This window comes from Streptomyces sp. NPDC037242, assembly GCF_055604165.1.
Genome location: NZ_JBVJUY010000012.1, coordinates 156191 through 211491 on the forward strand (window position 1 = coordinate 156191; position 55301 = coordinate 211491).

Below are 55301 nucleotides of genomic sequence, written 5' to 3' on the forward strand. Positions count from 1 at the left end.
CCTTCTCGGCGTCCTTCAGCTTGCCGAGCATGGAGGCGATCTTCTCCGGCAGCTCCTCCGGACGGCCCTTGACCAGCTCCTGGAGCTGGGCGACGACCGTGTGCTCCTTGGCGAGGAAGTTGTACGCGTCCACGCCGACCAGGGCCTCGACGCGGCGCACGCCGGAGCCGATGGAGGACTCGCCCAGCAGCTTCACCAGACCCAGCTGGGCGGTGTTGCCGACGTGCGTGCCGCCGCACAGCTCCTTGGAGAAGTCGCCGATGGTGACGACGCGGACCCGCTCGCCGTACTTCTCGCCGAACTCGGCGATGGCGCCCTGCTTCTTCGCCTCGTCGATGCTCATGATCTCGGCCGTGACGTCGAGCTCACGGGAGAGCACGTCGTTGATCTTCTGCTCGACGTCGGTGAGGACCGAGCCGGGGACGGCGTTCGGCGAACCGAAGTCGAAGCGGAAGCGGCCGGGGCTGTTCTCGGAACCGGCCTGGGCGGCCGTCGGGCCGAGGGCGTCGCGCAGCGCCTGGTGGGTCAGGTGCGTGGCCGAGTGGGCGCGGGCGATGGCCCGGCGGCGGTTGATGTCGATGGCGGCGTACGCGGAGGCGCCCACCGTCACCTCGCCGACCTGGACCGAACCCTTGTGCACGGAGACGCCCGGGACCGGCTGCTGCACGTCGCGGACGACGATGACGGCGCCCGAGTCGAGCTTGATGCGGCCCTGGTCGGCGAGCTGGCCGCCGCCCTCGGCGTAGAAGGGGGTGCGGTCGAGGACGACCTCGACGTCGTCGCCCTCGGAGGCGGCGGGCGCGGAGACGCCGTTGACCAGGAGGCCGACGATGGTGGACTCGCCCTGGGTGGTGGCGTAGCCGGTGAACTCGGTGGCGCCGGAGCCGTCGGCGATCTCCCGGTAGGCGGACATGTCCGCGTGGCCGGTCTTCTTGGCCTTGGCGTCGGCCTTGGCGCGGTCGCGCTGCTCCTGCATCAGGCGGCGGAAGCCGGGCTCGTCCACAGAGAGGCCCTGCTCGGCGGCCATCTCCAGGGTGAGGTCGATCGGGAAGCCCCAGGTGTCGTGGAGCAGGAACGCCTTGTCGCCGGAGAGGACCGTGCCGCCGGCGGCCTTGGTCTCGGTCACGGCGGTGTCGAGGATGTTGGTGCCGCCCTTGACGGCCTTGAGGAAGGCGGCCTCTTCGGCGAGCGCGACGGTCTCGATGCGCTTGCGGTCGGTGACGAGCTCCGGGTACTGCTGCCCCATCGTGTTGATCACGACGTCGACGAGGTCCTGGACGACCGGGCCGGTGGCGCCCATGAGGCGCATGTTGCGGATGGCGCGGCGCATGATGCGGCGCAGCACGTAGCCGCGGCCCTCGTTGCCGGGGGTGACGCCGTCGCCGATGAGCATGACGGAGGTGCGGATGTGGTCGGCGACCACGCGCATCGACACGTCGGTGCCCTGGGCGGCGCCGTACTGCACGCCGGTCAGCTCGGTGGCCTTGTCCATGACCACGCGCAGGGTGTCGGTCTCGTACATGTTCTGCACGCCCTGCAGGATCATCGCGAGGCGTTCGAGGCCGAGACCGGTGTCGATGTTCTTCGACGGCAGGTCGCCGAGGATCGGGAAGTCTTCCTTCCCGTCGCCGGCGCCGCGCTCGTACTGCATGAAGACCAGGTTCCAGATCTCCACGTAGCGCTCGTCGTTGACGGCCGGGCCGCCCTCGACGCCGAACTCCGGGCCGCGGTCGTAGTTGATCTCGGAGCACGGACCGCAGGGGCCCGGGACGCCCATGGACCAGAAGTTGTCCTTCTTGCCCAGGCGCTGGATGCGCTCGGCCGGGACGCCGATCTTCTCGCGCCAGATCTGCTCGGCCTCGTCGTCGTCGAGGTAGACGGTGATCCAGAGCTTCTCGGGCTCAAGGCCGTAGCCGCCGTCCGCCACGGAGCTGGTGAGCAGCTCCCAGGCGTACTTGATGGCGCCTTCCTTGAAGTAGTCGCCGAAGGAGAAGTTGCCGCACATCTGGAAGAACGTGCCGTGGCGGGTGGTCTTGCCGACCTCTTCGATGTCCGGCGTACGGACGCACTTCTGCACGCTGGTGGCGCGGGGGGCCGGGGGCTTGGTCTCGCCGAGGAAGTACGGCTTGAACGGGACCATGCCCGCGTTGACCAGCAGCAGAGTCGGGTCGTCCGCGATGAGCGACGCCGAAGGGACAACGGTGTGACCGCGCTCCTCGAAGAAGCTCAGCCAGCGGCGGCGGATTTCAGCCGACTCCATCAGTGGTCCTCATTCCGGTTGTACGTAACCGCCGAGTGGTTCGGTCGGTGGGTGGTCTTGTCGTGCTTGTCGTGCTCGATGGCCCGCAGCCGCCGCGGTCCCGGCAGGGCCGTGACGTTGTCGGGCCGGTCGGGATCGTGGTGCAGTCCCAGTGCGTCGTTCAGCTCGTCCTCGCGCTGCGTCATTCCCGCCTTGACGTCGAGGGCGAAGTCCTTGAGGCGGTGGCCCGCCTCCACGGCCTTGTCGGCGGCCTGGGCGGCGAGGCTCTCCGGCGTCAGCTTCTTCAGCTGCCGGTTGACCTTGGTGGTGGCCCACACGCCGGCGGCTGCGCCTGCGGTGAACCAGAAGGCTCGGCGGAACATCGGAGGTCTCAGCCCTTCTGCTTCCGGCGCCTGGCGGCCGGCACCGTACGGCCGACGATCACGTTACGTCGGGATGTCTTGGGTGGCACCTCGTCCGTACGGCCCAGCGCCTTGCGGACGCCGTAGCCGAAGGCCGCGACCTTGACGAGCGGGCCGCCGAAGGTGGAGGCCACGGTGGAGGACAGGGCCGAGGCGTTGGAGGTGACCTCCTGGACGTCGCTCGCGATGGCGTCGACCCGGTCGAGCTGGGTGCGCGCGGAGCGGACGGTGGTGGAGGCGTCCGCGAGCAGCGGGACGGCCTGTTCGGTCACGTCGGCCACCAGCTTGGTGGTCGCCTTGAGCACCTGGGCCAGCCTCACCAGCACCACGGCGAGGAAGGAGACCAGGATGGCCCAGAAGACGGCCACGAGGATCCCGGCCACCTCTCCACCGGACACGTTGCACCGCTCCCTGCACCTGGAAAATCCACGGAAAAAGTCGTCCTCCGACCCTATCGCGCCGGAGATCCCCGGCCGTACCGGAATTCCGGGTCCGCCCGGCTCGCCTTGTACGCAGCGCATCCGGACCAGTACCCTCCGTGTCCCATGCGACAGAGGACGTACGGCAATCTTCCCTCGGAGCTGGGCGGCTTCGTCGGCCGGGGTGGCGAACTCGCGGAGTTGGGGCGACTGCTGGGGTCCTCGCGGTTGGTCACGGTCACCGGCGCGGGCGGGGTGGGCAAGTCCCGGCTGGCACTCGCCGCGGCCCGTGACGCGCAGGAACGCTACTGCGACGGCGTCTGGCTGGCCGAGCTGTCCGGCGTACGGGATCCGGCGCTGCTGGAGCTCACCCTCGCCGAGGCCCTCGGGCTGACCGACCACACCACCCGGCCGCCTCGGACCGTACTGGCCGAGCACCTGGCCGGGCGGCGGCTGCTGCTGGTCCTCGACGGGTTCGAGCAGCTGGTCGAGGAGACCGCCGAGCTGGTCCGGGAGCTGCTGCTGCGCTCCCCCGGCCTGCGGGTGCTGGCTGCGGGCCGCCGGGCCCTGGCCCTGGACGGGGAGTTCGCCTTCCCGCTGGCCCCGCTGGAGCCGGCCGAGGCCCTGGAGCTGCTGGCCGCGCGCGCCTCGGCGGCCGACCCCGGCTTCGCGGTGACCGACGCGAACCGCGCCGCGCTGGGCGAGCTGTGCGCCCGGCTGGACGGGCTGCCGCTGGCGCTGGAGCTGGCGGCGGGCCGGCTGCGGGCGTTGTCCGCCGCGCAGGTGCTGACCCGGCTGGAGGACCGCTTCGCGCTGCTGACGGGCGGGGCGCGCGGGGTGCTCCCCCGGCACCGGGCGCTGCGTACCGCGATCGGCTGGAGCCACGAGCTGTGCACGGCCGAGGAGCGGCTGCTGTGGGCTCGGCTCTCGGTGTTCGGCGGGCAGTTCGACCTCGACGCCGCCGAGTACGTGTGCGCGGGCCCGGACCTGCCGGTGGAGTCCGTACTGGACCTGGTCGGCGAACTCCTCGCGCAGTCCCTGCTGGTCGGGGAGGAGACCGCGACGGGCATGCGCTACCGGATGCTGGAGACCGTACGGATCTACGGCGCGGGCTGGCTGGAGGCGCTGGGCGACGCGGGGCGGCTGCGGCGCCGGCACCGGGACTGGTACATGGGCCTGGCGACCTGGTGCGAGCTGGACTGGTTCAGCCCCCGGCAGCAGGAGGTGGCCGCGCTGGTGGAGGCGGAACTGCCGAACCTGCGGCTCGCGCTGGAGTGCTGCCTGGACGAGCCGGAGGAGGTCCACCTGGGCCGGTACCTGGCGGGCACCCTGTGGTTCTACTGGGCGGGCTGCGGCCGGCTCACCGAGGGCCGGCACTGGCTGGAGCGCACCCTGGAGGGCGGCCGGGGCCTGGCGGAGCCGGAGTACGAGGGCTCGCGGCTGAAGGCGCTGTGGGTGCTCGGCTACGTGGCGGCCCTGCAGGGGGACGCGGTGGCCTCGATGAGCGCCCTGTACGAGTGCCGGGACGGGGCGGAGCGGAGCGGCAACGCGGTGGCGGCGGCCTACTCCGTGCACCGGCTCGGGTGCCTGGCGCTGATCTCCGACGACATGGCGCGCGCCGCCGAGCTGCTGCGCTCGGCGCTGGACCGGTACCGGGCGGCCGGGGAGCTGAACAGCAACGTGCTGATGTGCCAGGTGGAGCTGGCGATGGCAATGGCCTTCCAGGGGGACCTGCCGGGCGCGCTCGCCCTGAGCGAGGAGGTCCGGGACATCTGCGAGGAGCGCGGGGAGCGCTGGACGAAGGCGTACGCCCTGTACGTCCTCGCCTACGCGGCGCTCGACTCGGGCGCCGTGGCCGAGGCCCGCCGGCTGCTGGCGGAGTGCGTGACCGTGAACCACACGTTCCGGGACCTGGTGGGCCTGGTGCTGGCGGTGGAGCTGCTGGCGCTGGTCAACGTCACGGAGGGCCGTCCGGCGGAGGCCGCGGTGCTCCAGGGCGCGGCGGAGCCGATGTGGGACGGGGTGGGGATGCAGCTGTTCGGCTCGGGCTACTTCAACGCGCCGCGGCTGATGTGCCAGGAGCGGGCGGGCGAGCTGCTGGGCGCCGAGCGGTACGCGTCCTGCGCCCGGCACGGGCGTTCCCTGTCGGTGGACGAGCTGGTGGAACGGGCGGTGCGGGAGCCGGAACCGGTGCCCGCGCCGGCCCCGCTGCCGAGGCCCCGTACGACGCCGGGGCCGACCCCGACAACGACGCCGGGACCCGGGTCCGGGCCTGCCGCGGGGCGCCCGGGAAACAGGAAACCCGCCGGCTCCCCCAAGGGGGAACCGACGGGCTGACCAGCCTGTGAGGCTACGTCCGCGGAAAAATCAGCGGGCGTAGTACTCGACGACGAGCTGCTCGTCGCAGATGACCGGGATTTCCTTGCGGTTCGGGTCGCGGTCCAGGCGGAAGGCCAGGGCCTTCAGGTTGACCTGCAGGTAACGGGGGGTCTCGCCCTCGCCTGCGTAGCCACCCTCACGGGCAACCTGGAACGGAACCTTCTCGCGGCTGCGCTCGCGCACGGTGATGACGTCGTCCGGACGGACACGGAACGACGGCTTGTCGACCTTGTCGCCGTTGACCTCGATGTGGCCGTGAACGACCATCTGGCGGGCCTGGTAGATGGTGCGGGCGATGCCCGAACGCAGAACCAGGGCGTCGAGGCGACGCTCGAGCTCGACGACCAGCGCCTCGCCCGTCTTGCCTTCGGCCTTCTTGGCGCGGTCGTACGCGCGGGCCATCTGACGCTCAGAGATGTCGTACTGAGCGCGCAGACGCTGCTTCTCCAGCAGACGAACCTTGTAGTCCGAGTTCTGCTTGCGGCCACGGCCGTGCTCGCCCGGCGGGTAGGGGCGGGCCTCGAAGTACTTGACGGCCTTCGGGGTCAGCGCAATGCCGAGGGCACGCGACTTCTTGACCTTGGGTCGCTTCTGGTTCACGGGGAACCTACCTCCATGTAAGTTAGGTGAGGCTTACCTTAGCGAGGAGGACGTAATGTCTCGACCACATGGGATCCCCCTGCCCAGTGCGCATCGAAGTTCAGATCCAAACGAAACAGGATCTGCTTTCGACGACGATAGGCAAGGTCAGCCGCGTCCCAGGGAAGGCGTTCGGCAGCTCACCGGAGCCGAACGCGTACGAACCCTCGTAGAGTCCAACGCCTCAGTATCCCTCACGCTGCCGGGTGCTCGTGACCAGGTGCAGTCTCTTGACCAGGGAGAGTTCGGGACAGGGATGCCGGTCGCGCGGACCGTCACCCCGGACGGGGACGTGATTCTCCTGGTGTCAGGGGAATCCGCGGCTGCCAGGGCAGCCGCTCACGCCCAGGACGACGACCTCACCGCCGTGATCGAGATCACGGATGTGGCGCCGGTGTCCGTGCCCCATCGTATCCGAGGCCGCGCATGGCTGGCCGGGTGGCTGACGCCGGTACGCGGCGATGACCGCGCGGCCTGCGCCGCCCTGCTCGCGGAGCGGCACCCGATGGGCGAACTGCTGGGCATGGCCGAGCCCCTCGACGTCCCGTACGGCGATCCGTACGAGGGCCGCCCGGCCTGGACGCTGCTGCGCCTGGAGGTCGGCGAGATCTCGGTGGACGACCTGTGGGGCGCCGAGCACGTGGACCCGGTGGACCTGGCCGCCGCGGATCCGGACCCGATGGTGGCGCACGAGAGCGAGCTGCTCCAGCACCTGCACACGGCCCACGGCGACCGGCTCGACGAGCTGTGCGTCCTGCTCGGCTCTCGGGAGGCCGCCGGCATGACCGCCGTTCCGCTCGCCCTGGACCGCCTCGGGCTGCGCGTGCGCTTCACCGGCGGCCCGGCGGGCTCCTTCGACGCCCGCTTCGACTTCCCGGAGCCGGTGGCGGACATCTGCGGACTGCGCCGCGCGATGCACACCCTCTTCTCCGCGGCCTCGTACTAGGGCCGTACGCCTAGACGGGGCAGGTAGCCAGCATCTGCTGGAGCGCTTCCTTCTCGGGCGGGGTCACCGACAGCCCGTACTTGGCCTTGATCCCGGTGTAGCGCCGCGCGTACTCGCACCAGAACGACTTGAGCGGCGGCTTCCACTTGTCCGCGGTCTTGCTGCTCTTGTCGTAGTTGGTCTGCTTGTCCACGGCGAGCAGGACGTCGAGGTCGTTGGCGTACTCCAGCCGCCGCTGCGGCGTCCAGGCGTACGCGCCACCGCGCCAGGCGGCGCCGAGGGCGACGACGTGGTCGGTCTGGATCTGCGAGGCCCGCCGGTAGTAATAGGGCAGTTCCTTGCCCGTGTACGGATCGTGCAGCACTCCGGAGACCACCACGCAGGGGTTGCGGTCGCCCTCGCGCAGTTCCCTGAGGTCCCGGCGCAGTACGTCGTCCCGGGTGTCGCACCCGTTGCGCCCGCCGACGGCGTCGGTCTCGTCGGACCAGTACCGGCCGAAGCTCTCGCGCTTGTACGTCTCCCAGTTCTTGCCCCACTCGACCTTCAACCCCGCCAGCCGGGCCCCGGCCGTGCGCGCGTCCGGCGGGAACCCGGGCCCGGCGAGCGGCACCTGCGCCACCAGGGCCGCGGCGCTGGCCCGGGCCGTCCCGGCGTCACCGTGATGGCACCCGCCGAGCAGCAGCACGGCCGCGACGGCTCCGGCGCAGGCAGCACGCATTCCCATGCCCGGAGCCTAGGGGGGTCGACACGGCTCCGCGGTCAGGCGCCGCCGCGGAGGCGTTCCCGGACCTTCTCCACCACGTCCGCATAGCGGGCCTCGGCGCCGTACCGCGTCGGCTCGTAGTACCGCTTGCCGTGGATCTCGTCCGGCGCGTACTGCTGCGCGGCGATGGCGCCCGGCACGTCGTGCGGGTACACGTACCCGACCGCGTGCCCCAGCTTCGCCGCGCCCTTGTAGTGCCCGTCCCGCAGGTGCGCCGGCACGGAACCCGCCAGCCCCGCCCGGACGTCGGCCAGCGCCGCGCCGATCGCGGTCGTGGCGGTGTTCGACTTCGGGGCCAGCGCCAGCGCGATGGTGGCGTGCGAAAGGGTCAGGGCGGCCTCCGGGAAGCCGATCATCGCCACCGCCTGCGCCGCCGCCACGGCGATCGGCAGGGCGGTGGGGTCCGCCAGGCCGATGTCCTCGCTCGCCGAGATCATCAGGCGGCGCGCGATGAACCGCGGGTCCTCGCCCGCCTCGATCATCCGCGCGAGGTAGTGCAGCGCGGCGTCCACGTCCGAGCCGCGGATCGACTTGATGAGCGCGCTCGCCACGTCGTAGTGCTGGTCGCCGTCCCGGTCGTACTTGACCGCCGCCCGGTCGACCGCCTCCTCCACCGTCTGGAGGGTGATCTCGTCCTCGCCCTTGGCGATCGCGGATCCGGCGCCCGCCTCCAGCGCCGTCAGCGCCCGCCGCGCGTCGCCGCCGGCGATCCGCAGCAGGTGCGCCTCGGCATCGGCGGGCAGGGTCACGGCCCCGCCCAGCCCCCGCTCCTCCGTCAGCGCCCGGCGCATGAGCGCGCTCAGGTCCCCGTCCGTCAGCGGTTCCAGCGTCAGCAGCAGCGAGCGCGACAGCAGCGGGGAGATGATCGAGAAGTACGGGTTCTCCGTGGTCGCCGCGATCAGCGTCACCCAGCGGTTCTCGACCGCCGGGAGCAGCGAGTCCTGCTGCGCCTTGCTGAAGCGGTGGATCTCGTCGAGGAAGAGGACGGTCTCCTTGCCGTACCCGCCGGCCGCGCGCCGGGCGCCCTCGATGACGGCCCGTACCTCCTTGACGCCGGCGGTGATCGCGGACAGTTCCACGAACCGCTTCTGCGTCGCCTGGCTCACCACATACGCGAGGGTGGTCTTGCCGATGCCCGGCGGACCCCACAGGATCACCGACGAGGCGCCGGCCGGACCCCCGGAGCCCTCGCCCACCAGCCGCCGCAGCGGCGAGCCAGGCTTCAGCAGGTGCTGCTGGCCGACGACCTCGTCGAGGGTGCGCGGGCGCATCCGGACGGCGAGCGGGGAAGTCGAGGGGTCCTTCTCCTGGCGGTCTTCGGCGGCGGCGGTGAAGAGGTCTGGTTCCACACAGGAAGCCTATGCGAGCCCGCCGACAGTCCCGCCCGGGCCGCTCAGGAGGTCCAGAAGTCCCACCAGCGGGTCAGGATCAGCATCCCGATGATCCCGATGTGCAGGACGGGCAGCACCCACGCGAACTCGTCGAAGAAGGCCCGCAGCCAGCCCGGCGCGGGCAGCAGCCCGCCCCGCACGTTGTGCGAGGTCACGTACCAGAACATGACGATGGTGGCGACCCAGGCCAGGCAGCACCACAGGCACAGCGAGTTGATGTTGTACAGCGACTGGTACATCAGCCAGGCGCAGAAGACGACGCCGAAGAGGGTGCCCGCGTTCAGGGTCAGCCAGTACCAGCGGCGGAACCGGGCCCCGGACAGCAGGCTCATGCCGACGCAGATCACGATCCCGTAGGCGACCAGCCCCAGCATCGGGTTCGGGAAACCGAAGGCGGACGCCTGGTCGCTCTTCATGATGTTGCCGCAGGAGACGATCGGGTTCAGGCTGCAGCCCGGCGTGAAGTTCGGGTCCTCCAGCAGCTTGAACTTGTCGATCGTGATCACCCAGGCGGCGAGCAGGCCCGCGGCTCCCGTGATCACGAGCAGCAGGGCCAGGGCCCGGCTGCCGCCGACGGTCCGCGGTGCGGCGGTGTCTGCGTCAGTGCCTCGTGTCGTCATACCGCCCGCTCCACATCTGCAAGGTCAACAAGCAGGGGCCATTGTGCCGTACGGGGCCGACCGCCCACCGTTCGGTGGGGATAAAGGAGGGGGACGAAGGAGGCGGGGCCCGGGGCTCGCGCCCCGGACCCCGCCCCTCGGATCGGCTGCCGTCAGGCCAGGCGGGCCCGGACCGTGGCGACCAGTTCGGCGACGGCCACGGAGGTCTGCTCGCCGGACTCCATGTCCTTGAGCTGGACCACGCCCTCGGCCAGATCGCGGTCGCCCGCGACCACGGCGAACCGGGCCCCGCTGCGGTTCGCGTCCTTCATCGCACCCTTGAGTCCCTTGCCCCCGTACGAGATGTCCGCCGCGACACCGGCTCGCCGCAGCTCCGTCACCAGCCCGAACAGGGTCGGCTTCGCGTCGCCCAGGGCCACCGCGAACACGGACGTGGCCGCCGGGATGTCCAGCGCGACGCCCTCCGCCTCCAGTGCGAGCACCGTGCGGTCCACGCCCAGCGCCCAGCCCACGGAGGGCAGCGCCGGCCCGCCGATCATCTCGGACAGGCCGTCGTAGCGGCCGCCGCCGCCGACCGCCGACTGCGAGCCCAGACCGTCGTGGACGAACTCGAAGGTGGTCCGGGTGTAGTAGTCGAGGCCGCGCACGAGCTTCTCGTCGTCCTCGAAGGCGACGCCGGCCGCCGTCACCAGCGCCCGCACCTCCTCGTGGTATGCCTTGCACGCGTCGCACAGGTAGTCGCGCAGCATGGGTGCGCCGACCAGCTGCTTCTGGACGGACTCCCGCTTGTCGTCGAGCACGCGCAGCGGGTTGATCTCGGCGCGGCGGACGGTGTCCTCGTCCAGGTCCAGCCCGCGCAGGAAGGCCTGGAGGGCCTCCCGGTACACCGGCCGGCACTCCTTGTCGCCCAGCGAGTTCAGCAGGATGCGGAAGTTGCGCAGGCCGAGCGTGCGGTACGCCTGGTCGGCCAGGATGATCAGCTCGGCGTCCAGCGCCGGGTCCTCGGCACCGATGGCCTCGGCCCCGACCTGCGAGAAGTGGCGGTAGCGGCCCGCCTGCGCCCGCTCGTAGCGGTAGTACGAGCCGGAGTACCAGAGCTTGACGGGCAGGCCGCCGAGCTTGTGCAGGTTGCCCTGGAGCGCCGCGCGGAGCACGGAGGCGGTGCCCTCGGGGCGCAGCGCCAGCTGGTCGCCGCCCTTCGTGGTGAGGGTGTACATCTCCTTGCTGACGATGTCGGTGGACTCGCCGACACCGCGGGAGAACAGCTCGACGTTCTCGAAGCCGGGGGTCTCGACGTACCCGTAGCCGGAGTTCTTCAAGGGTGCCGAGATCGCCTCGCGCACCGCCAGGAAGGTGGCGGAGCGGGGCGGCAGCAGGTCGTACGTGCCCTTGGGGGCCTGAAAAGTACTCACGAAACTCTCGTCACATTCCTCGTCGTGGAGCGGGCGCGGCACCACTGGGGTTCGCTCCCAGGCCCGCGGCGACTTCCCGAAGGTACGGGTTGGTCACGCGTTCGCGGCCGATGGTGGTCTGGGGACCGTGGCCGGACAGCACCACGGTCGAGTCGTCGAGCGGCAGGCACACGCGGGCCAGCGACTGGAGGATCTCGGCGTGGGAGCCGCCGGGCAGGTCGGTGCGTCCGATGGAGCCGGCGAAGAGCAGGTCGCCCGAGAAGAAGACCGGCGGGATGTCGGCCAGCTCGGGCATCCGGAAGGTCACCGACCCCTTCGTATGCCCGGGCGCGTGCGCCACCGAGAAGTCCATGCCCGCCAGTTTCAGGGCGGCGCCGTCGGTGAGCTCGCGGACGTCGTCCGGCTCGCCCACGGTCAGCTCTCCCATGAGCGGCATCCCGATGGAGCGCCCGAGGGCCTTCTCCGGGTCGCTCATCATGTAGCGGTCCTCGGGGTGGATCCAGGCCGGTACGTCGTGTGCTCCGCACACCGGGACCACGGAGGCCACATGATCGATGTGGCCGTGGGTGAGGACGACCGCGACGGGCTTGAGCCGATGCTTCTTCAGCGTCTCCTCGACACCCTGGGCGGCCTGGTGGCCCGGGTCGATGATGACGCACTCCTCACCGGCGGCGGGGGCGACCACATAGCAGTTGGTCCCCCAGGCCCCGGCGGGGAACCCGGCAATCAGCACGTTCGTCCTCAATCGTCGTCCGGCGGGAGCATCGGCAGCGGCCCTGGATCGGAATGCTGCTGCTCAGAGCCTACCGGCGCCGCTCATCACACAGCGAACCCATATACGGTACGCCCTAGCCCAGCCCGGACAGCGGTACCAGAGACGCACAAGGAGACGACCCGGTGGTCACGAGCGATCAGCGGCGACGACAGCTCGCCAGGGAAAAGTACGAGCGCCAGCAGAAGCGCCGGGCCGAGGCCCGTCAGAAGACGCGCCGGCGCATGGCCGTGATCGGCGCCGCGGTGGCCGTCGTGGTCGCGACGCTGGTCGGCCTCGTGGTCGGCGGAGTGTTCGACAAGGACAAGAAGGACAAGGCGGCCGACCCGGCCGCGAACCCGTCGGCGCAGCCGACGCCCAAGCAGTCGCCCTCGCCCGCGATGGCGATCGACGACAAGGCGAAGTACACCTTCGCGCTGAAGACCAGCGCGGGCGACGTCAAGTTCGAGATGGACGCGGCGAAGACCCCGCAGACGGTCAACTCGTTCAAGTCGCTCGCCGACAAGAAGTTCTTCGACAACACCAAGTGCCACCGCCTGACCAGCTCCGGCATCTTCGTGCTCCAGTGCGGCGACCCCGAGGGCACCGGCATGGGCGGCCCCGGCTACACCATCGCCGACGAGAACCTCGACTCCCTGGGCAAGCCGAACGACCAGGGACAGGTGGTCTACCCGGCGGGCACCGTGGCGATGGCGAACACCGGCCAGCCCGGCTCGGGCGGCAGCCAGTTCTTCCTCGTCTACAAGGACAGCCCGCTGGCCCCGTCGTACACGCCGTTCGGCAAGATCGACGCGGCCGGCCTGAAGGTCCTCGAAGAGGTCGCCAAGGCCGGCACGGCCGACGGCGGCCAGGACGGGGCCCCCAAGACCCCGGTCACCATCGAGCAGGGCACCGTCACCAAGAACTGACGGACGCCGCGGCCCGCACCGGCCGGCGTCCCGCCCGTACGGCGATATTCCGTCGTGCGGGATGCGGACAGCCGGCCCGGCGGTCGCCTATGTTTGCGTTGTGCAGGGCGGGCGCTGCCCGCCCCAGGAAACTGTGGACGATGCCCAGGGGGGCGAACCCCCTCGGAGGCATCAGGTGGAGGAGGCGCTGTGAGCAGCGACCCGTGGGGCCGAGTCGACGAGACCGGCACCGTGTACGTGCGTACTGCCGATGGCGAGAAGGTCGTCGGTTCGTGGCAGGCCGGCACGCCGGAGGAGGCCCTGGCCTACTTCGAGCGCAAGTACGAGGGCATTGTGGTCGAGATCGGCCTCCTCGAACGACGGGTGCGGACGACCGACCTTTCGGCCAAGGACGCTCAGACGGCGATCGACCACCTGCGCACGCAGGTGGACGAGCACCACGCCGTCGGCGACCTCGACGCCCTGCGCGTCCGGCTGGACAAGCTCGTGACGACCGTCGACTCGCGGCGCGAGGAGCGCAAGGTCCAGAAGGCCAAGCAGACGGACGAGGCCCGTGCGGCCAAGGACGCGCTGGTCGTCGAGGCCGAGCAGCTGGCGCAGAGCGACCAGTGGCGCAGCGCCGGCGAGCGGCTGCGTGCGCTGGTCGACATCTGGAAGGGTCTGCCGCGCCTCGACCGCAAGTCGGACGACGAGCTGTGGCACCGCTTCTCGCACGCCCGCTCCGCCTTCTCCAAGCGCCGCAAGGCGCACTTCGCCTCGCTCGACGCGCAGCGCGAGGACGCGCGCAAGGTGAAGGAGAAGCTGGTCGCGGAGGCCGAGTCGCTGTCGAAGTCGACGGACTGGGGTCCGACGGCGGCCCGCTACCGCGAGCTGATGACGGACTGGAAGGCGGCGGGCCGCGCGCAGCGCGAGTCCGAGGACGACCTGTGGAACCGTTTCCGCGGTGCGCAGGACGTGTTCTTCGCGGCCCGCAGCGAGGTCTTCGCCGAGCGCGACGCGGAGCAGGACGAGAACCTGAAGCTGAAGGAGCAGCTGGCCGACGAGGCCGAGAAGCTCGTCCCGATCACCGACCTGAAGGCGGCCCGCGCCGCCTTCCGCTCCCTCAACGAGCGCTGGGAGGCCATCGGTCACGTACCGCGGGACGCGCGTCCCAAGGTCGAGGGCCGGATGCACTCCGTGGAGCGGGCGATCCAGGAGGCCGAGGAGGGCGAGTGGCGCCGCACCAACCCGGAGGCGCGGGCCCGTGCGGCCGGTCTGACGGGTCAGCTTCAGGCCGCGGTCGACAAGCTGCGCGAGCAGATCGACGCCGCGCGCGCCACGGGCAACAACGCGAAGGCCGACAAGCTGGCCCGCGAGCTTGAGGGCCGCCAGGCGCTGCTGGACCAGGCACTTAAGGGCCTGGAGGAGTTCGGCGGCTGACGCCCCGTGCGCTGAACCGAGTGGGCATCACCGGAGGATCGGGTGATGCCCACTCGATTTGTTACCCGCTTTCAACACAGGCTGCGCACTGGGAGCACCCTGCACCTGTGTACCGTTGTACGGTGCCGCAGGTGGCGGCTGATCGTTCAGGGCGACTACCAGGATTGAATGTGACGCATACCCAAATACGCGCGGGTGTCCCAGACACGCTTTCCGTACCCCCTCCCGTCGTCACCAAACGCGACTCCGGTCTGCGCGGCATGGGACGGAGCCTGCTCGCCAACCTGGAGCGGGCCAAGAAGGCACTGCTGCTCCACATCGCGCTGCGCGCCACCGGACTGCTCACCATGGCGGTCTGGTCGGAGCGCAAGGATGTGCGGCCCCTGGAGATCCTCGGCGGACGCTGGGACGCGGTCTACTACCTGCACATCGCCGAGAGCGGCCTGACCACCCCGATGTCGACGCCGTCGCCCTGCGCGTCCGCCGGGCCAGGCTGCCAGATGGCGTTCTTCCCCGTCTACCCCATGTTGATCCGGTATACGTCGTATGTCACCGGACTGCCCATGAACTGGGTGGCGATGGGGCTCGCGCTCCTCGCCTCGGTCATCGCGGCGTGGGGCATCTTCGCGGTCACGGACAAGATCTACGGCAAGCGCGTCGCGCTCTTCACCTGCGCGCTGTTCGCGATCGTGCCCGCCGCGCTCGTGCAGTCGATGGCGTACACGGAGCCGCTCTTCCTCGCGCTGAGCGCGTGGGCGATGTACGCGGTCCTGTCGCGTGCCTGGCTGACGGCCGGGGTGCTGGCGTTCCTGGCGGGTGCCACGCGGCCGTCGGGCTCGGCGATCGTCGCGGCGGTGGTGCTGACGGCGCTGTTCGAGTACATCCAGTGGCGCCGCAAGAAGCGCAAGAAGCGGCCGCCGGTGGGCCGGATGCTGACGGCCGTCGCGATCGCCCCGCTGGGCTGGTTCGGTTACGTCGGCTACGTCGGCTACCACTTCGGCCGCTGGGACGGGTACTTCGAGCTCCAGCGCCGGTGGGGTTCGGTCTTCGACGGCGGGTGGGACACCGCCCGCAACCTGAAGAAGACCTTCACCGAGGTGCACACCACCCTCAACCACGTGACGGTCTCGCTCACGGTCTGCACGGCCGTGGTCCTGTTCGTCCTGATGACGCGCAGACGCCGGCCCCCGATGGTGGTCTGGATCTACACCGCGATGTGCGTCCTGATCGCCCTGGGCGGCGCTGGCTTCTACTTCTCGAAGATGCGCTTCCTGATGCTGGCCTTCCCGCTGCTCTTCCCCTTCGCGCTGGCCCTCGCCCGGGCCCGCAAGAGCACGGTGATCTGGATCATCGGATCCGCGACGCTCGTGTCCGCCCTGTTCGGCGGCAACCTCAACTTCGTCTGGTGGGGCTGCCCCTGATCCCGCCGGTCGCCACCTGACCTTACGACTGTGGGCGCCACCCCCGAGGGGGTGGCGCCCACAGTCGTATGCGGCTCCGGGGCTACGGCCGGCGGGCCGAGGTCACCCGGTACACGTCGTAGACGCCCTCGACGCCCCGTACGGCCTTCAGGACGTGCCCCAGGTGCTTCGGGTCACCCATCTCGAAGGTGAACCGGGAGGTGGCCACCCGGTCGCGGGAGGTCTGCACGGCGGCCGACAGGATGTTCACGTGCTGGTCCGACAGGACGCGGGTGACGTCCGACAGCAGCCGGGACCGGTCCAGCGCCTCGACCTGGATGGCGACCAGGAAGACGGACGACTGGGTCGGGGCCCACTCGACCTCCAGCATCCGCTCGGGCTGCTGGGAGAGCGAGTCGACGTTCACGCAGTCCGCGCGGTGAACCGATACGCCACTGCCCCGCGTGACGAACCCGATGATCGGGTCGCCGGGCACCGGCGTGCAGCAGCGGGCCAGCTTGACCCATACGTCGTCGACGCCCTTGACGACCACGCCCGGGTCGGCGTTGTTGCGGCGCTTGCTGCGGCCGCGGACCGGCGGGATGCTCTCCTCGATGTCCTCGTTGGCCGCTTCCTCGCCGCCGAGTGCCTGCACCAGCTTCTGTACGACGCCCTGCGCGGCCACGTGGCCCTCGCCGATCGCCGCGTAGAGCGAGGAGATGTCCGGGTAGCGCATCTCGTGCGCCAGGGTGACGAGCGAGTCGCCGGTCAGGATGCGCTGGATCGGCAGGTTCTGCTTGCGCATGGCCCGCGCGATGGCGTCCTTGCCGTGCTCGATGGCCTCGTCGCGGCGCTCCTTGGAGAACCAGGCGCGGATCTTGTTGCGGGCCCGCGGGGACTTGACGAAGCCCAGCCAGTCGCGGGAGGGCCCGGCGCCCTCGGCCTTGGAGGTGAAGACCTCGACCAGGTCGCCGTTGTCGAGGGTCGATTCGAGCGGTACGAGCCGCCCGTTGACCCGCGCCCCTATGGTGCGGTGGCCGACCTCGGTGTGGACGGCGTACGCGAAGTCGACGGGGGTGGCCCCGGCCGGCAGCGCTATGACGTCGCCCTTGGGGGTGAAGACGAAGACCTCGTTCTGGGAGAGGTCGAAGCGCAGCGAGTCGAGGAACTCGCCCGGGTCCTCGGTCTCCTTCTGCCAGTCGAGCAACTGGCGCAGCCAGGCCATGTCGTTGACCGTGTCCTGGCCCGCGCTGCCCTTGGCGGCCTGCGGGACGTCGGTGCGGACCTTGGAGGCGCCGGCGACGGTCTGCTGCTTGTACTTCCAGTGCGCGGCGATGCCGTACTCGGCGCGGCGGTGCATGTCGAAGGTGCGGATCTGGAGTTCGACCGGCTTGCCGCTGGGTCCGATGACCGTCGTGTGGAGCGACTGGTACATGTTGAACTTGGGCATCGCGATGTAGTCCTTGAACCGGCCGGGGACCGGATTCCACCGCGCGTGCACCGTGCCGAGGGCCGCGTAGCAGTCCCGTACGGTGTCGACGAGGACTCGGATGCCCACCAGGTCGTAGATCTCCGCGAAGTCGCGGCCGCGGACGATCATCTTCTGGTAGACGCTGTAGTAGTGCTTGGGCCGGCCGGTGACGGTGGCCTTGATGCGGGCGGCTCTGAGGTCGGTCTGCACCTCGTCCGTGACGACGGCGAGGTACTCGTCCCGCTTGGGGGCGCGCTCGGCCACCAGCCGGACGATCTCGTCGTACATCTTGGGGTAGAGGATCGCGAAGGCGAGGTCCTCCAGCTCCCACTTGATGGTGTTCATGCCCAGGCGGTGCGCCAGCGGGGCGTAGATCTCAAGCGTCTCGCGGGCCTTCTTCTCCTGCTTCTCCCGCTTGAGGTAGCGCATGGTGCGCATGTTGTGCAGGCGGTCGGCGAGCTTGATGACCAGGACCCTGGGGTCCTTGGCCATGGCGACGACCATCTTGCGGACGGTCTCGGCCTGGGCGGCCTCGCCGAACTTGACCCGGTCGAGCTTGGTGACGCCGTCGACGAGCAGGGCGACCGCGTCGCCGAAGTCGCGTCGCAGGTCCTCCAGCCCGTACTCGGTGTCCTCGACGGTGTCGTGCAGCAGACCGGCCATCAGAGTGGCGGGGTCCATGCCCAGCTCGGCGAGGATCGTGGTCACCGCGAGCGGATGGGTGATGTACGGGTCGCCGCTCTTGCGCTTCTGACCGCGGTGCCAGCGCTCCGCGACCTGGTACGCCTGCTCGATCTGGCGCAGGGTCGCCGTCTCGATCTTCGGGTCGTTGCTGCGGACTATACGGAGCAGGGGTTCCAGTACCGGGTTGTACGGGTTCGAACGCTGCGCACCGAGGCGGGCGAGCCGGGCGCGCACCCGGTTGGAGGACCCGGCCGACTTCGCGGTCACGGGCTTGACCGGCGGAGCCGGCGGGGGCGTGGCGGCGGCCGCCGCGGCCTGCTCGGCCTGCGGGTCGGGCTGCGCGGCGGAGATTGGCTGGACCTCGTCTGGCAAGAGCGCTCCTCAAGAGGATCCGGTGCCCCGGTCAGGTCCGGATATCCAATGGTAGCGAGGGTTCCGTCACCCCGTTCCCCGCCGCCCACCCGCCGAGACGCCGCAGGAACGCCCGCCGTACGCGCGAGCGGCGGGCACCCGGGAGGTCCCGGGTGCCCGCCGCTTCGGCGATACGGTGCTCAGACCACGATGAGCGCGTCCAGCGGGGCGCCCGCAAGGGCGCCGTCCAGCCGTTCACGGCCCGGCAGGAACGACAGCTCCATCAGGACCGCGACCCCGGCGACCTCGGCCCCGGCCCGCCGGATCAGCTCCAGCGAGGCGCCGGCGGTACCGCCGGTGGCCAGGACGTCGTCGATGACCATGACCTTGTCACCGGCGGCCAGGTCCTCCGCGTGGACCTCGATCTCCGCGGACCCGTACTCCAGGTCGTAGGTCTGGGCGAGCGTCGCGCCGGGCAGCTTTCCTGCCTTGCGGACCGGGACGAAGCCGATGCCCGCCTGGACGGCGACCGGAGCCGCCAGGATGAATCCCCGCGCCTCCAGGCCGACGATCTTCGTCGCCCCGTACCGTCCGGCCAGCTCCACCAGCGCGTCCGTCAGCGCGGCGAACGCCTTCGGGTCGGCCAGCAGCGGGGTGATGTCCTTGAACATCACCCCCGGCTTCGGGTAGTCCGGTACGTCCTTGATCCGGCTGAGCAGCAGCTCGCGCGCCTCGGTGGACAGCGGCGCCGTCATCGGCGCCGTCCCGGCCGGCCCTGCGCGACGACCTGCGGCGCGTCGTCGGCGGGGCCGTCCTGCACGGACTCGCCCTTCGACGAGGCGGACGCCCGCTTGGCGAGCACCCGCTTCTTCAGCGCCTTCATGGCCGGCTCGCGCTCCTTGAGGTCCACGACCAGCGGGGTCGCGATGAAGATCGAGGAGTACGCACCGGCGGCGAGGCCGACGAACAGCGACAGGGAGATGTCGTTCAGCATGCCGGCGCCCAGGAAGCCGCCGCCGATGAAGAGCAGGGCCCCGACCGGGAGCAGCGCCACGACGGTGGTGTTGATCGAGCGGACCAGCGTCGCGTTGATGCTGCGGTTGGCGATCTCGCTGAACGTCCAGCGGGTCTGCTTGGTGATGTCCTTCGAGCCCTCCTTGAGACCGTCGAAGACGACGACGGTGTCGTAGAGGGAGTAACCGAGGATCGTCAGCAGACCGATGACCGTACCCGGGGTGACCTCGAAGCCGACCAGCGCGTACACGCCGACCGTGATCGTGAGGTCGTGGATCAGCGCGATGAGCGCCGCGATGGCCATCCGCCACTCGAAGGCGATCGCGAGGTAGATCACCACGAGGACCATGAACACGCCGAGGCCGGTCCAGGCCTTGTTCGCGATCTGCTCGCCCCAGCTCGGGCCGACCAGGTCCGCGTTGATCTGAGCCGCGTCGACCTTGAGGTCGGTGGCGAGCTTGGCCTTCACATCGGCCGCGGCTGCGGTGTCCAGACCCGAGATCTGGATGCGCAGACCGCCCGTGCCGAGCTCCTGGACGATCGCGTCGTGGCCGGAGGCCTCTTCCGCGTCCTCGGTCGCCTTGGCGACGGAGACGGCCGTCTTCGGGGTGGTGAAGACGGCACCGCCCTTGAACTCGATGCCCATGTTGAGGCCCTGAACGGCCAGGGCCACGATCGCCGTGATGGTGATCAGTATGGAAACGCCGTACCAGACGAAACGCTTGCCGACGAAGTCGTAACCGACCTCACCTCGGTACAGCTTGGCGCCGAGATCTCCGAGCTTCGACATCCCTCACGCCTCCTTTGCGTCGACGGGAGCTTCGATGGTCGCGGCGGTCGCGCCGGAGCCGGTACGACGCGAGCGTCGCAGCGGCGGCTGGGCGCCCAGTCGCTTCGGGTCCAGTCCGGACCACGGGTGACCGCTGGAGAAGAACTTCGTACGGGCCAGCAGCGTCATGACCGGCTTGGTGAAGAGGAACACCACGACCACGTCGAGCAGGGTGGTCAGACCCAGGGTGAAGGCGAAGCCCTGCACCTTGCCGACGGTGACGATGAAGAGCACCGCGGCCGCCAGGAACGACACGAAGTCGGAGACCAGGATGGTGCGTCGGGCACGCGGCCAGGCGCGCTCGACGGCCGGACGCAGGGTGCGGCCCTCGCGGATCTCGTCGCGGATGCGCTCGAAGTACACGATGAACGAGTCGGCGGTGATACCGATCGCCACGATCGCGCCGCAGACGGCGGGCAGGTTCAGCGCGAAGCCGATGCCCTTACCGAGCAGCGCCATGATCGTGTACGTGAGGATCGCGGACACCAGGAGGCTGACGATGGCGATGAACGCCAGGCCCCGGTAGTAGACCAGCAGGTAGATCACGACCAGCAGGAGGCCGATGGCACCGGCGATCAGGCCGGCCTTCAGCTGCTCGCCGCCGAGCGCGGCGGTGACGGTGGTGACGCTGTCCTCCTGGAAGGACAGCGGCAGCGCGCCGTACGAGAGCATGTTGCCCAGGTCCTGCGCGGACTGCTGGTTGAAGCCGCCGGAGATCTCCGCGTTGCCGCCGGTGAGCGCCTGGCTGACGGACGGGTCGGAGATGACCTCGCCGTCGAGGACGATCGCGAACTGGTTCTGCGGGGACTGCTTGGCCGCGAGCTCACCGGTGATCTTGGCGAACTTGTCGGCGCCCTTGTCGGTGAACTGCATCGTGACGATCCACATGCCGCGCTGCGGGTCGATGACGCCCTTGGCGTCCTTGACGTCCTGGCCGTTGACCGAGGCCGGGCCGAGGACCCACTTCGCCCAGGCGTCGCCGCGCTTGCCACAGGCGAGCGTCGGGTCCTCGGGCTTGACGTTCTTGCTGACGGCGCTGCGCTGGGCCTCGTTGCTGCAGTCCAGCGTGGCGAACTTCGCCTGCAGGTCGGCGGCGGCCGTCTCGGGGTTGGCCGGGGGCGCGGACGGGGTCGGAGCCTTGCTGTCGTCTGCCTTCTTCGACTCGCCCGCCGAAGGCGTGGGAGTGGGGGTGCTCGGGGCCTTGAGGGCCTCGCTGAGCGCACGGCCCTGGGAAGTGGCGCTGGACGACGGGGTGGCCGACGGGCTGGACTTGCCGTCCTCCGTCTTGGGGGTGCCGGAACCGCTCGCGGAGGGGCTCGGGGAGCCGCTCGGCGTGGTCTCGGGGGCGATCGGGGCGCCGTCCGCCACGGCGAGGACCGGGCGGAAGTACAGCTGGGCGGTGGTACCGACCTGCTCGCGCGCCTGCTGCTCGTTCATTCCCTTGGGAATGTTCACGATGATGTGATCGCGGCCCTGGGTCTGAACCTCGGCCTCCGACACGCCGAGACCGTTGACGCGGCGCTCGATGATGCCGACCGCCGTGTTCATGTTGGTCTCGTTGACGGCGCTCTCTTTGCCGGGTTCGCTCTTGGCCTTGAGCGTGATGCTCGTACCGCCCGCGAGGTCGATGCCGAGCCGGGGGGTCGTCTGACCAGTGAGGAACATCCCCGCGGTGAGCGCCACCATCGCGATCAGGATCAAAGCCAGGGCGCGCCCCGGCCTCCCCTGAGCCCCCGTGGGCCGCCGGCCCTTCTTCGGTGCTGCCACCTTGTCGTATCTCCCTGTCCAACCGTCCCGCGCCGGGTCAGCGCGCGGACGGCCACGAAATGTGTGGTGGGGACCCCTGCCCCCCGCAGAAGTGTCACATCCGGGGACCGCGGCGGCTGCCGGTCCGGCGCCTCCGCGATCCCCTACCGGGCGCTACTTCGCGCCGGGCTCGCCGTCTGCCTTGCCGTCGCCCGGCTTCTCGGCCTCGGGGCTGTCACCCTCGTCCTTCTTGCCCAGGTCGAGCTTGGGAGCCTCGTCCTCGTCCTTCGCCAGGTCCGCCTTCGGGGCCTCGGTCAGGGAGGACGCGTCGTCGGGGACGACCGGCGTGTCGATCGTCAGATCATCGGTCGCGCCGTGGACGATGCGGTTGTACTCCTCGTCCTCAAGGACGGCGCCGATGGCGTTCTTCGCGAACATCGCGTGGACGCCGGGAGCGATTTCGAGGGTGACCGTGTCCTCACCGATCTCCTTCACCGTGGCGTACATGCCGCCGATGGTGCGGACGCCGGTGCCGGGCGTCATCTGGTCGCGCATCTGCGCGGCCGCCTGCTGCTTCTTCTTCGCGGAACGGGTCATCAGGAACATCGCCCCGATGAGCACGATGAACGGGAGGAGCGTCACAATATCCACGGGACGGAGATCCTTCGCACGACCGCACTGGAGACGGCCTTTTTCTACGGGGGTGGGCACGCCGACCTGAAGGGTCGGCATCGGCGGAGTCTAGGCGAGTCCGCACCGATGGAACAACGCCCAGCATGTCACCGCAGTTCCTGACGGAGCGAACCTCCGCGCCGTCAACCCCCGAACAAGCCCTGTTGCCGCCCGGAACCGCCCCCGGAGTGCTGCGGCGGGACAAGTCCCAGGTGAGCCCATGCGGCGGGTGTCGCGACCCGCCCGCGGGGGGTACGGGCGAGCAGTCCCTCCCGTACGAGGAACGGCTCGGCCACCTCCTCCACGGTCTCGCGCTCCTCGCCGACGGCGACGGCGAGGGTCGACAGGCCGACGGGTCCGCCGCCGAAGAGCTTGAGCAGCGCCTCCAGCACGGCCCGGTCCAGCCGGTCGAGGCCGCGGGCGTCCACCTCGTAGACCTGCAGGGCGGTGCCGGCGACCTCGCGGGTGATCACCCCGTCGGCCCGCACCTGGGCGTAGTCGCGGACGCGGCGCAGCAGGCGGTTGGCGATGCGCGGGGTGCCGCGGGAGCGGCCGGCGATCTCGGCGGCGCCGGCGGTGTCGATCTCGACGTCGAGGAGGCGGGCGGAGCGGTGGATGACGCGTTCCAGCTCCTCGGGGGCGTAGAACTCCATGTGGCCGGTGAAGCCGAAGCGGTCGCGCAGCGGCGGGGGCAGGAGGCCGGCCCGGGTCGTCGCCCCGACCAGGGTGAAGGGCGGCAGCTCCAGCGGGATCGCGGTGGCGCCGGGGCCCTTGCCGACGATCACGTCGACCCGGAAGTCCTCCATGGCCATGTAGAGCATCTCCTCGGCGGGCCGGGACATGCGGTGGATCTCGTCGAGGAAGAGGACCTCGCCCTCCTGGAGCGAGGAGAGGATGGCGGCGAGGTCGCCCGCGTGCTGGATGGCGGGGCCGGAGGTGATCCGGATCGGGGCGCCCATCTCGGCTGCGATGATCATGGACAGGGTGGTCTTGCCGAGGCCGGGGGCTCCGGAGAGCAGGACGTGGTCGGCGGTGGCGCCGCGCTGGCGGGCCGCCTTGAGGACGAGGTCCAGCTGCTGGCGCACCTTCTCCTGGCCGACGAACTCGCCGAGGTCCTTGGGGCGCAGGGCCGCCTCGACGGCGGTGTCCTCGCCGTCGGCGGCGGCCGCGACGAGCCGCTCGGCCTCGACGTCGGTGGTCTCGTCGTCCCAGTTCACGGTGTCACTCTGCCTTATCGGTGTGCGCGGTGGTGTTTCCCGGGCGCTGCCCGGACCCGCGCCTCAATCGCCGGCGGGGCTGAACCTGCCCTGCGGGCAGTCCAGCCGCACCTGGCGGGCGGGATCGGGCAGGATCCAGCCCCGCCGGTGATCGAGGCGCGGGGTCTGGGGCGGAGCCCCAGCGGTCAGCGGCGGTTCAGGGACTGGAGGGCCGCTCGGAGGAGTTGGGGGACGGGCGCCGGGCCGCCGGCGGCGATGGCGGCCTCGGCCTGCGGCGTCACCGCCGAGACGGCCTCGTCCGCCTCGCGGGAGGCATAGCCGAGCCCGATCAGCGCCGCGGCCAGCTGCTCGGTCCACGGCGCAGGACCCGACGCCGCGGCCCGCTGCGCCCCCACCAGCCCGCTGGAGCCGAGCGGGGCCCCCAGCTTGTCCTTGAGCTCCAGCAGGAGCTTCTGTGCACCCTTCTTGCCGATGCCGGGGACGGCCGTGAGGGACTTCTCGTCCCCCGTCGAGACGGCGAGCCGCAGCGCGTCCGGGCTGTGCACCCCGAGCATCGCCTGGGCCAGCCTCGGCCCGACCCCGCTGGCGGTCTGGAGCAGCTCGAAGACCTGCCGCTCGTCGTCGTCCGCGAAGCCGTACAGCGTCAGCGAGTCCTCCCGTACGACGAGCGAGGTCGCGAGCTTGGCGTCCTGCCCGATCCGCAGGCCGGCGATCGTGTTCGGCGTGCAGTGCACGGCCATGCCCACTCCCCCGACCTCGATGACGGCCAGGGTGGGGGCGAGTGCGGCGACTGGGCCGCTGACGAAGGCGATCATCGGGTACGGCCTTTCGAGGCGTGCAGGGCCACCGCCTGCTGGAGGCGGTTCTGGGCGGGGGCCCGCCAGATGTGGCAGATGGCGAGCGCGAGGGCGTCGGCCGCGTCGGCGGGCTTGGGCGGGGCGTCGAGCCGCAGCAGCCGGGTGACCATCGCCCCGACCTGCGCCTTGTCGGCCCGGCCGCTGCCGGTGACGGCGGCCTTGACCTCACTGGGGGTGTGCAGGGCGACCGGTATCCCGCGCCTGGCGGCGCACAGCATGGCGACGGCACTGGCCTGGGCCGTGCCCATCACGGTGCTGACGTTGTGCTGGCTGAAGACCCGCTCCACGGCGACGACTTCGGGCCGGTGCGCATCGAGCCATTCCTCGATGCCCCGCTCGATGGCGACGAGCCGGTGACCCAACTCCGCATCGGCGGGCGTGCGTACGACACCCACCCCGAGCATGGTCAGGGGGCGGCCGGCGACACCTTCGACGACGCCGACACCGCATCGGGTCAGTCCCGGGTCAACACCGAGAACGCGCACGCTCCACCCCTGGTCCCTCGCTCGCCTGTCCGATCCGGTCCGTCCGGTGCAGGCTATCCGGCGCCACTGACAAAGCGACGGGCCGACAGGGTGTGTCCCCTGCCGGCCCGTCGAAATCAGCGCCCTGATCAGGCGTCGACCTTCTCCATGACCTCGTCCGAGACGTCGAAGTTGGCGAAGACGTTCTGCACGTCGTCGCTGTCCTCCAGCGCGTCGATCAGCTTGAAGATCTTGCGCGCGCCCTCTTCGTCCAGCTCGACCTGCATGGTCGGCAGGAAGTTGGAGTCGGCCGAGTCGTAGTCGATGCCCGCCTCCTGGAGCGCGGTGCGGACCGCGACCATGTCGGTGGCCTCGCTGATGATCTCGAAGCTCTCGCCGAGGTCGTTGACCTCTTCGGCGCCCGCCTCCAGCACGGTCTCCAGGACGTCGTCCTCGGAGAGCTCGCCCTTGGGCAGGAGCACGACGCCCTTGCGGTTGAACAGGTACGAGACCGAGCCCGGGTCGGCCATCGAACCGCCGTTGCGGGTCATGGCGACGCGCACGTCGGACGCGGCACGGTTGCGGTTGTCGGTGAGGCACTCGATGAGCACCGCGACGCCGTTCGGACCGTAGCCCTCGTACATGATCGTCTCGTAGTCGGCGCCGCCGGCCTCCAGGCCGCCGCCGCGCTTGACCGCGGAGTCGATGTTCTTGTTCGGGACCGAGCTCTTCTTGGCCTTCTGGATGGCGTCGAAGAGCGTCGGGTTGCCATCGACGTCGGCGCCGCCCATACGGGCCGCGACCTCGATGTTCTTGATCAGCTTCGCGAAGAGCTTGCCGCGCTTGGCGTCAACCACGGCCTTCTTGTGCTTCGTCGTAGCCCATTTAGAGTGGCCGGACATCTGCCTGTCTCCTTCGCGTCACCAACAATGTTCGCCTCAGATCCTACCGGGACGGCGTTACAGCCCCGCGCGCACCATGTCGACGAAGTACGCGTGGACCCGATCGTCACCCGTCAGCTCGGGGTGGAACGAGGTGGCGAGGACGTTGCCCTGGCGCACGGCGACCGTGTGGCCGTCGTACGTGGCGAGCACCTCGGCGGCGGCGCCGACCGACTCGACCCACGGGGCGCGGATGAAGACGCCCTCGACGGGGCCGCCCGCTATGCCCGCGAAGTCGATCTTCGCTTCGAAGGATTCGTTCTGGCGGCCGAAGGCGTTGCGGCGGACGATCATGTCGATCCCGCCGAGCGTCTCCTGGTCCTCACGCCCGTCCAGGAGCTTGTCGGCGAGCATGATCATGCCGGCGCAGGTGCCGTAGACCGGCATCCCGGCCCGTACGCGCTCGCGCAGCGGCTCCAGCATGCCGAACAGCACGGCGAGCTTCGACATGGTCGTGGACTCGCCGCCCGGGATCACCAGGGCGTCGATCTCGGCGAGCTCCTCGGGACGCCGGACCGGCCTGGCCACGGCGTCCGCCGCGGCCAGGGCGATCAGGTGCTCCCGGACGTCGCCCTGGAGAGCCAGGACACCGATCACGGGGGTGTTAGTCATGACCGACTACCAGCCGCGGTTGGCGTAGCGCTCGGACTCGGGGAGGGTGTCGCAGTTGATGCCGACCATGGCCTCGCCCAGGTTGCGGGAGGCGTCCGCGATGATCTTCGGGTCGTCGTAGAAGGTGGTGGCCTTCACGATGGCGGCGGCGCGCTTGGCCGGGTCGCCCGACTTGAAGATGCCGGAGCCGACGAAGACGCCCTCGGCGCCGAGCTGGCGCATCAGCGCGGCGTCGGCGGGGGTGGCGACGCCACCGGCGGAGAACAGCACGACCGGGAGCTTGCCGAGCTCGGCGACTTCCTTGACCAGCTCGTACGGGGCGCGCAGCTCCTTGGCGGCGGCGAACAGCTCGTTGTTGTCGTAGCCGCGCAGGCGGGCGATCTCGTTCTTGATCTGGCGCAGGTGGCGGACGGCCTCGACGACGTTGCCGGTGCCGGCCTCGCCCTTCGAGCGGATCATGGCCGCGCCCTCGGCGATGCGGCGCAGGGCCTCGCCCAGGTTGGTGGCGCCACAGACGAAGGGGGTGGTGAACGCCCACTTGTCGGAGTGGTTGACCTCGTCGGCCGGGGTCAGGACCTCGGACTCGTCGATGTAGTCGACACCGAGGGACTGCAGGACCTGGGCCTCGACGAAGTGGCCGATGCGGGACTTGGCCATGACCGGGATCGAGACGGCCTCGATGATCTCTTCGATCATGTTCGGGTCGGACATGCGGGCGACGCCGCCGTCCTTGCGGATGTCGGCGGGCACCCGCTCCAGGGCCATGACGGCCACGGCGCCGGCGTCCTCGGCGATCTTCGCCTGCTCGGCGTTGACCACGTCCATGATCACGCCGCCCTTGAGCTGCTCGGCCATGCCGCGCTTGACGCGGGAGGTGCCGATGGCCGACTCAGCGGACTGGGGGGAGGTGGGAAGCGTGCTCACTGGTTGACCTCACTCGAAAGGAAGACGGGTACTACTCGGCCGAGGAAACCCCACCGACCAGTCCACAGCAAGGGCCAATGGACAGCCTGTGGCTCCTTCGGGTTCGAAGAGTGGTCTGTACGGCTCAGACCGGGCGGTCCGCGAGATCCGCCGGAGGCTCATCGTCCATTTCGAAGGCCAGGGGGAACGGGGCGTGGCCGGCCAGCCGGAACCAGCGCACCTTGCGGTGCCTGCGCAGGGCCCTGGCGGCCCGTACGGCGTCGTTGTGGAACCTGCGCGCCATGGGCACCCGGCGCACGGCCGCGGCCAGCTCCTCGGTGGCCTCCGCCCCGCCGGGGGCCGCCTTGAGCACCTCCACCTGGTCGGCGTCGGCGAACACCGCGCGCAGGGCCTGGCTGAGCTCGCTCTCGGCGACCTCGCGGTGCTCCTCCTCGGCCTGCCGGGCCGCGTGGGCGGCCTCGTACAGCACGATCGAGGACGCCGGGTCCAGCACCCCGGAGGTGGCCACCTCCAGTACCACGGAGGCCCGCCGGACGAGCTGCGCGTCGAGCGCGGCGCGGGCGGCGTCCATCCGCGAGTGCAGCCGGTCCAGCCGCCCGGCGGTCCAGCTGAGGTAGACGCCGACCACGGCCAGCGCGACGCCGATCCAGACAAGGTTTTCGATCACGCTGGGCGACCCTACCGCTCCCGGGGGCCCCGGCCCCCACCGGCCCTGGCGCCGCCCGGGCCGTGCGCACGGGCGGTGGCGGGCCGGTCAGGAGGCGGGAGCGTCCTTCGAGAAGCCCAGGCGGGTGCGGAGCGGGACGCGTTCGTCGGTGGCCACCGCGGCCGCGCCGTCCGTCACGGTCTCGTACACCGCCAGGATGTCCGCGCCCACGGTCGACCAGTCGAAGCGGCGCACGTGCGCCGAACCGCGCGCGCTGAGCTCCGCGCGCCGGTCCGGGTCGCGCAGCAGGGCCACGGCGGCCGCTGCGAGGGATTCGGAGTCCTCGTTCGCGAACAGCTCCCCCGCCGCGCCCTGGTCCAGGACCTGCGCGAAGGCGTCGAGGTCGGAGGCGAGCACCGCCGCCCCCGCCGACAGGGCCTCGACCAGGATGATCCCGAAGCTCTCGCCGCCGGTGTTGGGGGCCACGTACACGTCCACGCTGCGCAGCAGCCGCGCCTTGTCCTCGTCCGAGACCATGCCGAGGAACTCGACCCGTGAGCGGAGCTCCGCGGGCAGGGAGGCCACGGCCTCCTCCTCGTCGCCGCGGCCGGCGACCAGCAGGCGTACGTCGGGGCAGGCCTCCACGATCTTCGGGAAGGCCGCCATCAGCACCGGCAGGCCCTTGCGGGGCTCGTCGATGCGGCCGATGAAGCCGAGGGTCTGCCCGCCCCACTCGGGCCGGGGCTCGGCCTCGGCGAAGAAGTCCACGTCGACGCCGTTGGGGATGACCACCGCGTCGCCGCCGAGGTGTTCCACCAGGGTGCGACGGGCGTACTCGCTCACCGCGATCCGGGCGCTGATCTTCTCCAGCGCCGGCTGGAGGATCGGGTACGCCGCGATCATCGCCCGGGAGCGCGGGTTCGAGGTGTGGAACGTCGCCACGATCGGCCCCTGCGCCGCCCAGCAGGACAGCAGCCCGAGCGAGGGCGAGGCCGGCTCGTGGATGTGGATCACGTCGAAGACCCCGTCGTGCAGCCACCGCCGCACCCGGGCCGCCGACAGGAAGCCGAAGTTCAGCCGGGCCACCGACCCGTTGTACGGCACCGGCACCGCCCGTCCCGCCGAGACCACGTACGGCGGCAGCGGGGTCTCGTCGTCCGCCGGAGCCAGCACCGACACCTCGTGGCCCAGGCGGATCAGGTGTTCCGCCAGGTCACGGATGTGGAACTGGACGCCGCCCGGGACGTCCCACGAGTACGGGCACACGATGCCGATCTTCACTACGGGCGCTCCCCCTGGTCGGTCAGATCGTCCAGCCACAGCCGCTGCAGCATGTGCCAGTCCTCCGGGTGCTCGGCGATGCCCGAGGCGAAGGCGTCGGCCACGGCCTGCGTCATGGCGGCCGTCTTCTCCACCCGGGTACCCGTCTTCGGGACCGCCACCTCGGGGTGGATCCGGCCGTGCATCTTCGGGGTGTCGCCGTAGTACAGCGTGACCGGCAGCAGTACGGCGCCGGTCTGCTGGGCCAGCAGCGCCGGACCGGCCGGCATCCGCGCGACCGATCCGAAGAAGTCCACTTCTACGCCGGAGGCCGACAGGTCGCGGTCGGCGACCAGGCAGACCAGGCCGCCCGAGCGCAGCCGCCGCGCCAGGGTGCCGAAGGCGGAGCCGCCGCTGTGCGGCAGCACCTCCATGCCCAGGCTCTCCCGGTAGGCGACGAAGCGGTCGTAGAGGGTCTCGGGCTTGAGCCGCTCGGCGACCGTGGTGAACGGGACGCCGATGTGGGTGGTGGCCCAGGCCCCGGCGAGGTCCCAGTTGGCCAGGTGCGGCAGGGCGACGACGACACCGCGCCCGGAGGCGAGGGCCTCGCGCAGGATGTGGTCGTCCTTTATTTCGACGTCGACGCCGAAACGTTCCTTGGCCATCGTCGGGAGCCGGAAGGACTCCATCCAGTACCGCATGTACGAGCGCATGCCCGCCCGGGACAGCTCGCGCAGCCGCTCCGGCCCGGCCTGGGGCACGACCCGGGCCAGGTTGGACTCCAGCCGCAGCACGCTCTTGCCGCGGCGCTTCCACGCGTAGTCGGCGATCCGCTGCCCCAGGGCCACGGCCGTGGACTCGGGCAGCTTCTTGACCCCGGCCCAGCCGAGCCCGTACAGCCCGTCGACCAGCTTGTCCTGCACCTTGCCCATCAGGCCGCGCCGCCCTCGGCCGGGGCCTCATCGGGGGCCTCCGCCGCGTCCGATGCGGTCGCCGCGTCGGCCTCCGCCGCCTCGCGGCGCACGGTCACCACCCGCTGGATCAGCGTGACGAGCGAGCCCGCCGCCACGATCCACAGGGCGATCGGCAGCAGGACCCCGATCCACGAGGGGACCCCGAAGGTCTCCAGCCCGGACAGACCGGCCGCGACCAGCGAGATGACCAGCCGCTCGGCCCGCTCGATGAGGCCGTTGACGGCCACCGGCAGGCCGATCGACTCGCCGCGCGCCTTCGTGTACGAGACCACCTGGCCGCTGGCGAGGCAGAAGATCGCCACCGCGCACAGCACGTTGTCGTTCCCGGAGCCCGCGTACCAGAGCGCGAGCCCGCCGAAGATCGCCGCGTCCGCCACCCGGTCGAGGGTGGAGTCGAGGAACGCGCCCCACCGGCTGGAGATGCCGGCCTGGCGGGCCATGTTCCCGTCCACCAGGTCGGAGAAGACGAAGAGGGTGATGGTGATCGTGCCCCAGAAGAACTCTCCCCTGGGGAAGAAGACCAGTGCTCCCGCCACCACTCCGGCCGTGCCGATCAGCGTGACCGCGTCCGGACTCACCCCCCGCCGGAGCAGAAAAGCGGCGAATGGCGTGAGAACACGCGTGAAGAATGCACGCGCGTACTTGTTCAGCATGGCCTTCCCGGAGGGTCGCTGGGCCGCACGGCCACCACGGCCACCGGCTGGCCCATCGTAGCCAGCGCCCCGGCCGGTCAGCGCCCCGCACCCACCGGTTCGCGCCACGCAAGCGGTTCTTCACGCCGGGGCCCGCCGCAAGCGGTCCGCAGGACCGCCCCGGGTACGACGTATGGACGCAGTGTGACGGCAGTGCAAAGCTCGAAGAGCCCCTTTTCTTCCCTCCTCACCGTCACGACCGGGAGGCACGAACATCATGGGAGCCACATCGCACCAAGCCGGGGCCGCCGGCAGGGCACTGACGGCCGACCGCCCCTCGTCCGTACGCAACGTCGTGCTGGTCGGCCACAGCGGATCCGGCAAAACCACCCTGGTCGAGGCCCTGGCCCTGACCTCCGGCGCCGTCAACCGCGCCGGGCGCGTCGAGGACGGCGCGACCGTCTCCGACTACGACGAGATCGAGCAGCGGCGCCAGCGCTCCGTACAGCTCTCCCTCGTCCCGGTCGAATGGGCCGGAATCAAGATCAACATCCTGGACACCCCCGGATACGCCGACTTCGTCGGAGACCTCAGAGCCGGTCTGCGCGCCGCGGACGCGGCCCTCTTCGTCATCTCCGCAGCCGAGGACGGCGACGGGCTCTCCGGCGCCACCCGCATGGTCTGGGACGAATGCGCCGCCGTCGGCATGCCCCGCGCCATCGTCGTCACCCACCTGGAAGCCGCCCGCGCCGACTACGCCCAGATGGCCGGCGTGTGCAGCCAGTCCTTCGGCGCCGACGACCCCGACGCCGTCCTGCCGCTCTACCTGCCCCTGCACGGCCCCACCGGCCCGGACGGCCACACACCGGTCGCCGGCCTCCTCGGCCTGCTCTCCCAGCGCGTCTACGACTACACCTCCGGCGAACGCGTGGAACGCGACCCGGACCCGGCCGAGCTGGCCCTGATCACCGAGGCCCGTGCCCGCCTGATCGAGGGGATCATCGCCGAGAGCGAGGACGAGACCCTCATGGACCGCTACCTCGGCGGCGAGGACATCGACCTCAAGACGCTCGTCGACGATCTGGAGCGGGCCGTCGCCCGCGGCACCTTCCACCCCGTCCTGATGGCCGCCCCCGCCGCCGACGGCGCCCGCCAGGGCCTCGGCACCGTGGAACTCCTGGAACTGATCACCGGCGGCTTCCCCACCCCCCTGGAGCGCGCCGCCGTCGCCGTCACCACCCCCGACGGCGCCGAACGCCCCGCCGTCACCTGCGACCCGGACGGCCCCCTCGTCGCCGAGGTCGTCAAGACCTCCTCCGACCCCTACGTCGGCCGCGTCTCCCTCGTCCGCGTCTTCTCCGGGACCCTGCGCCCCGACGAGACCGTCCACGTCAGCGGGCACGGCCTCGCCGACCGCGGCCACGAGGACCACGATGTCGACGAGCGCATCGGCACCCTCACCTCCCCCTTCGGCAAACAGCAGCGTGCCCTCGACCGGTGCATCGCCGGCGACCTGGCCTGCGTGGCCAAACTCACCCGCGCCGAGACCGGCGACACCCTCTCCGCCAAGGACCGGCCCCTCCTGATGGAGGCCTGGTCCATGCCCGACCCGCTGCTCCCGCTCGCCATCGAGGCGCACAGCAAGGCCGACGAGGACAAGCTCTCCCAGGGCCTGGCCCGCCTCGTCGCCGAGGACCCCACGATGCGCCTCGAACAGAACCAGCACACCCACCAGGTCGTCCTGTGGTGCCTGGGCGAAGCCCACCAGGACCTCGCCCTCGAACGGCTGCGCACCCGCTACGGGGTCCAGGTCGACGCCGTCCCGCACAAGGTGAGCCTGCGCGAGACCTTCGGCGCCAAGGCCACCGGGCGCGGCCGGCACGTCAAGCAGTCCGGCGGCCACGGCCAGTTCGCCATCTGCGAGATCGACGTCGAGCCCCTGCCGCCCGGCAGCGGCATCGAGTTCGTCGACAAGGTCGTCGGCGGAGCCGTCCCGCGCCAGTTCATCCCGTCCGTCGAGAAGGGCGTACGCACCCAGGCCGCCCGCGGGGTCGCCGCCGGCTACCCCCTGGTCGACGTGCGCATCACCCTGCGCGACGGGAAGGCGCACTCGGTGGACTCCTCCGACGCCGCCTTCCAGACCGCCGGCGCCCTCGCCCTGCGCGAAGCCGCCGCCGAGGCGGCCATCCACCTCCTCGAACCGGTCGCCGAGCTGTCCGTCCTCGTACCCGACGAGTACGTCGGCCCCGTCATGAGCGACCTGGCCGGCCGCCGCGGCCGTGTCGTGGGCTCCGACCCGGCCGGCCCCGGCCGCACCCGGGTGCGCGCCGAGATCCCCGAGATCGAGATCGGCCGGTACGCGGTCGAGCTGCGCTCCGTGTCGCACGGCACCGGACTGTTCAGCCGGGCGTACGCCCGCCACGAACCGATGCCACCGCAGATCGCGGACAAGGTGCGCGAACAGGAAGAGAAGGGAAAGCAACTGACATAGCATCATGTCGGCCGCCCACCCAACCCGCTTGCGGTGGGCGGCATTTCCCTGTCCCATGACCATGGGGGGAGATCCGCCGATAGGCTCGTCGGCGCGACAAAGAGCACGAACGCACAGCGATGGGGGCAGCGGTGGCGGACGACGGATTCGACTTCAGTCCCGGGGCGCAGATTCCTCTCCAGGGGGGCGGCGGGCAGACCGCGGCGACCAATGCCCTGGCGTCGGCCGCGTACCGCGACGGCGGAACGGACACCAAGCTGGCAGCGATCCTCGGCGCCAACAGCGAGAACCACCCCGCCTCGATCAAGGCGGGCAAGATATCCCTCTTCGAGCCCAGCCTGGGCGAGGCCTTCTGCCGCGCCGTCGAGGCCCGCACGCTGGGCTCGGGCCGCAAGCCGCTCATCCAGTCCTTCGGCGCCGACCCGCAGACCGTCGTCGAGCACTGCCTGGCCGCCTCCCGCATCCGCAAGGAGCGCGACAGCAGGCTCCGGCTGATCATGCTGGTCTGCGGGGTGCTCTTCCTGCCCGGCCTGCTGCTGTGGCTCGGCCTGTTCCAGCTCCGCAAGACGCTGTCCTCCGGCGAGGGCAAGCGCGCCTCCTGGATCGGCACCCTGGTCCTGGTCGGCGTCGCCGTCGTGGTCGCCGTCCTGATGTTCCGGCTGCCCCTGACCGGCTTCCTCGGCATCTACGTACGCGGCATGATCATCGCCCCGGCCGTCGGCTGGGCGCTGGCCCGGCGGCTCTGCGAGCGCACCGCCGAGGACCTGCGCTCACGCTGGGACGGGCTGCTCGCGGGCAACGGGGTCGCCGCCAAGATCCCCGACGCGGTGCCCGGCAACCCCGACGAGAAGGCCCGCGAGGACCTGCGCCACCAGCTCGCCAAGCTGACCGCGGAGGACCGCAGCAACCACGTCTTCTACGCCGGCCCCAAGGGCATCCTCGGCATGGGCACCCGCTGGGGCAGCTGGCAGATGGCCGAGGAACTCGTGCCCAGGACCGACGGCGCCGAGATCCACCCCTTCCGCAGCTGGGACGTCATACGCGCGATCGACACCCAGCTGCGCCTGCTGGAGCGCGGCCCGCTGCACACCGGCGGCTTCCCGACGGCCGGCATCCAGCACTGGATCGTCACCCCGGTCGGCGAGGGCGCCGCCGAGGTGGCCCGTCCCACGGGCGAGAACACCGACAACTTCCTGATCAAGCCGCACGAGATCACCCGGATCTGCAACGAGCAGCAGTTCAGCGCCGGCAACCGGCACTACCTCGGCATCCAGTACCCGCTCTGGGACGGCCAGCTCGTCATCAACATGCTTGTCACCGTCACCGTGCTCTACAAGACGCTGCGGGTGGACGTCACCGCGCACGCCCTGGGCCCCGTACACGGCCTGTTCACGACGAAGTCCAAGGCCCCGGTGGTGGAGGTGCCCAAGAGCGTCCGCTTCTGGGAGACCGTGGAGCGGCCGCTGCCGCTGGTGGACACCGGAGAGGTCGTGCGCCTCGCGGTGCGGGCCCCGCTGACCTGGTTCCCGCCGATCCTCGACTTCTTCGGCGGCAAGCTGGTCCTGCCCGAGCCCTTCGGCCTGCGGCACGTGTGGGCCGGTTCGATGTGGCGCCACCGGTTCATGGCGGACGACGCCCTGCGCACCGTGGCCCCGGTCCTGCGTGCGGTGCACGCCGCCACCTTCAAGGTGCTGGAGGACAACGGCGTCGACACCGAGCGCTTCACCAACCGCTCCTCGATCATGAGCGGCCTCATTCAGGAGCCGGGTCCGCGCAAGGCCGACGTGTACGACGCGTAGTCAGGGCGCCTGGGTAGGCTGAAGTGAGCCCTGTGAGCCCCGAGGAGGGAACATGACCGAGCGCAAACCGCCCGGCGTCGATGTCGAGTCCTGGGTGGACCGCCAGATCAGGGAGTCCGCGGACCGCGGCGAGTTCGAGAGCCTGCCGGGCTTCGGCAAGCCGCTGGCCTCCCTCGACGCCCCGTACGACGAGCTGTGGTGGATCAAGGGGAAGATGCACCGGGAGGGCTTCTCCTCGCTCCCTCCGGCGCTCGCCCTGCGCAAGGAGGCCGAGGACGCCCTGGAGGCGGCCCGCGCGGCACGTTCCGAACGCCAGGTGCGGGAGATCCTCACCGAGGTCAACGAGAAGATCCGCGCGGCCCTGCGCATGCCGCCGCCGGGACCGCCGCTGAACCTCACCGAGTTCGACGTGGAGGACGAACTGCGGACCTGGCACGAGCAACGCGCGCAGTGACAGGAAGAAGGACCGCCCCCGGCACAGTGCGCCGGGGGCGGTCCTTCTTCCGTCGCGGCTCACGACTCACGGCCTCAGCCGACGGGCCAGGCGTCGGCCAGCATCTGGCGGGTGTCCGCGAGCAGTTGCGGCAGCACCTTGGTGTGCCCGACGACCGGCATGAAGTTCGTGTCGCCGCCCCAGCGGGGGACGATGTGCTGGTGCAGGTGCGCGGCGATGCCGGCTCCAGCGGCGCTGCCCTGGTTCATGCCGATGTTGAAGCCGTGCGCCCCGGACGCCTTGCGCAGCGCGACCATGGCCCGCTTGGTGAGGTCCGCGAGCTCGGCCGTCTCCAGCCCGTCCAGCTCGGTGTAGTCGGCGACGTGCCGGTACGGGACGACCATCAGGTGGCCGCCGTTGTACGGGTAGAGGTTCAGCACGGCGAACACGTGCTTGCCCCGCGCCACGATCAGCCCGTCCTGGTCGGACATCTCCGGAATCCCGCAGAAGGGACAGCCGTCTCCGGCCTCCGGGCCGGTCGGCTTGTTCTCGCCCTGGATGTAGGCCATCCGGTGAGGGGTCCACAGCCGCTGGAACCCGTCGTGGGTGCCCACACCGTTCTGCCGCTCCGGCTCAATCGTCATGCCATGCAGCATATGACCTCGCCTGGACGAACGAGGAAGGCCCCCGGAAAGTGATCGCTTCCGGGGGCCTGCTCCCGGGGGTCCCCCCCGGACGGAGTCTTGGGGAGGGTCAGACCTGGACGCGGTCCGCAACGACCTTGGCCAGCTTCGCCAGCGCCTCGCCCTTGGGGATGCCGTTCTCCTGCGAACCGTCGCGGTAGCGGAAGGAGACGGTGCCCGCGGCCATGTCCTCGTCACCAACGATGATCATGAACGGCACCTTGAGCTTCTGGTGGTTGCGGATCTTCTTCTGCATGCGGTCGGAGGAGGCGTCCACCTCGACCCGCAGACCCTGCTTCTTCGCCTCGGCGGCGAACTCCTGGAGGTACTCGACGTGCCCGTCGCCGATCGGGATGCCGACCGCCTGGACCGGGGCCAGCCACGGCGGCATGGCACCCGCGTAGTGCTCCAGCAGTACGGCGAAGAACCGCTCGATCGAGCCGAACAGCGCGCGGTGGATCATGACCGGCCGCTGGCGCGAGCCGTCCGGCGCGGTGTACTCCAGGTTGAAGCGCTCCGGCAGGTTGAAGTCGAGCTGCACGGTCGACATCTGCCAGGTACGGCCGATGGCGTCGCGCGCCTGCACCGAGATCTTCGGGCCGTAGAAGGCCGCGCCGCCCGGGTCGGGGGTCAGCGGGAGGCCCTGCTTCTCGGCGACCTGCTGGAGGACGGCGGTGGCCTCCTCCCAGACCTCGTCCGAGCCGACGAACTTCTCGGGGTCCTTGGTGGACAGCTCCAGGTAGAAGTCGGTCAGACCGTAGTCGCGCAGCAGGTTCAGCACGAAGGTGAGCGTGCGGTCGAGCTCCTCCGCCATCTGCTCACGGGTGCAGTAGATGTGCGCGTCGTCCTGGGTGAAGCCCCGGGCGCGGGTCAGGCCGTGCACGACGCCGGACTTCTCGTACCGGTACACGGTGCCGAACTCGAAGAGGCGCAGCGGCAGTTCGCGGTAGGAGCGGCCGCGCGCGTCGAAGATCAGGTTGTGCATCGGGCAGTTCATGGGCTTGAGGTAGTAGTCGGTACCACCGTCGAGCTGCATGGGGGGGTACATGCCCTCCGCGTACCAGTCCAGGTGGCCGCTCTTCTCGAAGAGGGCGCCCTTGGTGGCGTGCGGGGAGTAGACGAACTCGTAGCCCTCCTCCTCGTGCCGGCGGCGCGAGTAGTCCTCCATGGTCCGGCGGATGATGCCGCCGCGCGGGTGGAAGACGGCGAGGCCGGAACCGATCTCGTCCGGGACGGAGAAGAGGTCGAGCTCGTTGCCGAGCTTGCGGTGGTCGCGCTTCTCGGCCTCGGCGAGGAAGTCGAGGTGGGCCTTCAGCTCCTCCTTCGACGGCCACGCGGTGCCGTAGATGCGCTGGAGCATCGGGTTCTTCTCGCTGCCGCGCCAGTAGGCGGCGGCGTTGCGCATCAGCTTGAACGCCGGGATGTTGCGGGTGGTGGGCAGGTGGGGGCCTCGGCAGAGGTCCTTCCAGCACAGGTCGCCGGTCTTGGCGTCCAGGTTGTCGTAGATGGTCAGCTCGCCGCCGCCCACCTCGACGTTCGCGCCGTCGTCGGTCGACGCGGAGCCCTTGATGCCGATGAGCTCCAGCTTGTACGGCTCGTCGGCGAGCTCCTCGCGGGCCGCCTCGTCGGAGACCACGCGGCGGGCGAACTTCTGCCCGCGCTTCTGGATCTCCTGCATCTTCTTCTCGATGACCTTGAGGTCCTCGGGGGTGAAGGGCTTCGCGACGTCGAAGTCGTAGTAGAAGCCGTCCCGGACCGGCGGGCCGATGCCCAGCTTGGCCTCGGGGAAGAGCTCCTGCACGGCCTGCGCCATGACGTGCGCGGTCGAGTGGCGCAGGATGTTCAGGCCGTCCTCGGAGGAGATCTCCACCGGCTCGACGGTCTCGCCGTCCTGCACCTCGTAGCTGAGGTCCTTCAGCTCACCCGCGATGCGCGCGGCGACGATGGTGCGCTCGCCGGCGAAGAGCTCCGCTGCCGTAGTGCCCGTGGCCACCACGCGCTCGTCCCGCTCGGAATCGCGTTGGATGATCACACGGACGTCTGACACCGGTCTCTCCTGACTCAGGGGGTGCGCGGGCGAACGCCGCGCGCCTGAATCGTACCGAGCGGAGTGGCCGCGCCGCGAAACGGTTACCGCCCGGACCGTCCGGACCGTCCGGGAGGCCCCGGGCGCGGGTAGCGTGGCCGTTTCGACCCTGCTTGCGAAAGGCCCCCCATGCCGAGCGTGCTCGTCCGACCCCTGGACCTTGCCGACGAGGCCACCGCCGCGGCCGTGCACCGGATCGGCCGGGCCGCGTACGCGGTGGAGGCGGAGCTGATCGGTTTCGGGATACCGGCCCAGCGCGAGAGCCTCGCGCAGATGCGGGAGCGGCCGCTGGCGTGGCTCGGGGCCGTGTCGGCCGGGGGCGACATCGCCGGGTTCCTCGCCTGGAAGGCCGTGGCCGACGGCTCCGTGTCCGTCGACCGGCTCTGCGTGGACCCGGCCTGGTTCCGCCGGGGCGTCGGCTCGCTGCTGATGCGCCACCTGCTGTCCGAGGCCTTCCCGGACCGCTGCGTGACGGTCACCACGGGTGCGGACAACTCCCCCGCGGTGACCCTCTACGAAGGCCTCGGCTTCACCCGCGGCGCGGACTTCTCCCCCGTCCCGGGCCTGCGGATGGCTTCCTTCGCCATCCGGGGCTGACGCGGCACCAGCGCCGCGTCGGACGGCACCAAGGGGGTGTCTGACGGATGTCCGCGGCGTCGCGACGCCCGTCAGACACCCCCTAGTCGTCGGACGGCAGTACGTCCGCCGGATCGAAGGCGTCGTCCAGCGACTTCATCAGCCGGTCCCGCTCGACCTCGTCCAGCGGCACCGGGCTCACGCCGGTGGCGTCGGTGAGGCGGCGGAAACCGCCCCGCCGCTGGAGCCGGCCGCTGACCCGGATCGGCAGCCCCACCAGGTGCGCGTGCCCCGCCACCCGGTACGCCTCCTCGTCGAGCACCGCCCGGACGTACGGGATCTCCGCGCCGGCCAGCACCCGCAGCCGGACCGTGCCCCCGCCGCCCGGCGCGGACCGCCGCATCCGGACCACCGCCCCCGCCACGCGCACCGCCACCGCCGGCTCGGCCTTCGTGTACCGGGCGGCGGCCTCCCGCAGCACCGGCAGGTCCCCAGGAGAGAACTCCACCGGCTCGGGGCGGGCCGCGCAGCCCGCCGGGACCCCGGCCGCCGGGGCCCAGGCCAGGGCGACCCGGGCCCCCTCCGAGCCCCGGACCAGCGCGATCAGCGCGTCGGCCAGCTCCCGGCTGACCCCGGCCTCCACGGCCGCGTCGAAGGCCTCCATGCCGCCCGTGGCCCGCTGGTAGTCCACCGCCTCACGGGCGGCGTGCAGCGCGTGGTGCAGCCGGGTCACGGTCCCGCGCCCCCCGTCCACCGGCACGTACGCGCTCAGCCGCCGCCCGCCCGGAGCGGGCCCCACCAGGACCCCGTCCAGCGCCCGCTCGGCCTGCCCGCGGTGGCGCGCCCCGTAGTACCCGGCCCGGGCCCGGTCCGCGAGGGCCCCCGCCAGGAGCAGCTGCCGGGCGGCCGAGCGCAGCTGCTCCTGCACCGTCCAGTCGGCCTCGCCCTGGAGGCCGTACGCCCCTTCGGGTACCTGCCGCTCCCAGCGGACCTCGTCGCTCGGCACGCTCAGCCCGTACAGCACTTCCCGCGCGGACGGCAGCGCGCTGCGCGAGAGCGCGGTCAGGGCCTCCTCCAGCAGGTCGGCGCAGTCGGGGAAGGTACGGCTCTCGGGGACGAGCAGGCTGGTGCCGCCGCCGGCCGGCTGGGTGGCGGGCGGGGTCCAGCGCCCGTACCGCCCGGCGGCCCCGCCGCGCCGCAGCCATCCGTGCCGGCGCAGCAGTGCGCCCAGCACCGCCGGGTCGACCTGCGCGGGATCGGGCGTCCCCGAGCTGAACTCCGGGGACGACAGCGGCTCCAGGTGCGGTGAGTGCCAGTTCATCAAGGTGTCCCTCCCGACCCGACCCGGGTCATGATCTCGCACAGCGCCCGGTCGTCGAAGATCCGCGCGGTGGGTATCCGTACGGTGGTCCGGCGCCGGCCGGTCACGGGGTGCCCGGCGAGATTGGTCCAGTAGCAGCAGTGCCGCAGGTCGAGCCGGTCGTGCCCGGCGCCGATCCACTGTTCGCGCTCACGCGGTACGAGCATCACGACGAGGATCTTGTGGACGGCGACCGGCGTGCGGGCCAGCTTCACCAGGTGCTCGTTGTCGAGGGTGAAGCCGAAGGTGGCCCCGGCCGGTCTGGGCGGTACCTGGTAGGTCGCCTTCAGCTGCACCTTGATGGTCACCTCGTCGTCGACGAGGTGCTCGGGCGCACCGTGGCTGACGTGCCAGTCGATGCCGTTGTCCGGAAAGGGCTGGGACAGGGAGCAGCCGGCCGCGGCCGCGACGGCGTGCAGGTATCCCACCTGGAGGGTCTCCATACAGGCGGTGGTGGCGAGTGTGCCGCGCAGCGGTCCGGTCCGCGCGGCGGTCCGCGGATCGATCTGCAGCGCCGGCACCCCGCCCGGTTCGGGCTGCGTGAGCGCCATGGCCGGCTCCCCATGCCTTCCGGGCTCTGCCGTGGGTGGTGGGCGGGGTGATGACCGGTCATGTGTGCGGCCCCCCAGGGAAGTTGTCTCCGCACCCGGGTGCCCGCAAACGGCGTACGGGGCAAACAGCCCGGGTATCACGGATTCGGGCAGGGCGGCACGTTCCGAGGCGGCGGCGCCCGGGTGCACCCATCTGCCGACCGGGGACGAGGAGTTCGCCATGACACGCTGGTACGAGGGCCCGCTGGCCGCATTCGACACCGAGACGACCGGGGTGGACGTGGAGGAGGACCGGATCGTGTCCGCCGCGCTCATCGTGCAGGAGTGCGCGGGCGGCCGGGTCCGCGCCACGCGCTGGCTGGTCAATCCCGGCATCCCGGTGCCCCCGGGGGCAACCGAGGTGCACGGTCTGACCGATGAGCACCTCCAGCGCAACGGGCGTTGGCCCGCGCCGGTGGTGGAGGAGATAGCCCGTGCGCTCGGCGAGCAGCAGGTCGCCGGCCGGCCGGTGGTGGTGATGAACGCGCCGTTCGACCTGACCCTGCTGGACCGGGAGTTGCGCCGCCACCGGGCGTCGTCGCTGGCCCGGTACCTGGAGAACCGGCCGCTGACGGTGCTGGATCCGCGGGTGCTGGACAAGCATCTGGACCGGTACCGCAAGGGCCGCCGGACGCTGACGGACCTGTGCGCGCACTACGGGATAGAGCTGGAGGCCGCGCACGACGCGGCGGCGGACGCGCTGGCCTCGCTGGAGCTCGTACGGGCGGTGGGGCGGCGGTTCGCGGCGCGGCTGGAGCGGCTGACGCCGGGCGAACTGCACACGCTGCAGGCGGTGTGGCACGCGGCCCAGGCGCGCGGGCTCCAGGCCTGGTTCGCGCGGCAGGGCACGCCGGAGCCGGTGGATCCGCACTGGCCGCTGCGGCCGGGGCTGACGGCGGCCGCGTGAAACGGCGGGAACGGCACAAGGGGTGTGAAATGCGGAAGGCCGGTCCGTCAGCAGACGGACCGGCCTGTCCCGGTGGGCGATACTGGGATCGAACCAGTGACCCCTTCGGTGTGAACGAAGTGCTCTCCCGCTGAGCTAATCGCCCGGGAACGGACTGAACAATACAGAAGGCTCGGTGCTCGTTCAAACCGCCTGCGGCCCGGCCCCCAGACGGGCTGCGAGTCCGCGCCGCCCGGCCCGCATCATCAGGGCGTGGTTGAGCCTGAACACCGGCCGCCCCGGCAGCGCGAGCCACCGCATCAGGGGCCTGCGCACCTCGACCTCCTCCTCGTAGAGCGCGCGGGTGCGGCTCCCGCCGCGCGGTCGGACCGTCCAGCGGGCCCAGCCGTCGAGATCGCCGTGCAGGGCCACTTCCAGGACACCGCGGGTGGGGTCGCGGAGCAGTTCGGTGGCCGTCACGTGCAGGGTGAAGGGGAGGGCGGAGCGGATCAGGGCCCTGCCGCTGCCGCTGTCCCCGCCTGCCGGCCCGGCGGCGCCGACCGCGCGGACCTGCGGCCACCAGCAGGGGTAGTCCTCGGGGCGTTCCAGTACGGCGTAGACCCGGGCGGCCGGGGCGTCGAGGTCCCACACGCTGCGGAAGCGGTAGCGGGTCCAGCGGTCCCAGGGGGTCCGGTCCATGGCTCCAGTCTGCCGCGCGGGGCGGCCGCGCACCCCGGACTCCCGCCTTTCCGTGCGTACTCACTACGTGAGATGAGTACGCGCACCCATGTCCCGGAAGCGTGACGGGCACCACACTGCGAACCATGGAAACACCCCCGCCGCCCCTGCCGCCGGCCGAAGAGTTGGCCCTCATCGACCGCGAGCTGGCCCAACTCGACGCCCGCCGGATCTATTTGCTCGGCCGCCGGCAGTGGCTGCTGAGCGGGCCCGCTCCGCTCTGGGCTCCCCCGGGCGCGCCCGGGCCGGCCAAGGAGGCCTCGGCGCCCAGTGCGCAGAACGTGCTGCTGGCCCTGGGCGCCGTGCTGCTGGCCGTCGCCGCGCTGGCGTTCACCCTGGTCAGCTGGGGCTCCCTCGGCATCGCCGGGCGCTCGGCCGTGCTCGCCGCGGTGACGGGGGCTGCGCTGGGCGCGCCCGTGCTCCTGCTGCGCCGCACGCTGCGTTCGACCGCCGAGTCGGTGGCGGCCGTCGGGCTGCTGCTGACCGTGCTGGACGCCTACGCGCTGTACGTGGTCGCGATGCCCGGCGCCGATGCCACGGCGTACGCGGCGGGTGCGGCGGCCGTGCTCGCCGCGGTGTGGGCCGGGTACGGGCGGGCGCTGCCCGGGCTGCGGCTGCCGGTGCCGGCGGCGCTGCTGACGGCGCAGCTCCCGATCCCGCTGGCCGTGCTGGCCTCGACGGCGGGTCCGGTGTGGGTCGGCTGGGCGCTGCTGGCGACGGCCGCGCTGGATGCGGCTCTGGCCGCCGGGGGCCGGGCGTGGGCGCGCCTGGCGTGGGCGGCCGCGGCGGTGCTCGGTGCGGGGGCGGCGCTGACCGGGCTCTCGGAGTCGGTGATCGCGACCTCCGTCGGGCACGCTCTGGCCCCTTCGGTGCTGCTGGGCGCGGTGGCCGCGCTGGGGGTGGCGGTGGCCTGGCGGGTTCCGGGTGCCTGGGCGGCCGCGACGGCGGGCGGTCTGGCGGCGGTGGCCGCGCTGGGCGGCCTGGCGCGGCCCGCGCTGGACACGGGCTGGACGGTGGTGGCGCACCTGCTGGTGGCGCTGGTGGTGCTGGGGGCCGTACGGGCGTCCGCGCTCCCGGAGGCGGTGCGGCGCGGCCTGGCCCGGGCGGGTGCGGGGGCGGCCGCGCCGGCGGTGGTGTGGGCCCTGGCCTGGGTGGCGGCGGTGCTGGTGGCCCGGCTGCGGGTGCTGGAGCAGGTGTGGGCGGCGACGACCCCGTCCGCGGCCCCGTACCGGCTCGGGGCGGCGGCTTCGGTGGCGCTGCTGCTGACGGCCGCGGTGGCCTGGTGGCTGGTCCGGGTGCTGCCGCGGCGCCCGGAGCCGGGCGCCGCGGCGGTGGCCCTGGGCTGGGCGGGGCTGTTCCCGGCCCCGCTGCTGCTCGGGGCCCCGGCGGGCGCGGCGCTCACGGCGCAGCTCGCGGTGACGGTGGCGGCGGGGGCACTGGCACTGCGGTCCGGTGCGGCGGACCGGGTCCCCGGGATCGCGGCGGGGGTGTGCGCGCTGCTGGGGGCCGTGAGCGTGTCCGTGGCGGCCCTGGACGGCCGTGTGGCCACCTTCGCGGTCCTGGGGGCCCTGGGGGCCGCCTGCGCCGCCGGAGCGGCGTACGGGCGCGGCGCGGTGTGGGCCAGGTCCGGCGCCGCGGCGCTCGCCGTCACCTGCGCGGCGGGGCTGCTGGTGGCGCTGGGCGCGGTGCTCGGCGGGCCGGTGGCGTGGTGGGCCCCGCCGCTGCTCGCGGTCCCGGCCGCGGTGGCGGCGCTGGGGCCCCGGCTGGGCGCGGTACGGGTCCCGGCGGAGGCCTCGGCGGCCGCGGCCGGGGTCCTCGCCCTGGCCCTGGCGGCCGGGGACGCCCCGGTGCTGGCGCTGGTCCTGGCGCTGGCCGGGGTGGTCTGCGCGGGCGCGGCGGTGCGGCCGGAGCGCCGCTCGGCGGGCTGGGCGGCCGGGGCCCTGTTCCTCGCGGCGACCTGGGTGCGGCTGGCCGCTTCCGGGGTCGGGGTGCCGGAGGCGTACTCGCTGCCCGTCACCGCGGCGGCGCTCGCGGTGGGCTTCGTACGGCGCCGCAAGGATTCCGGGGCCTCGTCGTGGACGGCGTACGGCCCGGGTCTGGCGGCGACGGCGCTGCCGAGCCTGCTCGCGGTGTGGGGCGACCCGTACTGGCCGCGCCCGCTGCTGCTGGGGCTGGCCGCGCTGGCGGTGACCCTGGAGGGCGCCCGGCGCCGCCTGCAGGCCCCGCTGGTGCTGGGCGGTGCGACGCTGGCGGCGGTGGCCGTGCACGAGCTGACCCCGTACGTGGTCCAGGTGGTCGACGCCCTCCCCCGCTGGCTCCCGCCGGCGCTGGCGGGTCTGCTCCTGCTGGCGGTGGGGGCGACGTACGAGAAGCGGCTGCGCGACGCCCGCCGGATGCGGGACGCGCTGGGCCGGCTCGGCTGAGGAACGACAGGGGCCCGAGGAACGACAAAGGCCCGGAGACTCGATTTCGAGTCTCCGGGCCTTTGATCCGGGTGGGCGATACTGGGTTCGAACCAGTGACCCCTTCGGTGTGAACGAAGTGCTCTCCCACTGAGCTAATCGCCCGGACGCACCGCAAACATTACCCCATGTCAGCGGTGCTCCTTGACCACCTGCCGGTCACTGGTCCTTGAGGTTCCAGGGCAGCACGAGCCCGTACTTCCACAGGTAGAAGCCGATCAGCGCGCCCGCGATGACGAGGCCGACGCTGGTCAGGATGATGTTGCGGCGGCGGACCTTCGGGTCGAGCGCCTTCTGCGCCGCCTCGGTGACCTTGCGCTTGGTCCAGCGCAGCACGAGGTGGGCCCAGGCGAACTCGGTGGCCCAGATCGCCAGACCCGCGAAGATCGCGACCCAGCCCGGACCGGGCAGGACCAGCATGGCCACGCCGGCGCCGATGACGACGAGGCCGACGATGAAGACGCCGACCTGCCAGCTCAGGTGCAGGGTGCGGCGGGCCTGGATGAAGGCGGGCGCCTTCGATACGTGCGCAGCCTCCTGCTCCGGCTGCTCGCCGGCGGTCTGCGCAGTGGATTCCTCGGTCGCGGACTCGTTGGCCTCGCGGTCACTCCCCGTGTTCATGCTCCCGAATCTACCCGAGCCGGAAGCACACGTGAATGAGCGTTTGGATCCGCCGTCCGGGGGACCCAGAGGTCCGCAAAACGGTCAGAGGGGTTTACAACGGCACCGTAGGTGGCATGTCGATTTCGCCGACGTGCGAATCCCCGAGCGCACACTGAGCGAAAGGCCCTGGCGCTTATGAACACCACGGTCAGCTGCGAGCTGCACCTGCGCCTCGTTGTGTCGAGCGAGTCCTCACTGCCTGTACCCGCGGGCCTGCGGTATGACACGGCCGACCCCTACGCCGTGCACGCCACCTTCCACACCGGCGCCGAGGAGACGGTCGAGTGGGTATTCGCCCGCGACCTCCTCGCTGAGGGCCTCCACCGGCCCACCGGTACCGGCGACGTCCGCGTCTGGCCGTCCCGCAGCCACGGTCAGGGCGTCGTCTGCATCGCCCTGAGCTCACCGGAGGGAGAAGCACTGCTCGAAGCACCTGCCCGAGCACTCGAGTCGTTCCTCAAGCGGACGGACGCCGCGGTCCCACCCGGGACCGAACACCGGCACTTCGACCTCGACAAGGAGCTCTCACACATCCTGGCCGAAAGCTGAGCCAGGCCTACAGCCGCTCGACACCGTCCGACTCGGGGCGACGGTGCGAGACGGACAACCACATACGGCAGTGCCGGCGCTGTTCCCGCGGATGCCACCCGCGGGGACGGCGCCGGTGCGCTTTGCCGCGGGCCCGCCGGGGAGGGACCCGCTAGAGTCGGCCCCCAGCGGCGGCAGCAGGCAGTCGCCGCAGGCCCGGCCCCTGAGGGAGACCCCGTGCAGATCCCCCACGACACCCGTCGCGCGCTCGACGTCGTCGTCGCGCTGGTGAACACCGCGGCCGAGACGGACCAGCCCGACCAGCTGGCGGACGTGAGCGCGCTGCGCGGCTTCGTCCAGGAGTTCGCGATCAGCGACGTCGGCGACCTCGGCGCCCGCGATCTCGCCGGCGTACGGACGGTCCGCGGGAAGTTCGCCCAGGTGTTCGCCTCGCCCAATCCGCGCGCGGCGGCCGTACTGATCAACGAGCTGGTCGCCACGGCCGGCACCACGCCGCAGCTGACCGACCACGACGGCTACGACTGGCACGTGCACTACTTCGCACCCGGCGCCTCGGTGGGTGACCACCTGGCGGCCGACGGCGGCATGGCGCTGGCCTTCATCGTGGTCTCCGGGGAGCAGGAGCGGCTGCGCCGCTGCGAGGCCCCCGACTGCCGGCGCGCCTTCGTCGACCTGTCCCGCAACCGCTCGCGGCGCTACTGCGACAGCCGCACCTGCGGGAACCGGCTGCACGTGGCCGCGTACCGGGCCCGTCGCAAGGAGGCCGAGTCAGAGCACGAAGAGGTCGTGCACGGCGGCCAGCAGCAACAGGGTTCCGATCACCCCTAGGAAGATCATCAGGGGCGGCTGGGAAAGCGCGAAGAGGCAGCCTCTCGGCTCCTGCGCGACGGGGACGGGGGCCGGCACGGGAACGGTCGGCTCACCCTGGGATGTCTCGAGCATGTCGGGGCGATGATGGCGCAGCGCACCCCGGTTCGCCCTCCAACACGCCAAGATCCGAGCGGTACTTCGTCAGTTTCCGTGAGATTCGGAGGCCGTGCTTCTCTTCGGAGGCCGCGCTTCTCTTCAGATGCCGTGCTTCTTGAGAATCGCCTCGATGTCGGAGAAGTCCTCCGCCGGCGCTGCCGGGGCGTTCTGCTTGGCGGCGGGCTGCGGGCGGGAGCCGGCGCCCAGCGAGGGGGCCGAGGCGGTCGGGGCCACGGCCTCGCGGCCGGCGCCGCCCTTGGCGGCCCGCACCGGCTTGTCGGCCCCGTCGGCCTTCTCGGACCTGCCCAGGCCCCGGCGCTCGATGGCGCGGGTGGTCATGAAGAGCAGCCAGGCCAGCGCGAGCACCCCGAAGCCGACCCAGACGGTCGGCTTGAAGACGATGCCGGACAGCCACTTCACGACCCCGGTCATCACCAGGCCGACGGGGACCAGTGCGTACGCCGTGATCCGGGTGGCGGCGAGGAAGCGCTTGCGGTAGGCGGTCAGCGCGGCGATGCCCAGGCCCGCCGCGGACACCGCGGAGCAGATGGTCTCGGCAAGCATGCGGTCCTCCGGCTGTTCGGGATCGGGCGGTCTGTCCCCTCCATCCTGCACCGGTCGGCGCCGCAGCGGCCATGCCCCGGGCGGTCCCGGCGCCGATCTCCGGGAGATCTCGGGGTCCGCCCTCATCCCCAGGTCCCGGTCGGTGCGGGGGCGCGGGGGCTGGGAGACTGTCCGTATGACCGATTCCGTGATCCTCGACGTCTGGTGCGAACTCCAGTGCCCGGACTGCCACAGCGCCCTGGACGACGTACGGGCCCTGCGCGCCCGCTACGGCGACCGGCTGGACATCCGGCTGCGCCACTTCCCGCTGGAGAAGCACAAGCACGCCTTCGCCGCGGCGCAGGCCGCCGAGGAGGCCCTGGAGCAGGGGCAGGCGTGGCCGTACGTGGAGGCCGTGCTCGCCCGTACCGCGGAGCTCGGCGAGCGCGGCGAGCCGGTCCTGCTGGACGTGGCACGCGAACTGGGCCTGGACGCGGAGGAGTTCGACACCGCGCTGATCGACGGCCGGCACATCCTGATCGTGGACGCCGACCAGGCCGAGGGCAAGGCGATCGGCGTCACCGGCACCCCGACCTACGTGATCGACGGCCAGCGGCTGGACGGCGGCAAGAGCCAGGAGGGCCTGCGCGCCCGGATCGAGGAGATCGCGGACCGGCTGCTGGCCGCCGGCTAGGACTGCGGCACTAGATCAGATCCTTGGCCTGGTTGAAGTTGGTCGGCCGGTAGCCGAGGGATTCGTAGAGCCGCAGCGCCGGGGTGTTGTCGGCGAAGACCTGGAGCCCGAGGGTCCGGTGGCCCTCGGCCAGGGCGGTGCGCTCCGCGAGGAGCATCAGGTCGCGCCCGTACCCGCGGCCGCGGTGCCCCTCGGCGACGAGGACGTCGAAGACGTACGAGCCCCCGTCGAGCGGCGCCACCCACAGGTGGCCGACGCTCTCGCCGGCCGCCTCCAGCACGGCGAGGGTGACCCCGGGAGTGGCCAGCCCCCGCGGCAACTGGGTGGCGTGGTCGGCGGCGGACTTCGCCTGCGCGGCCTCCCGCGACATGCCGCGGGCGACCCAGCCGGCGGCGTACGCCTCGCGCGCCCGGGCGATCCATGCCTCGTACTCGGCGGGGCTCATCGGGCGGCCGGTGACCCCGGCGGAGAGCGCGGGCGGCCCGGCCGGGAGCTCCTTGGCCATGTTGCGGCTGTACTCGGCGTACCCCAGGGCGGCGGCCAGGCGCAGGCCACCGGGCGAGTCGGCCGGTACCGAGATGCGGATCCGGCGGCAGCCCCAGCCGCGCAGCACCTCCTCGGCGGCGAGCGCGGCGACCGTGGCGCGCCCGCGCCCACGGTCGGGTTCCTCGACGGCCAGATCGCGGATCTCGCCGACCGTGGGCCCGAAGGGGGTGTCGGCGGCCAGCAGCAGGGCGCCGACGCGCCTGCTGTTGACGCGGATCTCGTACGGGCGCGAGCGTGCCCCGTCGGCGTTCTGCTGGAGCGGCCCGGCCGGCCGCAGGGTGGTGGTCATCAGTCGAGTTCTACCCGCCCCGCGGCCGTTTCGACAGGGTGTGTCAGGCCCGGGGGTCGTGGTCGGCGGCGGAGCGGGCCTCGAAGATCCGCATCGCCTCGGCCGTGACCGGTCCGGGGGCGGCGGCGAGCTCGCGGCCGTCGAGCCGGTGGACGGCCTGCACATCGCGCAGCGAGGAGGTCAGGAAGATCTCCTCGGCCTGTTCCAGCGCCTCGAAGGGCAGGTCGGTCTCCTTGGCCCCGGTCCACTCGGCGACGAGGGTGCGGGTGATGCCGTCGAGGCAGCCGGAGGCGACGGGCGGGGTGTGCAGCTCCCCGTCGAGGACGACGAACACGTTGGAGCCGGTGCCCTCGCAGAGCCGTCCGACGGTGTTGGCGAACAGCGCCTCGGAGGCACCCGCGCGGTGTGCGGCGGCCAGGGCGACGACGTTCTCGGCGTACGAGGTGGTCTTCAGGCCCGTCACGCCGGAGCGCTCGTTGCGGACCCAGGGGACGGTGACGACGGCGGTGGTGTCCGGGCGGCGGACGGCGCCGGCGAGGGCGACGATCAGCGTCGGGCCGGCGTCGCCGCGGTCGGAGCCGAGCGGCGAGACTCCGCCGGTGTAGGTCACCCGCAGCCGGCCGAGCGGTATCGGGTTGGCCTCCAGGACGGCCGCGCAGGCGCGGCGCACCTCGTCCAGGTCGGGGTCCGGCAGGCCGAGCCCGCGGGCCGAGCGCGTCAGCCGCGCCAGGTGGCGGGTGAGCGCGAAGGCCGTGCCGTCTTCGGCCTTGAGCGTCTCGAAGACCCCGTCCCCCACGGTCAGCCCGTGGTCGAACACGGACACCTTCGCATCGTCGGCGTCCCGCAGTGCTCCGTCGAGCCAGATCCTCACCGTACGACCCTCCCGTTTCCCTCATGGGCCTCTGCCGCGCCAGACGCTACCCGCAGCAGCCGGGCTGCCTTCAACTCGGTCTCCGCCCACTCGCGGTCCGGGTCGGAGCCCCAGGTGATCCCGGCGCCGGTGCCGAAGAGCAGCCGGGGGCCGCCGGGGGCCGTCCGGTCGATCCAGAAGGTGCGGATGCCGACGGCGAGCTCTGCGGTGCCCCGGTCGGCGTCCACCCAGCCGATGCCGCCGCAGTACGGGCCGCGCGGGACGGTCTCCAGGGCCTCGATGATCCGCAGCGCGGAGCTCTTGGGGGCACCGGTGACGGAGCCGGGCGGGAAGGTGGCGGAGAACAGCTCGGGCCAGCCGACGCCGTCGGCCAGCTCCCCGCTGACGGTGGAGACGAGGTGGACCAGGCCCGGGTGCTCCTCGACGGCGCACAGTTCGGGGACGGTGACGGAGCCGGTGGCGCAGACCCGGCCGAGGTCGTTGCGCACCAGGTCCACGATCATCACGTTCTCGGCGTGGTCCTTGGGCAGGAGGTCGGCCACGGTGCGGCCGGTGCCCTTGATGGGGCCGGACTCGACGTGGCCGCCGGAGCGGCGCAGGTACAGCTCCGGGGAGGCGGAGGCGACCTCGACGCCGTGGGCCGGAAGCCGAATCGTTCCTGCATACGGGGCCGGGTTGCCCCGCGCCAGCAGCGCGCTGAGGGCGTCGACATCGGCTCCGGCGGGATCCGGCAGCGGCGCGGACATCACGCGGCAGAGGTTGGCCTGGTAGACCTCGCCGGCCGCGATGTGCTCGCGGATGCGGCGTACGCCGGCGACGTACGCGGCCCGGTCGAGGGAGGAGGTCCACTGGTCGGCGTCGGGGCCGTGCCAGGCACCGGGGACGGGCGCGGGCACCGGGTCGGGGCGTATGTCCCCGAAGCGCGCGCAGACCATCCGGCCTTCGAAGTCGGCGGTCACCGCCCAGAAGCCGGAGGAGTCCAGCGCCGCCGGGTCGCTTGTGACGTCTCGGAGGTCGGTCGCGAGAAGGCCGCCGAAGCGGGCCAGAGGAAGCAGGTCGTGCACGGCTGCGAGTCTATGACCGGTGACGCGATGGCGCCGGGGAGGTGACGGTCGGGTGACCGGCGGTGATCGAGCGGCAGCACGCTGCGGAAACGCGTTTTTGAGCTGGCCCGGGAATCCGCTAGAGTTCAACACGTCGCCAGGGAGCGAAGGGGAAAAACCCCGGAGCGAACACGGTGACCTGCGGACGTAGCTCAGTTGGTAGAGCACCACCTTGCCAAGGTGGATGTCGCGAGTTCGAGTCTCGTCGTCCGCTCTGAGGTGGGGGATCTTCCCGAGAACCCCTGCTCTTGCTCCATGGTGGAGTGGCCGAGAGGCGAGGCAACGGCCTGCAAAGCCGTCTACACGGGTTCAAATCCCGTCTCCACCTCCAAGGACGATTAGCTCAGCGGGAGAGCGCTTCCCTGACACGGAAGAGGTCACTGGTTCAATCCCAGTATCGTCCACTGATCCGCAAGGATCCCCGCGCGATTAGCTCAGCGGGAGAGCGCTTCCCTGACACGGAAGAGGTCACTGGTTCAATCCCAGTATCGCGCACGCAGTACCTTGCATTACCTGCTTCACCTGCGGTTTCGCACCGTGGTCCCGCGCGATTAGCTCAGCGGGAGAGCGCTTCCCTGACACGGAAGAGGTCACTGGTTCAATCCCAGTATCGCGCACTGCTCGACAAGCCCCGGCCGTCTCGACGGCCGGGGCTTTCGCGTTCCTCCCGGCGTCAGGAGGAGAAGAGCATCCGCCCGAAGCCGCCCTTGTGGTGACCGTGGCCGTGGTGGCCGTGGCCGCCGTGGTGCGGGGCGCCCCAGGCCGGGGCGGGGGCCGCGTGCTGGACCGGGTACGGGGCCGGCGGCGCGGCGGGCGGCGGGACCTGGCCGTACTGGGCGGTGTACTGGGACTCGAGGCGGGTCAGCGCTTCGAGCTCGCCGTAGTCCAGGAAGATGCCGCGGCAGCCGCTGCACTGCTCGATCTGGACACCGTTGCGGTTGTAGGTGTGCATCATCGCGTGACACTTCGGACACTGCATGACCGGGTCAACTCCTCGCCGTTTGCCTCGACACCGGACCCGTGCCCGGTGGCGTGAGGCTCACCCTACGACGGAGGCTCGGGCTCCAAGTCGGGCGGGAGGGCGGCTATTCGGACACAGGAATCCACCATCAGCCGCTCCACGTCGTCGAGTCGGCGACCCTCTTGTACGGATTTGGCCAGAGCCAGGGCCGCGGTCTGTACGGTGAGTGCGCGGGCGGCGAGGTCGAGTTCCGGCCAGGGGTCCGAGCCGGGCGGACCCGCCGCGGGGCCGTCGGCGGCGCGGTAGGCGTCGAGGAAGCGCAGCCAGGTCGCGGGGGCGAGCACCCCGGCGGCGTACCAGGCCGCGGGCCGGGCGAGGTCCCAGGCGGGGCTGCCGAGGCCGAGGTCGTCGATGTCGATGAGCCGCCAGGGCCCGCCCTCGGCGGGGGCCCTGACCAGTTGCCCGAGGTGCAGGTCCCCGTGGCAGAGCGCGCCGCCGCCCGGGGCGGGAGCCGCACCCCGGGCCCAGGCGGGCAGGGTCCGGGCGGCGGCCCGTACGGCGCCGGCGGGGCCGGCCGGCGCGTGGGGTGCCGCGGCCAGGCGGTTGAGGGCTCGGGCCACCTTGGCCGGGCCGCGCATGGGCGGGACGGGACCCGGCAGGTGGTGCGGCAGGACCCGGTGCAGGGCCGCCAGGAGTTCCGCGGCCGCCTCCCAGGGAGCGTCCTCGGGGCGGTCCGGGTCGACCGGAGCACCGTAGGGCCACAGGGAGACGGGCCGCCCCCGCAGCCGCCCGGCCTCGGCCCGCAGCGGAGCCAGCAACACCCCGGCCAGCGCCGGGTGCGCGGCGATCCGCATGCGCACGGACAGCCCGTCGGGGTCGCTGTCCCCCGCGTGCGCCTTGGCCACGACCTCCCCGCACCGCACGACGGTCCCGTCGTCCCGCTCGGCGAGGACGCGGTACTGCGCCGCGCCGCGCCCGGCGCCCGCGTACGCGGCGAGCGCGGCGGGCAGCGACGTGCCCTGGATCGCCATGCTCCGTGCCCCCGTTCCTTCGGTCGGGAGCAGGCTACGCGTGGGGTCCGACGGGCCGGAGGGGAAGGTCGAAAAGGGTGCTGCCCGTCCGGCTCCCCAGCCGTACGGGCAGCACCCTTCACTGCCGTCCGTCGTCGCGCCCCCGTCCCCACGGGGTGCGACGAGATGATGTCCCGGTCCGGGCCGCTCTCCCGGACCCGGGGCGCCGCTCAGCGCCCCAGCATCACGCCTACGGACGACGCCTGCGCCGCCACCTGATCGAAGCCTCCGAAGACGAAGAGCAGGAGGGCGGCCAGGGGGAGCACCATGGCCGCGGCCACCAGTGGATGGCGTCGGCCGGACTCATGGCTGTTGAACGCGAAAGCCTTGCGTCCCTGCCGTGCGATGTCCGCCATGGTCCTCTCCCTGTCGTTTGGCAGCGGCGGGTTTGTGACCTCGGGGGACGAGTGCTCCACCCGCCGCTTGTCTTCAACACTAGGCGCGGGCAAGGGCCCGGTCCTCATGCCCTCGTACCCATTGGCGGGCCTCCAAGAGGATGAGGAGGCGGCCCGCGCGTACTCCCCTGGGTGGAGACGGCTCCCCCGTTCTGGGGGTCTTCCCGGAGGGGATGACCGGAGGGTAGTGACTTCCCTCACTTCCGTCACTCCCTGCACACGCGTGTCCGGCCGCGGAGTCTGCCCGGGAATCACCCGGTCCGCTCCGCGCGGGCGGTGCGCCCCCGCAGCGCTCCCTGCCGCCCCACCGGCCAATCCCCTTGGGTCCAGGGCCGTTTGGCCGTACGGACAACTCCCGTACGGACATGCGGTCGCGCGCCTGAGCATCCCTCAAGTGGACTGCGGCGCACTGACAATCGAATACCGCGGAGAGGGCGCGGCCTCTGAGCGGACATGACGGAACGTCCGTAAGCTGTGCCACGTCAACAGGACGACCGGTCAGCGGGGTGGACATGGCGATGATGCGGCTCCGGCGCGAGGACCCGCGTGTCGTCGGCTCGTTCAGACTGCACCGACGGCTCGGCGCCGGCGGCATGGGCGTGGTCTACCTGGGCTCGGACCGGCGCGGCCAGCGCGTCGCTCTCAAGGTCATCCGGCCGGATCTGGCCGAGGACCAGGAGTTCCGCTCGCGCTTCGCCCGCGAGGTGTCCGCCGCCCGGAGGATCCGCGGCGGCTGCACGGCCCGCCTGGTGGCCGCGGACCTGGAGGCCGAGCGGCCCTGGTTCGCCACGCAGTACGTGCCCGGCCCCTCCCTGCACGACAAGGTGGCCGAGGAGGGCTCGCTCACGGCCGCGCAGATCGCCGCGATCGGCGCCGCGCTGTCCGAGGGGCTGGTCGCCGTGCACGAGGCGGGAGTCGTCCACCGGGACCTCAAGCCTTCGAACATCCTGCTGTCGCCCAAGGGCCCGCGCATCATCGACTTCGGGATCGCCTGGGCCACCGGCGCGAGCACCCTCACCCACGTCGGTACCGCCGTCGGCTCCCCCGGCTTCCTCGCGCCCGAGCAGGTGCGCGGGGCCGCGGTCACGCCCGCCACGGACGTCTTCGCGCTCGGCGCCACGCTCGCGTACGCCGCGACCGCGGACTCCCCCTTCGGGCACGGCAGTTCCGAGGTCATGCTGTACCGCGTGGTGCACGAGGAGCCGCACCTGCAAGGGGTGCCGGACGCGCTCGCGCCGCTCGTACGGGCCTGCCTGGCCAAGGACCCCGAGGAGCGGCCCAGCACGCTCCAGCTGTCGATGCGGCTCAAGGAGATCGCGGCCCGTGAGGCGCACGGGATGTCGGACGGCCGCCCGCCGGCGCAGCGGGCCCGGACCGAGCGGCCGTCGGGGCGGCTCGCCGAGCGCGCGGACAGCCACACGGAACTGCACACGGAGCGCAGCACCGGCGGTACGCCCCTCCCCCGGCCCCAGGGTCAGGGCCAGGGCTCGCAGAGCGGACCGCACTCGCGGCCGTCGTCCTCCC

General features: G+C 71.7%; 52 protein-coding genes and 7 tRNA genes (2 of these 59 running past the window's edge). 20 read left to right on the forward strand and 39 right to left on the reverse strand.

From position 1 onward, the window contains the following. The 3 genes in view from alaS to ACZ7GJ_RS16910 are tightly spaced (at most 8 nt apart) and all read right to left on the reverse strand, a layout consistent with a single transcriptional unit that may run on beyond the window. A protein-coding gene (gene alaS / locus ACZ7GJ_RS16900) for an alanine--tRNA ligase (RefSeq protein WP_470752372.1) crosses the window boundary here: on the reverse strand, positions 1–2260 show its 5' portion. Its footprint begins 410 nt before the window's first position; only the first 2260 of its 2670 coding nucleotides appear in the window; the start codon lies at positions 2258–2260; the stop codon falls past the left edge of the window. Further along, positions 2260–2622: a DUF6167 family protein gene (locus ACZ7GJ_RS16905; protein WP_365918263.1), complete on the reverse strand. Its 363-nt coding sequence runs from the start codon at positions 2620–2622 to the stop codon at positions 2260–2262. Before ACZ7GJ_RS16905 ends, alaS begins: the two co-directional genes overlap by 1 nt. An 8-nt stretch (positions 2623–2630) precedes the next feature. Continuing rightward, positions 2631–3059 (reverse strand): DUF948 domain-containing protein, encoded by a 429-nt coding sequence (locus tag ACZ7GJ_RS16910; protein ID WP_470752375.1) that lies wholly within the window; start codon positions 3057–3059, stop codon positions 2631–2633. Positions 3060–3206: 147 nt separating this feature from the next. Between ACZ7GJ_RS16910 and ACZ7GJ_RS16915 the strand changes: the two genes are divergently transcribed. Beyond that, positions 3207–5417, forward strand: a complete 2211-nt coding sequence (locus ACZ7GJ_RS16915) for an ATP-binding protein (protein ID WP_470752377.1) — start codon at positions 3207–3209, stop codon at positions 5415–5417. Between the two features lie 30 nt (positions 5418–5447). On the opposite strand, the gene rpsD is transcribed toward ACZ7GJ_RS16915, so the two are convergent. Further along, entirely contained in the window at positions 5448–6059 is a 612-nt protein-coding gene (gene rpsD, locus ACZ7GJ_RS16920) for a 30S ribosomal protein S4 (protein WP_008740451.1), read from the reverse strand. A 295-nt stretch (positions 6060–6354) separates the two neighbouring features. Here rpsD and ACZ7GJ_RS16925 point away from each other — a divergent pair, with 295 nt between their 5' ends. Continuing rightward, positions 6355–7044: a DUF2470 domain-containing protein gene (locus tag ACZ7GJ_RS16925; RefSeq protein WP_470752379.1), complete on the forward strand. Its 690-nt coding sequence runs from the start codon at positions 6355–6357 to the stop codon at positions 7042–7044. Positions 7045–7054: 10 nt separating this feature from the next. Here the strand turns inward: ACZ7GJ_RS16925 and ACZ7GJ_RS16930 are convergent, their stop codons facing one another. The 5 genes from ACZ7GJ_RS16930 to ACZ7GJ_RS16950 all read right to left on the reverse strand — a co-directional run bounded on the left by ACZ7GJ_RS16930 (position 7055) and on the right by ACZ7GJ_RS16950 (position 11963). After that, positions 7055–7768 (reverse strand): HNH endonuclease family protein, encoded by a 714-nt coding sequence (locus ACZ7GJ_RS16930; RefSeq protein ID WP_470752381.1) that lies wholly within the window; start codon positions 7766–7768, stop codon positions 7055–7057. 35 nt (positions 7769–7803) lie between these two features. Next, on the reverse strand, positions 7804–9156 hold the full coding sequence (locus tag ACZ7GJ_RS16935) for a replication-associated recombination protein A (protein ID WP_470752384.1): 1353 nt from the start codon (positions 9154–9156) through the stop codon (positions 7804–7806). Between the two features lie 44 nt (positions 9157–9200). Continuing rightward, positions 9201–9818, reverse strand: a complete 618-nt coding sequence (locus ACZ7GJ_RS16940) for a vitamin K epoxide reductase family protein (RefSeq protein WP_470752385.1) — start codon at positions 9816–9818, stop codon at positions 9201–9203. A 152-nt stretch (positions 9819–9970) separates the two neighbouring features. Continuing rightward, positions 9971–11230 (reverse strand): histidine--tRNA ligase, encoded by a 1260-nt coding sequence (hisS, locus tag ACZ7GJ_RS16945; RefSeq protein ID WP_470752386.1) that lies wholly within the window; start codon positions 11228–11230, stop codon positions 9971–9973. 10 nt (positions 11231–11240) lie between these two features. Next, positions 11241–11963, reverse strand: a complete 723-nt coding sequence (locus tag ACZ7GJ_RS16950) for an MBL fold metallo-hydrolase (RefSeq protein WP_365918248.1) — start codon at positions 11961–11963, stop codon at positions 11241–11243. Positions 11964–12127: 164 nt separating this feature from the next. On the opposite strand from ACZ7GJ_RS16950, the gene ACZ7GJ_RS16955 reads away from it, so the two are divergent. The 3 genes from ACZ7GJ_RS16955 to ACZ7GJ_RS16965 all read left to right on the forward strand — a co-directional run bounded on the left by ACZ7GJ_RS16955 (position 12128) and on the right by ACZ7GJ_RS16965 (position 15750). Further along, the gene (locus ACZ7GJ_RS16955) at positions 12128–12910 is read left to right on the forward strand and encodes a peptidylprolyl isomerase (protein ID WP_470752387.1); all 783 of its coding nucleotides are present in this window, start codon (positions 12128–12130) and stop codon (positions 12908–12910) included. Between the two features lie 189 nt (positions 12911–13099). After that, positions 13100–14329, forward strand: a complete 1230-nt coding sequence (locus ACZ7GJ_RS16960; protein WP_470752389.1) for a DUF349 domain-containing protein — start codon at positions 13100–13102, stop codon at positions 14327–14329. Positions 14330–14589: 260 nt separating this feature from the next. Next, positions 14590–15750 carry a glycosyltransferase family 39 protein gene (locus ACZ7GJ_RS16965; protein ID WP_470752391.1) on the forward strand — a complete coding sequence of 387 codons (1161 nt, stop codon included), beginning with the start codon at positions 14590–14592 and terminating at the stop codon, positions 15748–15750. Between the two features lie 82 nt (positions 15751–15832). Here ACZ7GJ_RS16965 and ACZ7GJ_RS16970 read toward each other — a convergent pair whose 3' ends face one another. The 15 genes from ACZ7GJ_RS16970 to pgsA form a co-directional block, all read right to left on the reverse strand. Then, on the reverse strand, positions 15833–18256 hold the full coding sequence (locus ACZ7GJ_RS16970; protein ID WP_470752393.1) for a RelA/SpoT family protein: 2424 nt from the start codon (positions 18254–18256) through the stop codon (positions 15833–15835). 179 nt (positions 18257–18435) lie between these two features. Then, complete coding sequence (locus tag ACZ7GJ_RS16975) at positions 18436–18990, reverse strand: adenine phosphoribosyltransferase (protein ID WP_470752394.1); 555 nt, start codon at positions 18988–18990, stop codon at positions 18436–18438. Beyond that, complete coding sequence (gene secF / locus ACZ7GJ_RS16980) at positions 18987–20039, reverse strand: protein translocase subunit SecF (protein ID WP_470752395.1); 1053 nt, start codon at positions 20037–20039, stop codon at positions 18987–18989. Before secF ends, ACZ7GJ_RS16975 begins: the two co-directional genes overlap by 4 nt. 3 nt (positions 20040–20042) lie before the next feature. Further along, on the reverse strand, positions 20043–21845 hold the full coding sequence (secD, locus tag ACZ7GJ_RS16985) for a protein translocase subunit SecD (protein WP_470752396.1): 1803 nt from the start codon (positions 21843–21845) through the stop codon (positions 20043–20045). A 153-nt stretch (positions 21846–21998) separates the two neighbouring features. After that, the gene (yajC, locus tag ACZ7GJ_RS16990; RefSeq protein ID WP_470752398.1) at positions 21999–22475 is read right to left on the reverse strand and encodes a preprotein translocase subunit YajC; all 477 of its coding nucleotides are present in this window, start codon (positions 22473–22475) and stop codon (positions 21999–22001) included. Between the two features lie 164 nt (positions 22476–22639). Continuing rightward, positions 22640–23713 (reverse strand): Holliday junction branch migration DNA helicase RuvB, encoded by a 1074-nt coding sequence (ruvB, locus tag ACZ7GJ_RS16995; RefSeq protein ID WP_470752399.1) that lies wholly within the window; start codon positions 23711–23713, stop codon positions 22640–22642. A 185-nt stretch (positions 23714–23898) separates the two neighbouring features. Further along, complete coding sequence (ruvA, locus tag ACZ7GJ_RS17000; RefSeq protein WP_470752401.1) at positions 23899–24528, reverse strand: Holliday junction branch migration protein RuvA; 630 nt, start codon at positions 24526–24528, stop codon at positions 23899–23901. Beyond that, the gene (ruvC, locus tag ACZ7GJ_RS17005) at positions 24525–25055 is read right to left on the reverse strand and encodes a crossover junction endodeoxyribonuclease RuvC (RefSeq protein WP_470752402.1); all 531 of its coding nucleotides are present in this window, start codon (positions 25053–25055) and stop codon (positions 24525–24527) included. Before ruvC ends, ruvA begins: the two co-directional genes overlap by 4 nt. Positions 25056–25183: 128 nt before the next feature. Next, complete coding sequence (locus ACZ7GJ_RS17010) at positions 25184–25936, reverse strand: YebC/PmpR family DNA-binding transcriptional regulator (RefSeq protein WP_361765845.1); 753 nt, start codon at positions 25934–25936, stop codon at positions 25184–25186. 57 nt (positions 25937–25993) lie between these two features. After that, complete coding sequence (gene pdxT, locus ACZ7GJ_RS17015; RefSeq protein WP_470752403.1) at positions 25994–26587, reverse strand: pyridoxal 5'-phosphate synthase glutaminase subunit PdxT; 594 nt, start codon at positions 26585–26587, stop codon at positions 25994–25996. A 6-nt stretch (positions 26588–26593) separates the two neighbouring features. After that, positions 26594–27511, reverse strand: a complete 918-nt coding sequence (pdxS, locus tag ACZ7GJ_RS17020; protein ID WP_030010552.1) for a pyridoxal 5'-phosphate synthase lyase subunit PdxS — start codon at positions 27509–27511, stop codon at positions 26594–26596. Positions 27512–27635: 124 nt separating this feature from the next. Further along, on the reverse strand, positions 27636–28178 hold the full coding sequence (locus ACZ7GJ_RS17025) for a LemA family protein (RefSeq protein ID WP_470752405.1): 543 nt from the start codon (positions 28176–28178) through the stop codon (positions 27636–27638). An 87-nt stretch (positions 28179–28265) separates the two neighbouring features. Next, the gene (locus ACZ7GJ_RS17030) at positions 28266–29438 is read right to left on the reverse strand and encodes a glycosyltransferase family 4 protein (protein WP_470752408.1); all 1173 of its coding nucleotides are present in this window, start codon (positions 29436–29438) and stop codon (positions 28266–28268) included. After that, positions 29438–30349, reverse strand: coding sequence for a phosphatidylinositol mannoside acyltransferase (locus ACZ7GJ_RS17035; protein WP_470752410.1), 912 nt, complete (start codon positions 30347–30349; stop codon positions 29438–29440). The genes ACZ7GJ_RS17030 and ACZ7GJ_RS17035 overlap by 1 nt, the downstream gene beginning before the upstream one ends. After that, positions 30349–31044, reverse strand: coding sequence for a phosphatidylinositol phosphate synthase (pgsA, locus tag ACZ7GJ_RS17040; protein ID WP_470752412.1), 696 nt, complete (start codon positions 31042–31044; stop codon positions 30349–30351). Before pgsA ends, ACZ7GJ_RS17035 begins: the two co-directional genes overlap by 1 nt. Before the next feature lie 256 nt (positions 31045–31300). On the opposite strand from pgsA, the gene ACZ7GJ_RS17045 reads away from it, so the two are divergent. The 3 genes from ACZ7GJ_RS17045 (at position 31301) to ACZ7GJ_RS17055 (ending at position 35767) form a co-directional block, all read left to right on the forward strand. Then, a complete protein-coding gene (locus tag ACZ7GJ_RS17045; RefSeq protein WP_470752415.1) occupies positions 31301–33514 on the forward strand; it encodes an elongation factor G-like protein EF-G2 in 2214 nt (737 codons plus the stop codon). 131 nt (positions 33515–33645) lie between these two features. Then, positions 33646–35313, forward strand: a complete 1668-nt coding sequence (locus ACZ7GJ_RS17050) for a hypothetical protein (RefSeq protein ID WP_470752416.1) — start codon at positions 33646–33648, stop codon at positions 35311–35313. A 52-nt stretch (positions 35314–35365) separates the two neighbouring features. Further along, complete coding sequence (locus ACZ7GJ_RS17055; protein ID WP_470752418.1) at positions 35366–35767, forward strand: DnaJ family domain-containing protein; 402 nt, start codon at positions 35366–35368, stop codon at positions 35765–35767. 74 nt (positions 35768–35841) lie between these two features. Here ACZ7GJ_RS17055 and ACZ7GJ_RS17060 read toward each other — a convergent pair whose 3' ends face one another. Next, positions 35842–36402 (reverse strand): HIT family protein, encoded by a 561-nt coding sequence (locus ACZ7GJ_RS17060; protein WP_470752420.1) that lies wholly within the window; start codon positions 36400–36402, stop codon positions 35842–35844. A 97-nt stretch (positions 36403–36499) separates the two neighbouring features. Then, complete coding sequence (gene thrS / locus ACZ7GJ_RS17065; protein WP_470752422.1) at positions 36500–38476, reverse strand: threonine--tRNA ligase; 1977 nt, start codon at positions 38474–38476, stop codon at positions 36500–36502. A 168-nt stretch (positions 38477–38644) separates the two neighbouring features. Here thrS and ACZ7GJ_RS17070 point away from each other — a divergent pair, with 168 nt between their 5' ends. Further along, complete coding sequence (locus ACZ7GJ_RS17070; protein ID WP_470752425.1) at positions 38645–39112, forward strand: GNAT family N-acetyltransferase; 468 nt, start codon at positions 38645–38647, stop codon at positions 39110–39112. An 82-nt stretch (positions 39113–39194) separates the two neighbouring features. Here ACZ7GJ_RS17070 and ACZ7GJ_RS17075 read toward each other — a convergent pair whose 3' ends face one another. Further along, entirely contained in the window at positions 39195–40412 is a 1218-nt protein-coding gene (locus tag ACZ7GJ_RS17075; protein WP_470752428.1) for a hypothetical protein, read from the reverse strand. Further along, positions 40412–41002, reverse strand: coding sequence for a DUF4365 domain-containing protein (locus ACZ7GJ_RS17080; protein ID WP_470752430.1), 591 nt, complete (start codon positions 41000–41002; stop codon positions 40412–40414). Before ACZ7GJ_RS17080 ends, ACZ7GJ_RS17075 begins: the two co-directional genes overlap by 1 nt. 220 nt (positions 41003–41222) lie before the next feature. Here ACZ7GJ_RS17080 and ACZ7GJ_RS17085 point away from each other — a divergent pair, with 220 nt between their 5' ends. After that, entirely contained in the window at positions 41223–41948 is a 726-nt protein-coding gene (locus ACZ7GJ_RS17085) for an exonuclease domain-containing protein (protein ID WP_470752431.1), read from the forward strand. A gap of 73 nt (positions 41949–42021) precedes the next feature. Here ACZ7GJ_RS17085 and ACZ7GJ_RS17090 read toward each other — a convergent pair. Beyond that, positions 42022–42093: transfer RNA gene (locus ACZ7GJ_RS17090), tRNA-Val, on the reverse strand. Between the two features lie 38 nt (positions 42094–42131). Further along, on the reverse strand, positions 42132–42626 hold the full coding sequence (locus ACZ7GJ_RS17095) for an SRPBCC family protein (RefSeq protein WP_470752432.1): 495 nt from the start codon (positions 42624–42626) through the stop codon (positions 42132–42134). A gap of 125 nt (positions 42627–42751) precedes the next feature. On the opposite strand from ACZ7GJ_RS17095, the gene ACZ7GJ_RS17100 reads away from it, so the two are divergent. Then, positions 42752–45088 (forward strand): SCO7613 C-terminal domain-containing membrane protein, encoded by a 2337-nt coding sequence (locus tag ACZ7GJ_RS17100; RefSeq protein ID WP_470752433.1) that lies wholly within the window; start codon positions 42752–42754, stop codon positions 45086–45088. Between the two features lie 72 nt (positions 45089–45160). Here the strand turns inward: ACZ7GJ_RS17100 and ACZ7GJ_RS17105 are convergent. Together ACZ7GJ_RS17105 and ACZ7GJ_RS17110 are read right to left on the reverse strand one after the other, a co-directional pair. Then, positions 45161–45232, reverse strand: a tRNA-Val gene (locus ACZ7GJ_RS17105). A 54-nt stretch (positions 45233–45286) separates the two neighbouring features. Further along, positions 45287–45748, reverse strand: coding sequence for a TIGR02611 family protein (locus ACZ7GJ_RS17110; protein WP_470752434.1), 462 nt, complete (start codon positions 45746–45748; stop codon positions 45287–45289). 177 nt (positions 45749–45925) lie between these two features. On the opposite strand from ACZ7GJ_RS17110, the gene ACZ7GJ_RS17115 reads away from it, so the two are divergent. Beyond that, on the forward strand, positions 45926–46339 hold the full coding sequence (locus tag ACZ7GJ_RS17115) for an SsgA family sporulation/cell division regulator (protein ID WP_030011909.1): 414 nt from the start codon (positions 45926–45928) through the stop codon (positions 46337–46339). A gap of 216 nt (positions 46340–46555) precedes the next feature. Further along, positions 46556–47167 (forward strand): CGNR zinc finger domain-containing protein, encoded by a 612-nt coding sequence (locus tag ACZ7GJ_RS17120; RefSeq protein ID WP_470752436.1) that lies wholly within the window; start codon positions 46556–46558, stop codon positions 47165–47167. A 237-nt stretch (positions 47168–47404) separates the two neighbouring features. Here the strand turns inward: ACZ7GJ_RS17120 and ACZ7GJ_RS17125 are convergent, their stop codons facing one another. Then, positions 47405–47869: a hypothetical protein gene (locus tag ACZ7GJ_RS17125; protein WP_470752438.1), complete on the reverse strand. Its 465-nt coding sequence runs from the start codon at positions 47867–47869 to the stop codon at positions 47405–47407. A gap of 175 nt (positions 47870–48044) precedes the next feature. Between ACZ7GJ_RS17125 and ACZ7GJ_RS17130 the strand changes: the two genes are divergently transcribed. Further along, positions 48045–48542, forward strand: coding sequence for a DsbA family protein (locus ACZ7GJ_RS17130; protein WP_470752440.1), 498 nt, complete (start codon positions 48045–48047; stop codon positions 48540–48542). Positions 48543–48552: 10 nt separating this feature from the next. On the opposite strand, the gene ACZ7GJ_RS17135 is transcribed toward ACZ7GJ_RS17130, so the two are convergent. The 3 genes from ACZ7GJ_RS17135 to ACZ7GJ_RS17145 are packed head-to-tail and all read right to left on the reverse strand — an operon-like array spanning position 48553 to position 51312. Continuing rightward, on the reverse strand, positions 48553–49377 hold the full coding sequence (locus ACZ7GJ_RS17135) for a GNAT family N-acetyltransferase (RefSeq protein WP_470752441.1): 825 nt from the start codon (positions 49375–49377) through the stop codon (positions 48553–48555). Between the two features lie 43 nt (positions 49378–49420). Beyond that, a complete protein-coding gene (locus tag ACZ7GJ_RS17140; RefSeq protein WP_470752442.1) occupies positions 49421–50248 on the reverse strand; it encodes an aminotransferase class IV in 828 nt (275 codons plus the stop codon). Continuing rightward, entirely contained in the window at positions 50245–51312 is a 1068-nt protein-coding gene (locus ACZ7GJ_RS17145) for a chorismate-binding protein (RefSeq protein WP_470752444.1), read from the reverse strand. The genes ACZ7GJ_RS17140 and ACZ7GJ_RS17145 overlap by 4 nt, the downstream gene beginning before the upstream one ends. A gap of 180 nt (positions 51313–51492) precedes the next feature. Here ACZ7GJ_RS17145 and ACZ7GJ_RS17150 point away from each other — a divergent pair. The 5 genes from ACZ7GJ_RS17150 to ACZ7GJ_RS17170 all read left to right on the forward strand — a co-directional run bounded on the left by ACZ7GJ_RS17150 (position 51493) and on the right by ACZ7GJ_RS17170 (position 51968). Then, positions 51493–51565 (forward strand) — tRNA-Gly (locus ACZ7GJ_RS17150). 43 nt (positions 51566–51608) lie between these two features. Further along, a tRNA-Cys gene (locus ACZ7GJ_RS17155) sits at positions 51609–51682 on the forward strand. A 1-nt stretch (position 51683) separates the two neighbouring features. After that, a tRNA-Val gene (locus tag ACZ7GJ_RS17160) sits at positions 51684–51755 on the forward strand. Between the two features lie 19 nt (positions 51756–51774). Further along, positions 51775–51846: transfer RNA gene (locus ACZ7GJ_RS17165), tRNA-Val, on the forward strand. A 50-nt stretch (positions 51847–51896) separates the two neighbouring features. Further along, a tRNA-Val gene (locus ACZ7GJ_RS17170) sits at positions 51897–51968 on the forward strand. A 56-nt stretch (positions 51969–52024) separates the two neighbouring features. Here the strand turns inward: ACZ7GJ_RS17170 and ACZ7GJ_RS17175 are convergent. The 3 genes from ACZ7GJ_RS17175 to ACZ7GJ_RS17185 all read right to left on the reverse strand — a co-directional run bounded on the left by ACZ7GJ_RS17175 (position 52025) and on the right by ACZ7GJ_RS17185 (position 53738). After that, positions 52025–52330 carry a TFIIB-type zinc ribbon-containing protein gene (locus tag ACZ7GJ_RS17175; RefSeq protein ID WP_365918181.1) on the reverse strand — a complete coding sequence of 102 codons (306 nt, stop codon included), beginning with the start codon at positions 52328–52330 and terminating at the stop codon, positions 52025–52027. 65 nt (positions 52331–52395) lie between these two features. Beyond that, complete coding sequence (locus ACZ7GJ_RS17180) at positions 52396–53343, reverse strand: phosphotransferase family protein (RefSeq protein ID WP_470752445.1); 948 nt, start codon at positions 53341–53343, stop codon at positions 52396–52398. Between the two features lie 209 nt (positions 53344–53552). Then, positions 53553–53738, reverse strand: coding sequence for a hypothetical protein (locus tag ACZ7GJ_RS17185; RefSeq protein WP_365918179.1), 186 nt, complete (start codon positions 53736–53738; stop codon positions 53553–53555). Between the two features lie 551 nt (positions 53739–54289). On the opposite strand from ACZ7GJ_RS17185, the gene ACZ7GJ_RS17190 reads away from it, so the two are divergent. Next, on the forward strand, positions 54290–55301 hold the 5' portion of the coding sequence (locus tag ACZ7GJ_RS17190) for a serine/threonine-protein kinase (protein WP_470752446.1). The gene runs 206 nt beyond the window's last position; 1012 of the gene's 1218 nt are visible here — the first part of the coding sequence; its start codon is at positions 54290–54292; the stop codon falls past the right edge of the window.

Excerpts from the sequence above, each read along its gene's own strand:
- ACZ7GJ_RS16905 (WP_365918263.1), bottom strand. The coding sequence starts at position 2,622 with ATGTTCCGCCGAGCCTTCTGGTTCACCGCAGGCGCAGCCGCCGGCGTG.
- ACZ7GJ_RS16915 (WP_470752377.1), top strand. The coding sequence starts at position 3,207 with ATGCGACAGAGGACGTACGGCAATCTTCCCTCGGAGCTGGGCGGCTTC.
- ACZ7GJ_RS16925 (WP_470752379.1), top strand. The coding sequence starts at position 6,355 with ATGCCGGTCGCGCGGACCGTCACCCCGGACGGGGACGTGATTCTCCTG.
- ACZ7GJ_RS16930 (WP_470752381.1), bottom strand. The coding sequence starts at position 7,768 with ATGGGAATGCGTGCTGCCTGCGCCGGAGCCGTCGCGGCCGTGCTGCTG.
- ACZ7GJ_RS16940 (WP_470752385.1), bottom strand. The coding sequence starts at position 9,818 with ATGACGACACGAGGCACTGACGCAGACACCGCCGCACCGCGGACCGTC.
- ACZ7GJ_RS16965 (WP_470752391.1), top strand. The coding sequence starts at position 14,590 with ATGGGACGGAGCCTGCTCGCCAACCTGGAGCGGGCCAAGAAGGCACTG.
- ACZ7GJ_RS16975 (WP_470752394.1), bottom strand. The coding sequence starts at position 18,990 with ATGACGGCGCCGCTGTCCACCGAGGCGCGCGAGCTGCTGCTCAGCCGG.
- secF (WP_470752395.1), bottom strand. The coding sequence starts at position 20,039 with ATGTCGAAGCTCGGAGATCTCGGCGCCAAGCTGTACCGAGGTGAGGTC.
- ruvA (WP_470752401.1), bottom strand. The coding sequence starts at position 24,528 with ATGATCGCCTTCGTCAGCGGCCCAGTCGCCGCACTCGCCCCCACCCTG.
- ACZ7GJ_RS17010 (WP_361765845.1), bottom strand. The coding sequence starts at position 25,936 with ATGTCCGGCCACTCTAAATGGGCTACGACGAAGCACAAGAAGGCCGTG.
- pdxT (WP_470752403.1), bottom strand. The coding sequence starts at position 26,587 with ATGACTAACACCCCCGTGATCGGTGTCCTGGCTCTCCAGGGCGACGTC.
- ACZ7GJ_RS17035 (WP_470752410.1), bottom strand. The coding sequence starts at position 30,349 with ATGGGCAAGGTGCAGGACAAGCTGGTCGACGGGCTGTACGGGCTCGGC.
- pgsA (WP_470752412.1), bottom strand. The coding sequence starts at position 31,044 with ATGCTGAACAAGTACGCGCGTGCATTCTTCACGCGTGTTCTCACGCCA.
- ACZ7GJ_RS17045 (WP_470752415.1), top strand. The coding sequence starts at position 31,301 with ATGGGAGCCACATCGCACCAAGCCGGGGCCGCCGGCAGGGCACTGACG.
- ACZ7GJ_RS17055 (WP_470752418.1), top strand. The coding sequence starts at position 35,366 with ATGACCGAGCGCAAACCGCCCGGCGTCGATGTCGAGTCCTGGGTGGAC.
- ACZ7GJ_RS17060 (WP_470752420.1), bottom strand. The coding sequence starts at position 36,402 with ATGCTGCATGGCATGACGATTGAGCCGGAGCGGCAGAACGGTGTGGGC.
- ACZ7GJ_RS17070 (WP_470752425.1), top strand. The coding sequence starts at position 38,645 with ATGCCGAGCGTGCTCGTCCGACCCCTGGACCTTGCCGACGAGGCCACC.
- ACZ7GJ_RS17075 (WP_470752428.1), bottom strand. The coding sequence starts at position 40,412 with ATGAACTGGCACTCACCGCACCTGGAGCCGCTGTCGTCCCCGGAGTTC.
- ACZ7GJ_RS17080 (WP_470752430.1), bottom strand. The coding sequence starts at position 41,002 with ATGGCGCTCACGCAGCCCGAACCGGGCGGGGTGCCGGCGCTGCAGATC.
- ACZ7GJ_RS17085 (WP_470752431.1), top strand. The coding sequence starts at position 41,223 with ATGACACGCTGGTACGAGGGCCCGCTGGCCGCATTCGACACCGAGACG.
- ACZ7GJ_RS17095 (WP_470752432.1), bottom strand. The coding sequence starts at position 42,626 with ATGGACCGGACCCCCTGGGACCGCTGGACCCGCTACCGCTTCCGCAGC.
- ACZ7GJ_RS17100 (WP_470752433.1), top strand. The coding sequence starts at position 42,752 with ATGGAAACACCCCCGCCGCCCCTGCCGCCGGCCGAAGAGTTGGCCCTC.
- ACZ7GJ_RS17110 (WP_470752434.1), bottom strand. The coding sequence starts at position 45,748 with ATGAACACGGGGAGTGACCGCGAGGCCAACGAGTCCGCGACCGAGGAA.
- ACZ7GJ_RS17115 (WP_030011909.1), top strand. The coding sequence starts at position 45,926 with ATGAACACCACGGTCAGCTGCGAGCTGCACCTGCGCCTCGTTGTGTCG.
- ACZ7GJ_RS17125 (WP_470752438.1), bottom strand. The coding sequence starts at position 47,869 with ATGCTTGCCGAGACCATCTGCTCCGCGGTGTCCGCGGCGGGCCTGGGC.
- ACZ7GJ_RS17130 (WP_470752440.1), top strand. The coding sequence starts at position 48,045 with ATGACCGATTCCGTGATCCTCGACGTCTGGTGCGAACTCCAGTGCCCG.
- ACZ7GJ_RS17135 (WP_470752441.1), bottom strand. The coding sequence starts at position 49,377 with ATGACCACCACCCTGCGGCCGGCCGGGCCGCTCCAGCAGAACGCCGAC.
- ACZ7GJ_RS17175 (WP_365918181.1), bottom strand. The coding sequence starts at position 52,330 with ATGCAGTGTCCGAAGTGTCACGCGATGATGCACACCTACAACCGCAAC.
- ACZ7GJ_RS17180 (WP_470752445.1), bottom strand. The coding sequence starts at position 53,343 with ATGGCGATCCAGGGCACGTCGCTGCCCGCCGCGCTCGCCGCGTACGCG.
- ACZ7GJ_RS17185 (WP_365918179.1), bottom strand. The coding sequence starts at position 53,738 with ATGGCGGACATCGCACGGCAGGGACGCAAGGCTTTCGCGTTCAACAGC.